Raw genomic sequence first — 57,671 nt, forward strand, 5'->3', positions numbered from 1 at the left:
TTCCTGGACCTCATCCAGGAGGGCAACCTCGGTCTGATCCGCGCGGTCGAGAAGTTCGACTACACCAAGGGCTACAAGTTCTCCACGTACGCCACCTGGTGGATCCGTCAGGCGATCACCCGCGCGATGGCCGACCAGGCCCGCACCATCCGTATCCCGGTGCACATGGTCGAGGTCATCAACAAGCTCGCGCGCGTGCAGCGCCAGATGCTCCAGGACCTGGGCCGTGAGCCCACCCCGGAGGAGCTGGCCAAGGAACTCGACATGACCCCCGAGAAGGTCATCGAGGTCCAGAAGTACGGCCGCGAGCCCATCTCGCTGCACACTCCGCTGGGCGAGGACGGAGACAGCGAGTTCGGTGACCTCATCGAGGACTCCGAGGCCGTCGTCCCGGCCGACGCGGTCAGCTTCACGCTTCTCCAGGAGCAGCTGCACTCGGTCCTCGACACCCTGTCCGAGCGCGAGGCGGGCGTCGTCTCGATGCGCTTCGGTCTCACCGACGGTCAGCCGAAGACCCTCGACGAGATCGGCAAGGTGTACGGCGTCACGCGCGAGCGCATTCGCCAGATCGAGTCGAAGACCATGTCGAAGCTGCGTCATCCGTCGCGTTCGCAGGTGCTGCGCGACTACCTCGACTAGGCCATTTCCTCGGAAGCGCCCCTGACCTCGGATTTTTCCGGTCGGGGGCGTTTTCGTGTGGGCGCACAGCGCTACTAACCCAGATATCTTGCGCTCGGGCATATGCTTGTGGCATGACCGTAAACCCGGACATAGCCTCCCTGCTGGACTCCTGGCTGCTGCACCTCGCCGCCGAGCGGAAGAGCATCCAGACGCGCAAGACCTACGGCGACGGAGTCCGGGCCTTCCTGCGATGGTGCGAAGCGGCGGGCCGTTCCCCGACTCTTGACCGGCCGACCGTGAACGCCTTCGTCTCGGCCTTGCTGGATGGGGGCGCCGAGGCGGCCACGGCCCGGTCACGGCAGCTGGCGGTGCGTCGCTTCTCGGCCTGGCTCGCCGAGGAGGGCGAGATCCCTGCCGACCAGTTGGCGAACCTCAAGCCGCCGCGGCTCGACCACAAGGTGGTCCAGGAACTCGACGATGACCAGTGCCGGCTACTGATCAAGGCCTGCTCCGGGCGGGACTTCCGTGACCGCCGGGACGAGGCGATCATCCGGCTGATGATCGAGACCGGCGCCCGGGCAGGGGAGATCGTGGCCATGGAGACCAGGGATGTGGACCTGAAGACGGGCATGGCCATCATCAGGCGCGGAAAGGGCGGCAAGAGCCGCAAGGTGCCCCTCAGCCCACAGACCTGCCGAGCCATCGACCGCTACCTGCGGGCCCGCCGGACGCACCGGCTGGCTGCGCTCCCGGACCTGTGGCTGGGCGACAGGAGCAAGGGCTTCAGCTACCAGGCGCTGTACAGCGCGTTGAAGGGGCGCGCCGACGCGGCCGGGATCCCCGACTTCCACCCCCATGTGCTGCGCCACACCGCTGCCGGGCGGTGGCTTGCCCGAGGTGGCTCCGAGGGTGGGCTGATGGCCGTGGCCGGATGGTCCCGCCGCGACATGATCGACCGGTACACGCGGGCGACGTCGGAGCGCCGTGCCGCCGACGAGGCCCGGCGGCTCAACTTGGGGGACTTGTGAGCGGCGGAGTAGTACTTCTGACCGTCTGGTGCGGTCAGTGCCAAGACGAGAAGCGCCCCGACAGGGGAAAGCTAGGCGTTATCGAGCGCACCCCCAAAGGGACGATTAGGTGGGATGTGAACGCAAAGCGCCTGGCCCGCCTCAACCGCCCCGGTGATTGGCGGGGGTGGCGGGGTGGCGTGGTGCTGCAGCACTCTGCCTACTCGCACCTCGATGTGCCTGATCGACTGGTCGCCATCTGCCCTCGCCACGGGCGCGGCTACATTCGAACCTCGGATGTGGTAGCACAGCGTGGTAGCCTCACGTTGAAAATGTCTGTCGGCGGCTAAGCCGCGTGACCGGGGTCGGCAACCCGGACAAAGCCCAGGAGGGCTAGTCCGTGGCTGCTTTGACGCCCGACCCCATTACCGAACAGACCGGTCTTAATGCGGCTCAGCGCCGTTTGCGCGCTCAGATTGCCGCCGGTGAGCTGTGGTCCCGAGTAGACGACCCCGCCGCCCACACTGCACCCGCACGTAGGGCCTTCCTTGACCACTTCGAGGAGCAGGTCGACCCTGACCGCATCCTTGCCCCGGAAGAGCGCGCACGCCGCGCTGAGCACGCGCGCAAGGCCCATTTCAAGCGGCTCGCCTTGGCCAGCTCCAAGGCCCGCGCGGCCAAGGCCGCCGCCCGCCGCGACGCCAAGGGCGGCGGTGGTCGCGCATGAGCGAGCGGATCCAGGAGGGTCTCTTTCCCCTGTCCGACGTCGAACTGACTCCCGCCCAGAAGGCCAGGATTACCCGGGCCAAGAACAGGCGGGCCAAGTGGTACGAGGCCGAGAGCGCGCTGCCGTGCTGCTGGTGTGAGCAGCAGACCCTCCGCCGCGACGGCGACGACTATCCGTGGTGCTCTGAGGACTGCCAGCAGGCGTACTACGCCACGCCGGAAGGACGCTGGATGCTGGGCGGTGGTGTCGTTGTCGCATAACAGCGCCGGAGCCGCCGCCCACGGCCAGGGCAACGGCTCCGAACAGATCATCAACCAGGCGACGGCTCGATCTGAGCTCAGTGTACAGCCGTCCACTGGGTCAGATGGAGAACCGTACGCCGTGGCCGAGCTGAGCGATCTGGTCCGGATCGCCCGCGATCTCTGTGCGGAGGATGAAGCTGGCGTAGAGACGCCATCCGAAGGGATGGCCGACAACCCACCGCGGCGGGCGGCGGTGACGTACGCAGCGCGCGGATGGAGGGTCGTACCGGCCGAGCACGGCCTCAAGTTCCCCACCATGAAGAAGTGGCAGGACGAGGCCACCGCCACCGACTGGGGCAAGATCCTCGACTGGTTCCCCGAGGGCCAGCAGGTGAACGTCTGCATCGTCACCGGCGAGGAGTCCAACCTCTTCGTGCTAGACATCGACGACGCCCAGCCATGGCGAGGGAAGCCCGCCAAAGAGGGCTCCAGGACGCTCGCCGAACTGGAACTCGAACTCGGTCCCCTGCCCAGGACGTTCACCGTCCAGACCCGTACGGGCGGGCTCCACAAGTACTTCTCGATGGAAGGCGTGGACTGGGACATCCGGAACGCTGTCGGCGTGTCAGGCCCGTTGGGCAAGGATCTAGACATCCGCGGCAACGGCGGGCAGGTCGTCGCGGCACCCTCGTGGGCGCGTGAGGACGACAACGGCGCTGCCGGGTACTACACCGTCGCTGACGATGCCCCCGTCGCCGCCATGCCCCACGCGTGGCTCGACAGGCTTCGCCCGAAGCCGAAGCTGAAGCACGTCCCCCCACAGGCGCAGAGCCCGGAAGACATTTTCATGCAGCCCGGCCCCTCGCGGTTCAGCCAGCACGCGTACACCCAGCATGACGCCAGCCCCAGCGCCGGCTACGGCTACAACGCCCTCCAGTCCGCGTGCAAGAACATCAGGGAAGCGCCGGACGGTACGCAGAACCACACCATCAACAAGGAAGCTCACGGCATGGGGGGACTCTTCCTCTCTGGACAGCTCGGGAGCGACGCCGAGTGGGTGAAGGACCAACTCCTCCAGGCAGCCCTTGAGGGCAATCACCCGCGTCATCGAGCGGTCAAGACCATCGAGTCTGGCTGGAACTCGGCAACTCCCAGGGCGGTGCCCCAGCGCACTCCGATCCAGTTCAGGAGGAAGTAGGCCGTGAAGTATCCGTGGAACGACTTCGGCAACGCACACAGAGTCCTCGCCAAGTACGGGGACCGCTTCAAGTTCGTACGGGACGACACCAAGGGCAAGTTCGTCGCCTTCGACGACCGCAAGTGGGAGTGGCGGGGCGCGGACACCACGCTTCGGGCCGCCGTCATCGACACCTTCGCCGACATGTCCGACGAAGCGCTGGAGTACGACGGCACCAGGTCCACCCACTCCAAGGGCACCGAGCAGCCGTCCGAGCGGGACAAGTTCCTGATCTGGTCGAGGGCGCAGCAGTCCGCTGGTGCCGTGGACGCCTGCATGCGGGTGCTCAACGGTCACACCGACATGATCATGTGGCCGGGGGACTTTGACGAGCACCGGCACCTGATCAACTTCGACAACGGGACGCTCGACACCAACACCCTCCAGTTCTTCGAGCACGACCCCGAGGACTACATCACACGAGTCATGGCGGTGGCGTACAAGCCCGACGCTAGGTGCCCGCGGTGGTGCTCCTTCCTGGAGGAGAATGTCCCCGACGCCGCCACCCGTGAGTACCTTCAGAAGGTCGTCGGCTACACCCTCACAGGGCGCTCCAACGAGAAGATCCTGATGTGGCTGTACGGCCCGGCCAACACCGGAAAATCCATCATCGTCAACACGCTCTGCAAGATGTTCGGCGACGACTACGGTCTTACCGCGAACGACGGAGCACTCCGCCCCCGAAAGGGCGGCGGCCCCTCACCCGAGCTGAATTCCATGAAGGGAAAGCGGTATGTCGCGGCGTCGGAAACCGGACAGGGACAGGAACTCGACGAAGCCCTCGTAAAGCGCATCACCGGCGGCGACACTCAGAATTCGCGTGGCCTTTATGCCAACGAATCCAACTGGAATCCGGAGTGCGTTATCTGGGTCGCGTCCAACCAGTTCCCGCAGCCCCGTGGCGACGACGACGCCATCTGGGGGCGGTTCCGGCCGGTGGAGTTCTCGGTGCCGTACGGCCCCGACAACCCTGCCCGCGACCCCTGCCTGTCGGAGAAGCTGTCGGCGGAGCTGGAGGGCATCGCCGCCTGGGCCGTCGAGGGCCTGCGGATGTACCTGGAAGAAGGACTGACCGACCTGCCCCACCTGATGGTGATGGCCGCCGACCGATTCCGCGAGGAAGCCGACCCCGTCCGCCGCTTCGTCACCGAGGCCGAGGACGCCGGGAAACTGAAGCTGAAGCCCGAAGGCCGCTGCTCCCGTAGTGACCTGTTCGCCCTGTATCAAGGCTGGTGCAAGGCCAACGGTCAGGGCACGTACTCCGCACGACGGTTCTACGAGCGCCTGGCAATGGTGCCTGGTATCACCGACGTGAAGAAGAGGTCGAACGGCAAGGACTTCGTCGTCGGCCTCGAGCTGCTCACTGTGAGTTGGCAGGCCACCCCTGGTTGGTCAGGGATGCAGTAGGGACGGTTCGACACCGAGTTGTCCCTCACCCCGCAGACGGCAGGGACAAAGTGGCGATCTCAGGGACGGTAGAGGGACGGTTTTGAGGCCCTTCGTCCCTTGATCCTATTAGCTCTGACCTGTGGTTATGCTTCATTAGGGATGAAAGGGAAGGTTCCTTCTACCCCTTTCGCATAGGAATAGTTAAATGGACCCTTCTTGGTGCTGAGGTCAACAATAGGAAATTTCCTCCCCACCGTCCCTATGTGGCGGATGCAGGTGGCAGTGTCGCATCGTCTGTCACCCGTCGCTGTGTTTCTCCTTCAGATTTCTCCTGCGGCGCCAGCGTGCACAGTGTGCTTATTTTTGGTGTGAGTACCTGCACTTGCAGCGACAGTGCGACCCACTGGACCTGGCAGATCCCGAGTGGCTGACGCCCGTGGAGGAGCGCCAGCGCTGGCCCGAGCCGCCCGCCCAGGCTCACCCCGGAGAGAACGAGACCTCGCCGTCCAAGGCGCAAGCGGTTGCTGCTGCGTGGTTTCAATCCTCGGCGTCGGTGGGGGCGCCGGTAGTCCAGCCGTCGATGAGATGAAGCGTGCCGACGATGGGCCTGTGGTCGTCATCCTGGCGCTGCCCCTGGGTGCCGGAGGGGCCCCCGGAAGGCCGCTTAGGTGGGTCAGGGAGGCCCTGCTGTCGCCGGTAAGCAGCGGCCCTCATCCGGTTGCCTCGGGCCGCCCCCGCTGCTCTGTTGCACGACGCATGCGACCACGACCAGCCGTCGCCGCCGTCGTGGTGGTCGAGGTCGAGCTTCTGGTCGGGCAGCATCGGTTTCGAACACCGATAGCACGGCGTTCCGTACGCAAGTTCACGTTTCCCCGGCGACGACGCGCGTAGGAATTGCGGATCGCCGTACTTGCCTCGACAGGGGACACACCTGCGCGCCGGTCGGCCGCGATGCTGGTAAAAGACGAGTCCGCAGTCTTCGCATTCACGCTGAGGCACTTTCCGCCCGCCCTTCCCAGCTTCCTTGATCATTTCGCTCCAGAGGCCCAGAGAGAGAAATAAAACGATAGTGGCGGGGTGGCAAGTCGTTCAATACCTATGTGCACCCCCTCCCCCCTACTGGCCGGGGGGGCCTCGACCGCCCGGCACGCATGCAGACCTGTCGACCCCTTAAAATCGTCACCCATTCCGCTTCACGTATGCATTCTGCTTTGCGTGCGGACAATGATGGCTTCAGGGCCTATAGGGAACATGCCGGGGCAAGGGAGTCTCTTATGTCACATAAGCGTTTCTCGCCTTGCTCGATCACGCTTTACGATTTGATGCCTTCGACGTTCGGATTATAGCTGCACTCAACAGCCACCTGTATATGCCGTACCAGGGTAGGCGTAACGGCAGGGAATGGGCTGGCGCACTGGAGAGGTGGCTGGCGGATGCGGGGAAACGCCAGGTGGACATTGAGACAAGGAGCTCATTGACCCATGGGCTACCACACTCCCAACGGCCTCCATGCACCACTTGGTCGGCGGCAACTGCAACGACGTCACCCAGTTGCTGCCTCTGATCGACGCCACCCGCCGGTCAGAGGCAGGGTCGGTCACCCACGACGCAAGCGCGGATACGACCGCGACATCTACCGCGACACCCTTCCCGGCGCCACGTCCGCCTCCAGCCGCTACTTCGCCGAGGACATCACCGAGTCGTTCGTCCTCCAGGACCCACCTCCCGGTCCCCACGTCCCCCGGCGTCGGCGTCGGCGTCACGCCGCTCCCCGACCCCTGCGCCGCTTCACGACGGCACGGCGGGACCTGCACGGGGGGGCGGTGAGGCGGGCGGGGCGCGGCAATGGGCCGGGCGGGGCGAGACGGAGAACTTCGCGGAACCTGGCGCCCGAGAAGGGCCGTTGAGAGCCAGCCCGGTCAGCGGGCATCATGAGGGCCACTTCCCATCGGCCGATTCCCCGCGAGGGCGCCATGCACAGTACTGACCCGGCGGCAGCGACCTCCTCCGCCACGGGCAACACGCACTCTGCACCGCCCACCGGGGCCGCACCGCCTTCCGGGCCCGTATCAGCCCCGCAGAGTACGGGCATCGCCCCGGCGCCGGCGGCCACTCCACCCACGTCGGCCCGGAGCGCGACGACTTCCGCCTCCGCGGCCGCAGCGCCCGACCCGAGTCCGCCCGGGCCACGTCGGCGCGAGCTGATCGCCGAGGCTCTCGTGCCGGGCATGCTGGAAAGCCCGCCGGGACAGAGACGACGGAGGGTCCTGTGGACTCTGGCGAGCAGTGCCGTCGTTGGCCTTCTCGCCTGGCTCGTCCCGGCCGCTCTCGACTACTTCGCGACCGAGCCGACGACACGCCACTCGAAGCAGGTCGAGGAGAACCTCGACCGTGAGGGTCCGGCTTTCACGTCGTCCACGCGCGTGGACGCGGACCCGCTCTACATGGCTTATGTGCTGGATCGCCCGCTGACCCGTACCGAGGCCGCCACCTTCCTGAAATCCGGCGCCGACGACGGCCCCAACTTCGAGGAGGTGGAAGAACTGGCCGCGACCCACGGTGGCCACGGTCTTGAGGATCCGGGCTGGGACAAGTCCGACGGATACTCGTCCTCGTGGCTCATCGATCTCTTCAGCGACAGATCGGCGAGCCTGGCGATCACCGGCATGAGGGCCAAGAACCTGAGATGCGGCCCCGCCGCCGCGAAGACGGTCATCCTGGTCCGCCCCGAGGGCGGGGGCGCCTATGACGGAATCCATTTCAACCTCTCCGAGCCGAAGACGCCGTACTCTCTCCGCCCCGACGGCTACTTCGGCAAGCCGTACTTCTCGCGCAAGAAGATCGATCTCGGCAACGGCGCCGAGCCCGGAGGGCTCCGTGCGAGCTTTTCGTCCGGAGTGCAAGATTGCGACTTCCTGCTGGAAGCCGAGTACAGGGATTCCTTGGGGGTGCACCAGCAGGAAATCAAGAATGCTTCGGGACGCTTCGCGGTGCGCGGACTTCCCGCGAACCCGTACCAGTTCTTCCTCTGGACGAACGCGGGTGTCTTCGACTGTGGCCCGCACCAGTTGCAGCGGCCCCGGATGTGCCCGGCGATCCCCTTCTCGGTCACCAACTGGTCTTCCGTCCTCTGAAGCGGCACCGCACCGACTGCGGATCAGGTCCCGGGCCGGCCAACAGCGACGAACTCCTGTACAGCTCTCTGGTGAGGTCGGTCAGGCAGGCCCGCAATCGCTCTGCGGCAGCGCGGGAGGAGTCACCGGCAGCGGGAACGAAGTCCCGGTCCTTCACCGAGGCGGCCCAATCCATGATCCTCACGCGTCCGCGGCCTAGAGAGCCTCCGGAGTAGGAACACGGTATCGCCCCGCCACATCACCCCTCCCGCACCGCGTGCAGCTGGCGTGATGCTGCTGCCGCCGAAAGCGTTGCCGTGCGGATTGCGTCCAAGGCTGAGAGGGCAGGCTGCGGAACTTCAGGGTCACCCGGGCCAGCCTGTCGGGGTAAGCTGGACACGGCCGCACGGGAGCGTTCTTGGTCACACTTGAAATCTCGCGTGCGGCCACTTCCATGCCCTGGACTCGGCCTGTTCGCGTAGGCAAGTCAAGGCAAGGGTGGAGTCACCGGGCCCCTAGAATGGCCGTCGTGACCGACAACTCTCAGCGCCCCGACAGCGGGCCTAACAGCGCCCCCGAACTGCCGACCCAGTACACGCCGGCCGAGGTAGAGGAGACGCTGTACGAGCGCTGGGTAGAGCGCGGTTACTTCGAGGCTGACGCGAAGAGTGACAAGCCCGCGTACACCATCGTCATCCCGCCGCCGAACGTCACCGGCTCCCTCCATCTGGGCCACGCCTTCGAGCACACGCTGATCGACGCCCTCACCCGCCGCAAGCGCATGCAGGGCTACGAGACGCTGTGGCAGCCCGGCATGGACCACGCCGGTATCGCGACACAGAACGTCGTCGAGCGGGAGCTTGCCAAGGAAGGCAAGTCCCGCCACGACCTCGGTCGCGAGGCGTTCGTCGAGCGGGTCTGGCGGTGGAAGGCCGAGTCCGGTGGCCAGATCGCCGGGCAGATGCGGCGCCTGGGCAACGGCGTCGCGTGGAGCCGCGATCGGTTCACCATGGACGAGGGCTTGTCCCGTGCCGTCCAGACCGTCTTCAAGAAGATGTTCGACGACGGTCTGATCTACCGCGCCGAGCGCATCATCAACTGGTGTCCGCGCTGCCTGACGGCCATCTCGGACATCGAGGTCGACTACCAGGACGACGACGGCGAGCTGGTCTCCATCAAGTACGGCGAGGGGGACGACTCGGTCGTCGTCGCCACCACGCGTGCGGAGACGATGCTCGGTGACACCGCCGTCGCTGTTCACCCGGACGACGAGCGGTACAAGCACCTCGTCGGCAAGCGCATCAAGCTGCCGCTGACGGGCCGCACGATTCCCGTCGTCGCCGACACGCACGTCGACCCGGAGTTCGGCACCGGTGCTGTCAAGGTCACGCCCGCCCACGACCCGAACGACTTCGCCATCGGCCAGCGGCATGACCTGGAGTCGCTGACCGTCATGGACGAGCGCGGCGTGATCACGGTCCACGGGCCTTTCGAGGGGCTTGACCGCTTCGAGGCACGTTCCGCGATCGTCGCCGCGCTGCGCGCCGACGGCCGGATCGTCGCGGAGAAGCGGCCGTACATCCACTCGGTGGGCCACTGCTCGCGATGCAAGACGACCCTTGAGCCGCGACTGTCTCTGCAGTGGTGGGTCAAGGTCGAGACGCTCGCCAAGGACGCTGGCGACGCGGTCCGCGACGGCCGGGTGGACATCCACCCCGCCGACCTGTCGCAGCGGTACTTCGACTGGGTCGACAACCTCAACGACTGGTGCATCTCACGGCAGTTGTGGTGGGGCCACCGCATCCCCGTCTGGCACGGCCCGAACGGCGAGACCGTGTGCGTCGGCCCCGACGAGCAGCCGCCGAGCGGCGAGGGCTGGGAGCAGGACACCGACGTCCTCGACACCTGGTTCTCCTCCGGCCTGTGGCCCTTCTCCACGCTGGGCTGGCCCGAGAAGACCGCGGACTTGGCCAAGTTCTATCCGAACTCGGCCATGGTCACCGGGTACGACCTGATGTTCTTCTGGGTCGCCCGGATGATGATGTTCGGCCTGTACGCGATGGACGGCGAGATCCCCTTCCGCACCATCGCGTTCCACGGCATGGTCCGTGACGAGCACGGCAAGAAGATGTCGAAGTCGTTCGGCAACACGGTCAATCCGCTGGACTGGATGGACAAGTACGGCTCCGACGCTCTGCGGTTCACGCTCGCGCGGGGCGCCAACCCCGGTACCGACGTGCCGATCGGCGAGGACTGGGTCCAGGCGTCCCGGAACTTCGCCAACAAGATCTGGAACGCGACACGGTTCGCGATGATGAACGGCGCCACGATCGAGGGCGAGCTGCCCCCGGCCGAGCAGCTCTCGGCCACGGACCGCTGGATCCTGTCCCGGTTGAACACCGTCGTGGCCGAGGCGGACGCGTACTACGACGACTACCAGTTCGCGAAGCTCGCCGAAGCTCTGTACCACTTCGCGTGGGACGAGGTCTTCGACTGGTACGTCGAGCTGTCCAAGACGACGTTCATGGCCGGCGGCGAGGCAGCCAAGGTCTCGGCTCGCGTCCTGGGCGAGGTCCTGGACGTGACGCTGCGTCTGCTGCATCCCATCGTTCCGTTCGTGACGGAGACGCTGTGGACCACGCTCACCGCCCGCGAGTCCGTCGTGATCGCCGACTGGCCCACGGACAGCGGCTTCCGCGATGCCGCGGCCGAGGCGGAGATCGAGAGCCTCCAGCAGGTGATCACCGAGGTTCGCCGCTTCCGCTCGGACCAGGGGCTACAGCCCGGTCAGAAGGTGCCGGCGCGTCTGGAGCTGTCGGGTACGCAGCTCGCTGCCCACGAGGCCGCCATCCGTCAGCTGCTCCGGCTCCAGCCGGAGGGTGACGGCTTCAGTGCCACGGCGACCCTCCCGGTCGCTGGCGCCACGGTCGCGCTCGACCTGTCCGGCACGATCGACGTCGCGGCCGAGCGCAAGCGGCTGGCCAAGGACTTGGCTTCGGCGGAGAAGGAGAAAGCCCAGGCGGAGGCCAAGCTCGGCAACGAGGCGTTCCTGGCGAAGGCGCCGGACAACGTGGTCGAGAAGATTCGTACCCGCCTGACGAAGGCCGAGGAGGACATCGTTCGGCTGCAGAACCAGATCAACAACCTGCCGCCTGCCTAGTAGCCAGAACAGCGAGGAAGCCCCGGACGCATCGTCCGGGGCTTCCTTCATAAGGCGGGCACCGCTACGGAATTCCCAAGTCCTCGAAGGGGCTCGACAGGGAGAACTGTCGCTGGCGGGCGACCACGAGGGCCTGTTCGAGGTCGAACTCGGCCATCTGGATCAGGTCGACGAGCCGGGACGGCTTCGAGGCGAGGACGAGGCGCGTGATGTCCTCGGCCGCGTCGTCGCGGTTGAAGTGGTGCCGGAACAGGTCGAGGTTCTTCTGCACCACCAGCAGGGTCATGTCGAACTCGGATATCTCGGCGTTGGAGACCCGTCGTGTTCGCGTATGGACCCGGTATTCGTGCAGCGGACCGCCGATGCACACGATGTGGTTCGCCTCGCCTCTGCGGAACCGGCCAGCGAGGAGGTTCACGGCGAACGCCCAGTCCCCCCACTTCCGTACGTCCGGGTCGTAGAGACCGCCGTGGATGGCGTCGTTGCGGCGATAGACGATCGACGTGGGGACGTGGTGCTTGCGCAGGACCAGCTCCTCGCGGCACGGGTAGGAGGAGATGGTGAGCCCGTCGAAGTCGCCGATCATCCGCGACATGGTGTGGACGAAGGCCACGTGCTGGTGCGTCCTGAGGAGCTTGACGGCTCGGTCCGGGTAGCTGCCGGCCTCCAGCAGCTCAGGATCCGTGGCGAGCCGGTCGTCGGCGTCGAGCTGCATCACGTACTCGAAGGACGCGGCGTTGATGCCTGCGTTCCTGGCGGCGTGGTGTCCGCTGTGCTCCTGGCGGACGATGCGGACCTCGGTGCGCTGAGCGCACTGCGCGATGGCTCGAAGCGTGGGCTGGTCGTCGGAGCCGTCATCCACGATCACGACTTCGTACGGGAACGTGTGGGGCTGCTGGATCAGGGACTCGACGGCTTCCACGAGGTAGCCCCCCGAGTTGAAGCAGGCGATGACGAAGCTGATCCCCTCGGGCGTGCTCGACTTCACGGTGTTCTCCCTGTCTCTGATCAGGCTGCCCGGTTGGCGGCGATGACGGTGGCCCGGGTCGCCTCGAAGCAGTTGCGCCCGGTTCGGCTGTCCTGTTCCGCGTGCTCGGACCAGAGCAGCGTGAGGTCCCAGCCGTCGTAGATCCGCTCGACGACGTGTCGGAAGGAGTCCGGGGAGTAGTCGGCCTCCCCCTCGATACGAAGCCGTTGGCCGTCCGCGGACCTGCGGGTGATCCCCGTGAAGACTTCGAGGTAGTGGTAGTTCGCCCCGCGCGCGTGAGCGACCGCGCTGGTGAGGAGGGACTCGACGTCGCGTCTCGCGAGGTAATGCAGGACGTCCTTGGCGACGATGACCCCGAAGTCCTCATCGATGGCGAAGTTTTCGGCGAGGCATTCCCGTGGGTCGATCAGGCGGGCCCAATCTGCTGCACCGTCGACGCGGTGGAGAAGCGAGTCGCTGGGGATCTGATCGACGGCTACGACGCGAAATCCTGCACGCGCTAAGACGATGGTGTAAGTGCCGGCCCCGTATCCCAGATCCAGTGCGGTACGTGGGGTCTCGTCTCCGATGGATTCCAGGAGGGTGTTGAACCGCTCCGAGGTGGCGGCCTGGAGGTTCTCTGCGGTGTTCCGGCCGCGCGGGATCGCGTCCGCGTAGAAGGCATGCACGGATGCCTTCGAAACTGGCTGATTCATGGATGGCTCCTCTATGCCTGGAAGGTTTGGAGCAGCTGGTGCCTAGAAAGGCACCGTGACCAGGCGCCCGGAAGTGAGTACCGACGAGGCGAGGGCCTCGGTGACCTGCATGGGCCGGAGGTGGCTCGCGAGGGAGCTGCGCTGCTCGGAGCCGCGAAGCCAGTGCTCCATGAGCTGGCGGTTGCTGTCGCTGTGGAACAGCCCGTCGAACGACTCCTCCGACACGTACTGCTCGTCGGGCAGCAGCGCGGCGTTGGCGCGTGTGATCACCCGGGCGAACGCGTCGATCCCGTCCGCGCTGATGCCGCGGGGGATGTCGTAGCAGTGGACGTGGGTGGAGAACAGCGTCGACAGCTGGGCCTCCAGGTCGACGCTCGATGTGCGGCCATTGACGTTGTAGAGGCCATCCGGGAGTTTGGCCCAGTCGCGGATGGAAGGGGTGGTCTGCTCGAAGGACAAGGTCCCGAGCGAAACGGTCCTCCCCGTCGCGGCGTCTACGAGGCGGAACGTGGAGGTCACATCGGTCTCGCCGAAACGGAAGCCCTCATCCGAGTCCGCCGACCACCGCGCGCCGGCGTCCTGGAACCTGCGGGCGATCGGCTGGGAGAGGCGCTGGTGCTGGTCGATGGGAAAGGCGCCGAAGGCGCTTACCTCCAAACGGAGTTGACGCTCGGGGAACAGCTCCGCGTTGAGCGACAGGATCTGGGTCGCGAGATCCACATAGTGGTACGCGCCGTGCATCATCATCCCGTAGCCGTACTTGTACGGGTGATCGTCGCGGCTCTCGAACTCGTGCTGGAGGTTCCACACACCGCCGGCGGCCCGGAGATGGAAGGAAGTCAGGGGCGCTTCCCACCTCTCCATCCGGTCCCTCAGTGAGGCAACGACCTTCTGGTTGTAGATCTGGTGGTACCGGCTCAGCGTCATCACCGAGTGCTCCGCAGGGGAGTCGGCAGCAACACCGATGAGTTCCTCCACAGTCTTCGTGATGTACGACGGCTTGAACCGCCCGTCGACGATGGGAGCCAGTACGGGCTTCTCGACCAGTGAGTCGATGTGGTTCTCCACGCAGAACCGCAGGTATGCCTCGTGAGCTCGCACCTCCGTGGCGATGTACACCTTCGTTGATACGCCGGGTACTCGCAGACGCTGGACGGCGGCCGCGATGGTTTCCTGCGGCGTCTCCTGCACTCGGTCGCCGGAATCGGGCAGGTACACGACTCCTCGCGGCTTCAGGCTCGCGGCCTGTATGCGTCGGTCGATTTCCGTCCGCTGCGACTCCAGATCGATGATGGAATAGGAGTCGATGTAGCCCGACTTGATGGCATCGCGAATGCACGGAAAGTACTTGTTGGCGACGATCTCATCGAAACCGATCACGATGAGGTGGTGAGCTGATATCACGGGACCACCTTTTCCAAGGAGCCTAGAAGGCAGGGCTGTTGGGCCGGTTTTGGGCGCACGCCACCAAAGGCCCGTATGGCAATGGAGGCAATGCGTTAAGACTGTTAAGACTTTCCGCCGTCAACCCATGGATTTCGACTCGGAATCGCCGACCTGCTCGGCGGCGACGAATTCAACTGTCGTCGCGCGAAGGGGACTTCGGGAGCGTGCACTTGGGGGTGCACTCGTGCACTCCTGCGTGCGAACCTCCTGCACCCTGGGGCTGACCTGCGTAGAGTGACCGTGCGTCAAGCTGGCACTACGGCCGTTCTCTGGGGGTCCGATGGCAGACCGGAACGCCAGGTTGGTCGCGCTCATGCAGGAAGCGGACTTCTCGCACAAGTCGCTCGCCCGCGCGGTAGTCACCGCAGCGGCTCGTGCAGGGGAAGACGTCACCTGCGATCACACGTACGTCACCCGGTGGCTCAAGGGCTCGATACCGCGCGGGAACATGCCGCAGTTCGTCGCCGCCGCCATCGGGGCCAAGCTGGGACGCCGCCTCACCATCGATGACATAGGAATGGGCGACGCGGCGGTATCTGCCATACAGCTTGACCTCGGGCTCGATTTCGCGGACCGTCCTGAGACCACGGCCAAGACCGTCACCGACCTGTGGCGCGCTGACCTCGCCGAGGCCGAACCGCTGGTCCGAGCACAGCCGGACTCCGCGGCCTGGAACACTGCCACTCTGCGCTGGCTCGTCGCCCCGCCCGACGCAGCTCTGACGCGGACCGGTGGTCAGGCGATCGGCGCCGTGGACGTGGAAATGGTGCGCTCAACCGCCGACGCGTTCAGCACACTCGACGGGAAGTTCGGCGGCGGCCACGCCCGACGCGCGCTCATTCAGTACCTGCACACAGACGTCCGCCCCATGCTCGGCGGGCAGTACTCCGATGCCGTGGGTAAGCAGCTGCACTCGGCTGTGGCCGAAGCGCTCTTGCTCGCCGGATGGATGTCGTACGACAGCGGTCTGCACGGCATCGCTCAGCGGTACTTCATCCAGGCCCTGCGCATGACGCAGACGGCTGGTGACAGGCTCCTGGGCGGAAGCGTCCTCTCGGCGATGAGCCATCAGGCCACGTTCATGGGGCGGTACCAGGATGCAGTAGCCCTCGCCCGTGCCGCGTACATGGGGCCGGCCGCGAGCCTGGGGCCGACGATGGCCGCTCAGTTCCGTGCAATGGAGGCGCGCGGTCTGGCTCGCCTCGGCGACGAGCGGGGCTGTGACCTGGCCCTGGCGGAGGCGGAACGCAAGCTCAGTCAGAGGACAGCCGACAGCGACCCGTCGTACATCGCGTACTTCGACGAGGTGGAACTGGCGGCGGAGATCGGTCACTGCTTCCGCGACCTGGGCCGTTCCGTCGAAGCTGCGCAGCGGGGTGGGGTCTCGATCTTCGGTGACGGCCTGAACAACCGAAGCGACTTCTTCGCGACGATGGTGCAGGCCGAGGCGTACCTCAATCAAGGTGAGATCGGCCGCGGTTTCGAGATCGCCGTGGGCGCTCTGAGTCTCGGCGAGGGGCTGAAGTCGGCGCGCTGCGTGCAGTACGTGCGGGAGTTCCAAGGGCGCGTCACGAACCAGATGAGACGGGCCGCGGAGTTCCGCGGCTTCGCGGAGCAGGCCCGGGCCTTCCGTCTCTGGCAGCAAGCTGAAGCCGCTTAGAACGGCGCCCAATCCCGCCGTGAGCCGCCCGACCGCAGCGTCTCGACACGCTTCTCGACTTCTTCGGCGGCGCGCGGATTCGTGCCGGCGTTCTGCGTGAGCCAGGTGACCATCAGCAGTTCGCGGACGCTCCGGAGCACGGTGTACCCGGACCACTGCCGGACGTCGAAACCGTAGCCCTCCGCGAAGTCGGCGTACTCGGCCTCCGTGTGCCAGCCGAAGCTGTCGTAGTACATGGCCGTCTGCATGAGGTCCCACTCACGGGGGCCGGTCGCGAAGCCATCCAGGTCGATGACCTTCGGGTGTCCTTCGGCGTCGTGCAGGACATTGCCGACGTTGAAATCACCGTGCAGATGCCCCGGCGGAAGGGCGAACTCCAGCTGTTCGTACTCGGCTGCCAGCTTCTCGGCCAGACCGGCTAGATACGCGCGGGTCTCGGCACGGATCACAGCATGCCGCAGTCGCTGCTCGACCTTGTTGAAGGGATGGAGGGCGGGCAGGGAGAAGTGCGGCGGCTCCAGTCCGTGGAGCCGCCGCAGGAGTTCGCCCATCTCACGGGTGCTGGCGTAATCCTCGCCGTCGGCCAGCCCTTCCCAGAAGGTCACGGGGTGGCCCTCGACGACGACAGGCTGTTCGGCCTCCGTGACGAGTCGCGCCGACGGGTAGCCCTCCGCTGCGAGCCATTGCGCAACAGCGACCTCGCGGCGCACGGACGGTAGACGATCCGCGTGGCGGCCGACGCGAGAGACGACCCGTCCGCCATCGATGCGGAACACCGCATGGTCACCGAGTCGCAGCATTTCTACGCCGTCGGGGTCTAGCCCGACCAAGCCGCACGCTCTGCGCAGGATGCTCTCCGCCGCTGCGGAGTCGAAGGCGGTTCGTTCGCTCGTCGTCATGCGGTCTGGCCCTCCTGTGCAAGGACAGCAGAGTGAGGAAGCGCCGCCTCCGTGTCACTCCAGCCCATCTGTGCGGCAGCCGACCGCGCAGGGGTCTGCGAGGCTTCAAACCGATCGCACAGCCAGTTCTCGGTGGGGAAATGGTCTCCCACCCTGACACTGGCGGCGCGCAGAAGAAACTCCAAGACCCGCTAGTACGTACCTCGCCGGACGACCGGACTGGCCTCTGGCACGTCTCACAGCGCTCAATCGCTCGGTGTCAAGGGTTCCACCGATCACAGCGCCAAGTGGTCGAGGACATTCCGGGGCACCACTCAGAGCGACCATTCCTCACGGACACCGACACGGACACGGACACCGACACGGACACCGACACGGACAGCACCCGCAACCTTTGTGGCTACAAGCAAGCAGGTCACTCCACCTCGGCTTCCGCCGGATCTCGGCGGACGGAACACCGGAGGCATGGTGCTCGTCGGCGTCCCGCTGGCTAACGACGGGGGATCGCCCGGCGGGTCGTAGGCGCAATCGACCGAGCCGACGCCCGCCTTGGCGTCGGGCCCCTGAGTCGGGAGTTGTACGCCTACTGGTTCGCTCGTCGGCGTCCTGCGCGCGCCGTGGTCAGAGATAGCTCGTGCCATCGAGGGGGAGATGCGTCTGCATGACCTCCGCAGTGCGTGAGAAGTTCCCAAGTGGCATCACGAAACGGCGGTGACCGCCGGGTCTGACCCTGCCCTGGGGCTCCGGGGTCGTCGAGGGACAGGTAAACCGGGTGAAAACTCTCAAGAGAGCTATGCATGGCCGGGCCTCGTTCGAACTCCTTCGGGTCCGGATCCTCACCCAGCCATGAGCTTCGCGGAACCGCGGACAGAGCCGAATTCAAGGAGCCCCATCACGCAGGTGCGTGGACTAGGAGCCGCAGGCTGCTCATCTGCGCACCCGTGCATCACACGCCCGTCCTGCGCCGAGCCTCGTCGAGCACGTGGTCGAGGAGCCCGGGCACGTTTTCTCCGCCCAGGACGAGTTGACGGTCCAGCAGGCGGTTGGCCGTCTCGCACGACGTCTCGCTGACGAGCGCACAGCCGTGGCATGCCGACAGGTTGAGCTGCGACGAGCCTTGGCGGTCGCTCTCAATGCACACCGGGTCGTTCGAGCAGACATCGGCGTCGTTCAAGGCGGCCAACAGAAGCGGGAGGATCTTGTCCGGCCTACCTAGGCGAACGAGTCCGCCGAGCGTGCCCTGCGCATCCCCGGCAGCAGTGTAGATCAAGATGCCGGCGGTGTGGTCCGGTCGATCAGAGTGGGCGTAGATGCGCTCTTGAAGCGATGCAGACGAATACCCGCTGGCGAATGCCAGCCTGCGGATGAGCAGGTGGGCGATGGTGTGCAATGCGATGAAGCGCGGCTCGGGGACGTCCAGGCGGTGAGCCCATGGACTTGAGTTCCGCCGCTTCACCAAGATATCCGCCCGGGAACGGACTTCAGGCAGACTTTCCCACTCGGAGATCCGGCCTTCGTCGAACCGGAGGAAGATGCCTTCGCCGAACATCTCGATCGCCGGGTATACCGGCTTACGCCTCCGGTCGGGGCCGAGGTCGACTGGGATGAAATCTGCATCGGCTTTGTGACGCCGGAAGCCCTTGAGCGCCCTGACCTCGCGGACACGACGTACTTGGCCGACGCCGACGAGTCGGCTGGTCAGGGCCGGTGGCCAATCCGACTGTGCAGACAACTTCCATCCGTCGACGATGAAGTCGCCAGCGCTGTGGTCTCTGCCGCCTTCGAGCTTCTTAAGGAAGGCGGCCCACTCGCCGTCCTTAAGGGAGAGGAGTGGGGTCGTCGGGGAGTCGTCACCACCTGCTGCGAGGCTGAGGACGAGTTCCGCCGGTACTCCGAGCTCGTTTGCGATCCATCCGGCCACCATCTCCGATTGCGGACCGCCGTTGTCGTCGACGACCTTGTCGAAGTAGAGGTGGCCCCGGATCCGATCCGCCATCTCCACGGACTGCGGACGCTCCTCAGGGATGTCGAGCGCCGAGAGGTGCTCGGCGAGGTAGTTGCCGGTGGCGCCGCGCTGAACGGCGGTGAGTCGGTGCTCGCAGACGTTGCCCGGCTTCGGCTCCTCCCACGGCTGGGTTCCGTCACATCGAATGCCGTCACGATGCAGCGAGTCCTTGGTGACCAGCTCGGAGAGCGGGCGGGACCGTTTGCACCCGGTGCAGTGGATACGAAGCGAGGCCAGGCCCTCGCCGTGCTGCGACGAGCGTTCGAACTTCAGTTCCTTGTATGCGCGGCAGAATCGCACGGCGTCGGTGACGCCCGCGTCGTTGCCGCGATGTGCCCACTTAAACCAGGGAACGTCCTGAATATGGCTGCCTCTTTCACAGACGGCGACGTAACGCATCGGCACGAGCGCCCCACCGCACTCGCAGTAGTTGCTCCAGCGGCCCTTGTACTTGCCCGTGAGCTGCGAGAGTTTCGTGCACTGCTCGCAGAACCGCCAAGCCGGGAACCGCCAGTAGAGCAGGTGTGCGGTCTCTCTCGCCGCACGCCCGGAGTGAGCGGGTGCTTGTCGAAGGACGCCAGGACCTAGGCGGGCGAGGAGTCGTTCGCAGCTGATCTCGGGAGAGACTTTGCGCTCCCACCACGAGGTATCGGGCGCTATCAGAGATTGCCTGAGCACATCCACGATGGCCCCCACACCGAATGGCGTGATCGTCTCCGAGAGACGCAGGTCATGCAGGATTCGTTCCACGGTCGACCCCTCCTTCCAGCGGCTCCCGCACCTGTACGGCGACGTTCGGCTCGACCGAGCGCATCGAGTCGGCGACGAGCCATCCTTCCCTGCGCTGACCGAACCGCTTCAGCAAGGCCTCGTCGTCCTTCTTCCGGTAGTCGTACAGCAACGGGGTTCCCGCCTCACGTGCGAGCCTTGCGCGGTGGTCCCACTCGTGCAGGAGGTGCCATACCTGTTCCTCGGTCTCCTCGGCCTCGATGTGCTCCGAGCGACCCACCAGGTCGACGAATGTCGTCATGAGCCTCTCGATCGTGCTGCGCATTCGCTCGTCGCCGAGGTCGAGGCCGGATGCGGAGTCGTTCGAGGCCAGATCCGGCACGGAGTGCCTGAGGAGTGCCACGAGGGCGCCTGCCAGCGATCGTGCGCGGGACGCCGCGGACCATGGAGTGACGCTCGTCGGCTCGACGTTGCGGTAGAGCGCCTCGTGGTAGGCGCGGAAGGTCTCGAAGTGCGACCGGTCGCGTGCCCGATTCGACCGGAACAAAGTCGTGACGATGCCGGCGTTTTCACCGCGACCAACCCGGCTGGTGGCCTGGATGTACTCGGCGGTCGTCTTCGGCTGGCCGACCATCAGCATCAGGGCCAGACGGGGGATGTCGATGCCGACCGACAGCATGTTCGACGAGAGGACGACGTCGACGGCCTGCTCTGTGAGGTCGGCGCTTCGACCGAGCTCACGCAGATCGTTGGGGAGCTCCTCCGGCCCTCGTCGGCTGGTGAGTTCCAGGACACGGCCGGCCCGGACGCGCCGCAGCGGCAATCCCAAGCGGTCTGCACGAGGCTCCAGGCGCCCGTTCACGTCGTCGACGACCAACGTTCCCGTGCGGCCGAGTTCGCGCAGACTGTTGTGGTACATCACGGCGGTCCAGTAGGAGTCCCGCGTCGCACCCGGATCGGGATGCTTGGCCAGCACCGCCGGGATCTCGATCAAGGGCGCAGCTGCGGCGATGACCGCGGACACCTGCGAGACCGACTGCGGCATGAGGCCGATGTACAGGCGACCTTCGCCGTTCTCGACTGGGCGGGAGAAGAAGGTCCGATCGTCGTCCAAACCAGCCGGTGGGTACAGCGCGACGCTTCGCCCGTACAACCCCTGGACCTGCTCTCCGGAGGCGCGGATCGTGGCCGTTGATGCGATGATCTTGGGGGTCGAGCCCCCTCTGCTCAGGAGCATCTTGATCACTGCGTCGAAGACGGCGACCGTGGTGCCGAGCGGCCCCGACAGCAGGTGAAGCTCGTCTTGGATGATCATCGACGGCTGCCTGAACGGCGTGTTGAGGCCGAGGAGACTGCCCGCCCTGGTGTTGAACTGAAGGCGGGCGAACTTGTCCACGGTCGCAAGCAGGATCGTCGGCGGTTCCTCGTAGAGGACGTCGTCCACGACGAGCACGGGAAGCTCGTCTTTGAATCGGCAACTCCCATTGGTGCAGTGGATGACGACGTCGTTGCCCTCGGGACGGAAGCCGTAACGACCCCGATCATGGGACCTGGACTCGGGCAGGAGCGGGGCACCGCACCACGGACAGCTCTCGATCTGGAACTGGTTCGCCTCCTCTGGCTGAGCGGCCTTGTGTAGGCGATCGAGGGCGTACTTGGCTTCCCTCCTCGTCCCGGGTGTGACCTCGTTTCCGACCCAGAGCCCGATGGAGAACGGAGACATTCCCTTCGCCCGCCGGTCGTCGTGTCGGAGGAGCTCCATCGCGCAGACGAGTGAGGCCGCCCGCTGGAACTGCTGGGACGTCAGGAGACGGAGTGTGTATCGGGTGATCACCGCGGTGCCGGCGCCCGCCGTGCCGTGAGCGAGCCGGCGACGGAAGATCTCGATGGCCGCCAGGGCGAGGTACGCCTCTGTCTTTCCGCCACCGGTGGGGAACCAGATCAGATCGACCAGTTCTCGGTCGTCGTGCGTCTCGTCGACCGTCGACGCCAGAGAAACCAGCAGGAAGCCGAGCTGGAAGGGTCGCCATTGCGGCTCCTTCACCTTGTCCGGCTCTGCGCCGCGTTTGATCGAGGTTTGCCACATCTGCAGCCGCATCGCGGTCATGCCCAGGGCGAAGGCGCTTCTCAGCTTCTCCTGTTCCGGGTCCCGTAGCAGGTCGACTCCGGCTTCCATGCGGTCCAAGGCCGTGCGTGCTCGGTCGGTGATCGATCGCGCGATCGGTGCGTCGGCTCCGAAGCCGTTGACGCGGTTCTCTTGCTCCGAGACCCAGTCGGAGAAGGCCTTGACGAACTCGTCCAGCATCGGCACGATCTCGCCCGGCCGGGTGTCGATCCGTGACAGATTGTCGAGGTGAAGCGCCTTGGCCGCCTTGGATCCTGCGTCTAGTCCGATGGGCTCAACTGCGGGGACGACGAATGCCGGCACGGGGTCGAGGAAGACACGCGAGCACTCACCGCCCTCCAGATCCCAGTCGGCGGCCATGCCGTGGCCGACGGCGTAGACCGTCCTGTTTCGGTAGCGAAGTCGCAGTTCTGCGGACTCGTCGTCCAGATCGAAGGACCTTGAGGTGTCGTACTCCAGGAACCGTCCGCCGGGTGCGGGAGTCACGCTGAGTGCGACCTGGAAGAGCATGCGACCGATGTCGAGCCGGTCGTTCCCCGTGGACTCCGACCGTACGCGCGCGTGCACCGTCACGAGATGGGCGTCGCCGTAGCGGCGCCACCGCGATCCGATCTCCAGGGAGACGTCGCCCGCTACGAGGTTGTGCGGGGCGAGCTTCTGGGCGAGCTCCAGTTTCCCGAACCGGAACGGGATGCGTCGCCAACGCGGGGGTCCGTCTCCCCGGACCGGTTGGTAGGTTCCTCCCGAGAACTCGCATGAGACGATGGGCCGATCCGTGACGAAGGAGATCGCGACGGACGAAGGGCGCCAGTCCTCGGCGAGCGGTACGCCCGCACCGCTCTCCTCGACGTCGCCCGAGACCACGTCCCCCTTGACTTCGGCTTCCTGTTCGGCCTTCTCGGGGCTGGCCGCCGACGACCCGGGCGGGAACAACATCCCGACGGAGTACTGGCGATCCGGCAGATTGAAGACGACCTCGTCGTCACCGCCGTCCGGACCGACGTAGGCCGCTCGAAGGTGCTTGAGCGCCAGTTCCTGCGCCCTGGTCCGGGTCATCTCGTCACCGACCGCTCGCGGAGTAGTTGCTGGAGGCGTCGTCTGTCGTCCTTGGAGGCGAGGATGTGCAACGAGACACGAGCGCGTGTCACGGCGACGTAGAAGGCCGCCGTCCCGCCTTCGTCGAAGACATCGGGCAGGTTGCAGACGACGACGTGCTCCGCTTCTAGGCCCTTCGCGTACTTCGGACTCGTCACGACGAAGCCGTCGGCCGTCATGGCGGGAGCGGTATTCGACTTCGTATCGATAATCCAGATGTCGCTCCTGCGGACTCCGTCGGCCACCAACCGCCCGGCCACGGCTTCGGCCACGTCGACACCGGGGTCCCCATCGGGCGTGTGCCACTGCACCTTCTCACCGTGGACGATGCCCGGGTCTCCGACATCCGCTCCGAGGTATTCCTGAACCATGTGGACGATCGCCCGCGTGTTGCGGACGTTGAGGTCCAGATCGACCGAGAGCGCCTCGGGGGCGATGAGTTCGAAGACGTCCTCGTCGAAACGTCCGTCGACGTGGGCCTGGTTGTTCATGTCGAGGAACATGCGCCAGCGGCCTGCGGCCCGCCCACCCAGGACGACCGCGTCGAGCGTGTCCATCCCCTCGGCGGTCATCAGGTCCTGCGCCTCGTCGACGAACACGGCGTCGTAGGTCTTCTCCGGCACCAGTCGTTCGAATGGAACGAGGTCGATGTCGCGATCGACCACGTGCGGAGCGAAGAATCCCAGGAGTTCCGGGGAGCGGAACGTGATCAATACGGATCGTCCTTGATCAGCCTCCTGCTTGGCCGCCTCGACCAAGACGAGCGACTTTCCCGTGCCGGCGCCGCCGAACACCATCACTCGGGGATTGCGTGCCAATGAGGCCAGGACCCTCGACTGGCCCGCCGTGGCACGGTTCTGCTCCTCGATGACCGCTCCCCGCTGAGCGTCGATCACCGGCATCCGTGTGAACTCGCCGAACAGGCGCGCCCGCAGATCCTCGATCCGCGCGAGTTTCCGGCCGGCGGGCGGCGTTCGTGCGTCCTTCGCCACCGCGTCGAGAGCGCCGGCCAATCCCGTGACGCTCATGTCGTCTTTCGCCAGCCAGTGGGTCGGCTGCCATTCGATCGCACGCGGAGGAGTGTCGACGTCGGGCGTGATGACGACGGCCTCGTGCGCGAACCAGCCGACACCCTCCTCTTGCAGGATGTCTCTCAGTGCGTACATGGCGGACTGCGCCTGCTCCATCGGCGAGCCGGACAGCTTGTGCCAATCGTTGCGTCGGTCGACGCTGTACCAGACCCCGTCGTGCTTGCCGACCCCTCCGCCCTTGGCTTCGACGACGATCACGACTTTCTTCCACAGAACGACGAAATCCGCCTCGGCCTGCTGCTTGTAGGAGTGAGAGCGCAACTTCACCGAGTGGAAGGCGACCGCGTCGGGGTCGCCGTCGATCTCCCGCAGCAGACGGGCGATCCTTCGCTCGGCGTCGCTGACGGCGTTTCGCTCGATGTCCTTCAGATCGGGAACGAGGATCACGCGCGCTGCTCCTGCCACAGATCCTCGTACTCGCGGTACCCGAGTAGCTCGGTGACGTCCCCGAAGTTGTCCTTCATGTCCACGATCAGGCACTCCTCTTTTCCACCGTTGGCGGGACCGCGGAGGCCTCGGCCGGCCATCTGGATATACGCGTTCGGGCTGAAGGTCGGGCGGGCGATGTAGAGCGCGCGGACGCCAGGGGCGTCGAATCCCTGGATCAGCAGGTCGCAGTTCGCCAGGACGCGAATCTCGTTGTCCTTGAATCTCGCGATGATGTCGCGGCGCTCTTGCCTGCCGGTCTGTCCGCTCACCGAGGCCGCCGCGACGCCGCGATACCGCAACGTCGCGGCGAGCACCTGGGCCGACAGGACGCTGGGCGTGAACACCAGAACCGGCCAGGTGGGATCCTGGCTCATGATGTGCTTGACGAGGATCGACATGCGGTCGTGGTTCTGTCCGATCTTGTCCAGAACCGTCGGGCTGATCCTTCGCTGCCGTGTGGCTTCCGCGATCTCCTCCGGTCCGAGGACGACCTCGATGCCGTCGAGCACCTCATGCTGGACCCGCGCGAGCACTCCGCGCTCTGCGAGTTCCTTATAGGCGTTTCCCTCGAAGGCCTTCAGCTTGCGGTTGCCGAACCGGCTCGCAAGCGCGGCGGTCGCCGTCTCGGAGGTGCCCTTGAATGGGGTCGCGGAGAGGCCGACCAGGGGGCGTTCCCAACCGCGCCCGGCCACCCCGAGCCAATTCAGGATCCGCGTGTACCGTTCGGAAGCGCCCGCGCGGTGCCCCTCGTCGACGATGACCGCCGATGCCTCGCTGAGCCACTGGTATTCGGCGCTGCCGAGGATGACGTCGAGCTTCGCGTCCGTCGCCGCGATCACGCTGAACTCGGTGTCCGGCTCGTGCACGACGTTGTTCTCCCAGAGACGCCCGATCGTCAAAGGGCGCTCGTCCCCCAGCCCGCGCCACACCGTGCTCCAGGTCTGCACGGCCTGTTCACAGAGTTCCAGCGATTGTGCGATCCACAGGACCGGGCCACGAAGGCGCTCCTCCATGAAGAGCCTGAGCACGGTCTCCACCGCAACGCGCGTCTTGCCCGCACCGGTGGGGAGTTCCACCATCGCCTTGCGATGACGACCGTCCTCTTCACGAAGCGTCAGCTCGTCACTGAGCTGCCGACTGATCTTCTCCTGGAAGTCGTGGAGAGGGTCGAGCTTCACGGCACCGGGGACGATGAACTCATCGTCCTGGCGTTCTGTGCGACGTCCGGCATACTCGGCCGAGAATCCCATCTTCCGCAGCCAGGAGATGGTCGCCGCGCCACCCGCCCATGTCGTCGGAACGTCGGGAAAGCCCTCCTGGCGGAACAGATTCTTGAGCCATCTGATCGAGTCCGAGCCGTACACGGTGAGGAAGAGGTCGGCGACGGAGGTACGGTCGTCGACCAACCCCTGGGCCTCGAGGGCCGGCCAAAGACCGGTGGGCAGGGCGTCGCGCAGGTCGTCCGGGCCGAAATAGACGCCGAGTCGCTCTGCGTCGGTGGAGGCCGCCTTGGCCTCCTGACGAAGTGCTTGGAGACGATTGTCCAAGCCCGTCTTGAGGACTCCCTCGAGCTCCGCGTTCGTGAGGCGCAAGTCGAAGGCATCGTTGACGATGCCGAGGAGCCGGCGCTCGTCGGCATCGCTGCGCGCCACCAGATCCAGTCCGTCGAGGTGCCCCTCGAGTGACTGGTCTTCGGTGCCGTTGTCCGTGGTCACACGCTTGACCACCTGGATCGCCCGAGTAACCGTCGCGTTGACCAGTCTGTCGGCGACGTGCGTGCTTCGGAGTCCGGTGAAGACGTCGAGCACACGCTCGCTCTCCTGGGCGCCCTCGACGACCATCGAGAACGCGAAGCTGTCCTCGAACCGACGGCAACCGACGGACTTCACGAGTTCGTCGACCTGATCGTCCGTCGCCCGCAGGTAAGGACGCTGGCGCGTTGAGAGGTACTCCTCCTGCTCGTCCGTCGTGGCGAGGTACACCGACGAAGGGGAGCGCGGCTCGATCGCGCGTCTAACCCTGGCGGGAATGCTGGGGGGCTGTGCCCCCGGATAGGCGATGCGGCACGCGGTTCGGATGAAGTCGACGAGCACGGTGTTCTCGGTGCCCGGCGCGAACAGGTCCGCTTCGAGCGCTTCCTTGAGAATTTGAGCGGGCACCGCGTCGAGCTCGTCCGGGAGTTCCAAGACATCGGCAACCTGTCGTGGTCCTTTGTACAGCGGGAGGAGGTTCGCATACCTGATGAGGGACGGAGCGACGACATCGACAGGCGGGTGGAACGACCCTCGATTCGACCGCAGCAGACCGGCACGGTCCACGGCCCAACGAACCGGCGAGCGAACGGCATAGGTGCTGCCCGTATCGAGGTCCTCACAGGTCCAGTCGGAGCCGCCTGCTTGAAGCAGTTCGATCGTCCAGGCTTCGCGCAACGGCTTCGACGCACCCGAGTCACGCAGGATCAACAGGACGGAGAACGGGCCCGGGCCCTCACCGGGATAGAACTCCACCCTATCGATGGGCCGTTCGCCGGAGCCTTGCTTTGTGTTGAGCGTCGCCAGGATCCATTCCCGGTACTGCTCAAGACACGGTTCGTCCTCCAAGGGGTACTTCTTCAGCGGCTTGCGAACGACGCCGAGCCCGTGGGCGACCGCAGGCAGGCAACGTCGATGATCCAGCGTCCTCTTCGCGTGCTCCTCTCCCAAGGGTTCCTCGAGGTCGAAGACCTGGTGAGGCCATGCCCACCCGCCGTCTCGAGTCGGGACCTTGACCGTGGCCGAGTGGTCGGCCAATACCTTGACCGCAGGGGGAACAGGTACTCCCAAAACGGCGTCCCAAAGCTTGGTGAGTTCGTCGTCGCCCGACGTGGCTGAGAGAACGGCGAGGCGCGCGTTAAGGATCGCGAGCGGGTCCAGGTCCCGGAATCCGGCTCTCCTGAGGCCCTCGTCCACCCCGTGCTGTAGTAGAAAACCGGGCGAGACGAAGACCGCTCCTTCGATCTCGACGCCCTCCTCCTGGTGGAGGAAGACGGTCCTCCAGTCCGCAAGCGCGCGCATTCCATCGGTTGTGGGGATCACCTTCGCCCGGTCGCTATCGGGCAGACTCCTGTTTCCGAGCACGAACTTGAGCGCGTTCGCGGCTGACACATCGTCCGTCCCCTCGGCCCACTCGCGCAGCCAGGTGAGAAGCCCACGCTTCGGCATGTCCCCCAGGGCGCGCTTCATATCCCTGTCGTCCCGATCCAGGAGGCTGTGGGACACCGACGCAGCGAAGACCTGTCGGAGACGTGCGAACCGCCGTGGCGACGTGTAACACCGCCAATGTGGAACGTCGACGGCTGTGTTCGGAGACTCGATCCAGGCCTGATGAACGGTCGGATCCACTTCGATTGCGAAGTCCAGCGGGCGTAGTACGGGGGCATGCCTCAGGGTGCCCGTGGCATCGGGAACGAGATCGACGGACGCCGACATCTGCGGTACGTGTGCGCAGAGGAACTCGTCGCCGAACGAGAGCTGTTCCCTTCCTCGTGCTGGCATGTAGTCGAGGTGGGCCGCCGGATCGTCGGCGGTCGCCACCCGTGACAACATGCCGACGAACATCTCCGACAGCGTCCGGAGAATCTCGCGGTTGTAGTCGTTCTTGAGCAGCGTGGTTCTGTCGTCGTTCACACTCCACGGAGCGTTGAAGAGAGCCGACGCCGAGGTCTGGTCCTGGAGCGGGAAGTAGGACCAGAACCGCCCGATGCGCTGTCGTGCGTGGTGCTTCGGAATCGCGACGGTGACCTTGACCTGTGTGCGAGAGACGGCCTCGCCAACCTGCTTTCGGGCATTCAAAGACGGTTCATGCATGCGGTCTTCGACGATCCACTCTTCGCCGCCACCGCTCGGGTCCTCGATCCTGAACACGCCTCCACCGAGATCGCGAGAGATATGGCTCGTCGCGAACGCGTCGGCGCCGAGCACCCTGAGCTTCACCTCCCGCACGGCACCGGCGAAGAGGAGGAACTCTGAGGAGAACTGCTCGATCTCTCGACGGATCCGTCCGAGGCTCGACGCCTGTGGGAGTTTCACGATGGTGGACGCCCACTCGGCGAGCTCGGCGAGGATGGGATCCGCCTCGAACGCGGCGACCGGGTCGATCAAGGTCGGGGTACGTAGGATCGGATGGCGCTTCGCAGTCGGTGTGATCTTGGCGATCTCGACGTGAGCTACAGGTGAGTTGAACTCGAACGACACCGAACGGCTGAAAACCTGTGGAGCATTCGAAACGGCGAGGACGGACTTGAACCCGAGTCCGAAGCGCCCGATCTCGTCGCCGCGCTTGCCGCTGAGGTGCGCGTGCGTGATCGCGGTGAGCCCGTTCTTCGAGAACGGGCGACCCGCATTCGCGCAATAGAGAGCCTGGCCCTCGGTGTCGAGGACGATCTCGACGTGACCGGCGAAGCCCCCTTGGTCGTCGCCTACTCCCGACATGGCGTCTGCGGCGTTTTGGATGAGTTCGAGGAGCGTCCGATTGGCATAGCCGCCCACTCGGATGGACTCCTCGTGGTTCGCATGCTCGGAGACGAGGTGAGCATTCGCCCGGTAGGAAGCGATGGCCCTGTCGAATTGATCTTTAACCTCTTGCTCGAGACTCTCATCCGGAGTCCAAGGCTGTCGTGCCACTGTCATGGGTGGGCGCTCCTCGCGCACGGAGTACCCGCGTTGTGACCGGTCGTACGTCCGATCAGAGCGGCTTGAACCACCGAGGGACCGAACACCGTCGGTCGTGAGGGGGCCACGCGGGCCAAACCTTGAGGTTCCCCCGTCGGGCGGACGCCCAGGCACCCGGTGGTTCGCCTGGCATCGACGTCGGCATCCTGCGACCCCGATCTATCCCAAACTTGCAACCCCAGCCCCCACCTTGCCTTGTCGCCGTATGCCGGTCGGCCGTGTGTAACGCCGTTTATCCCGACTGCATATGAATCTAGACGACGCGACCGACAAAGGCGACAAGAACCAAGACCTCAGGCAGGGGCGCTTCGCCAGCTCAGGCGCCGCCAAGCGGAGTGGTCACGCAGCGGCGCAAGTGGGCCACTACGCTGTTCCCTTGGGTTGCTTCGACTATGACGAAGGTCCTGCCCTGCGGACGCTGGCAAGTAGCCCCGTCGGAAGGAGTGTCGAAGCCTTGTCAGCTTTCCACAGTTCGTCCGAGCAAGTCGCCCCTCCAGCAGCATCCGTCTGCCGAATGATGCCCCGCCTTTGGCGGCGCCGACTGACCTTGACCGGCGGCTGTCAGCGGTGTCACCCAGGTCAGGCGGGACGTCCCCCGAAGGCCGAGAAGACCCAACTCACCCACTTCTCGTGAGACGCCCTCGAACGCCTTTGCCGGGCCGCCGGCGAGATCGCCGCCGGCCTGGCCATCACCCGCTTCGCCGCGGGTGCAGGCCTGGTGAGCTGCAACCGCCCTGACCAGACTCAAGTCGCTGGCCGCCAAGCACGTCGACTACGAGGGCAGCGCCTCCACCCTGCCCGCTGTGAAGGACCCGGCCGCCACCCCGCCCGCCGCAAGCTGACGGCCGTCGAGTGCTGATCACTCGCCTTCTGGCGCCGTGACGAACACAGAGTGGCGTCTAAGGACTGTTGTCGGTAGGAAGTCCAGAACCGTGGCCGCGCCGGCTTCCGCGGCTCGCCGCGTTGTAGGTGAGGCCGAAGCGCTGCAACGCGTTACGGTCCCGGGTCAGGGCGTGGGCGGCCCGCGCAGGTCGGCGCCGGTGATCGCGACGCTCGCGATGTTGCTGAGCCGGGCGAGTGCGTCATCGACGGTGCAGCTCTGGAAGTTGCCGCTCTCAGCAGTCCCAAGTCGCGCGGCCGGGGCCGTCGAAGACGAGGCTCCAGTGCTCCTTCGCAAGAATCGCGGCGGTCCCGGCGCCCTCGGTCGTCCACATGTCGCCCACGCAGCGTACGGCGCCGGCCTGCGCGAGAGGCGAAACCGGTGCTGGCAACCTGCGCCCCCACAGACGCGAGCGATGCTGTCATTGCCAAGATCTAAGCTGGTGGGATGACTGGTGATCACGTGATCCTCCCCGGGGTAATCCGAACTCGCGCCGAGATTCATGCGGTTTTCGGAGGAAGCCCTCAACGCGGCATAGCTCCTTCCATCAAAAAGCGAAGTGTGGTCCTCTTCTCTGATCCAGAAGAGGCGGCAGTCCACGGTTACCAGGATGGGTGGCTTGCCGACGAAGACAGCCTGGGGCCGATCTACGAATACACGGGCGCGGGATCGAATGGCGACCAGACTTTCGCGGGAGCGAGAGGAAGCGGAAATCGCGCCGTACTTCGCCATTCCCAACAAGGACGCATGCTTCACCTCTTCGTTCGCGCGGGAAAAGTCCCTGGGAGCGGCACGAAGACCCATCGCTATGTCGGGATGTTCGCCTTGGATGACGAACTACCGTTCGTCCCTCGCCAGGGCTTAGACGCAAACGGCAAGACGCGCACCACCATCGTCTTCCGCCTGCGACCTTATGGACAGTTCGAGAGAACACACGCTGACGTACTTATTCCTGCCCCCAACACCACAGCAGAATTCGTTCCGCGCGCCGTGACGATCGACATGCTACAAAGCGCGGCAGTCACAAAGGGTACTTTCGTGGCGCCCGACCTGAGGAGTGCTAATACATCGGCGATGTTGACCGCTGCTGCGAAAGGGAAGCTCGTGCAAGTCGGCAAGGTGCACACGCCCGAGTTCCCGAGGGCGGCATCGGCGGGAACTACCGTTCGCCAGAAGAAGGCGCTACTCATCGAGTCCTACGCAGCCCATCTCGAATCACAAGGACACACGGTCGGATCCTTCCAAATCAAACTTAAGGGAAAGACTGCGACTCTACGAACTGATCTGTTTGATGCAACAGATCACGTTCTGTACGAAGCGCAAGGCGCGAGCGACCGTGATTCTGTAAGGATGGCCCTTGGGCGACTCCTGGACTACCGCAGGTATGTGAGGCAGCGCGACCGCCAACATGGGCCCGACACCGTGGTCCTTCTGCCTGGACGTCCTGACAGGGACATCGAGGAGTTGCTGAAGGACCACGAGACGTCGCTGGTCTATCGCACTAAGAACGGAGGTTTCGAGGGATCTCTATAAGTGATTCTCTGCTTTCACGAGTCCCTGCCCATTACGGGATAGTCCATTCCCTAACCGCTGTGCCCAGTACGGATTTACCAGCGTAGGGCACTAGGTCAAGCGGATGCATCCACGCCTCGGAGAAGTGGATGTTCAGATGGAGTGCCAGAGACAGTAGGATATCTTCACCTTCCGGGGCGTCTACCTGTACTAGGTGGGCGCCAGGTGAAGGTGTCCGATCAAGCAACCCACTCGTTGCATGCCTCCACTGCAGCGCCCCCTTCCCGAGAACCCAGATACTGTCTGGCCATTCCCAAACGGGACGCCCTTTACACCACTCAACAAGGTGATCACCCAGGGTTTTCAGGCTCAACCCGTCAAACGCGACCACGATTCCAGAAGTTGGGAAATGGTCGTAAGTGCGACCATAGGCACTCGTCGTTCTTGCGATAGGGTTCGGCACCCTACGATATGCAGTCTTGCTCAGTCGTCGTGCATTTCCGATCTTTTCGCAGGAGTCCAGAAGATCATTGCGAGTCAAGTTGGTCTTCACTTCGACCAAGCCGTAAACGCACTCGTTGGGAATTACTCGATATCCATCCAACGACGTGAGAGGAGGCGTCTCCCGATTAACAACCACGACATCACACTGTCGCGAGACACCACCGTCGCTTGCAACGATCTCCGCGTTATGGATTGCTTGCACATGCGCTGGCAAGCAGGACGAAAGAAAGTTGCGGACCAAAACCTCTCTCGAAGTTCCTGCTTCACCGTTGTGACTAAACACCTTTGACTGATCGAAATCGGCCCTCATTCGCTTCGCGACCGAACGCAGAATAATTGCCAGCGCAGCTTGTGACATGTGTCGATAGTAGACCACATTCGGTATCTATCGATCTTCAATGACCGAGGTTACGGCGATTGGAGGTCCGAGCTCGGGCTTGGCCATGAGGTGCCCTCGATTAGAAGGGGGCGGCAGTGCATCCGTTGAGCCGGGTCTTCACCAACGCGGTGAGCTGGTCGTGTGCAGACGCTCCTCAACTCGCCAGCGCGGCACGTGCCTCGGCTCTGATTCGCCTCACCAAGTGCCCCAGTTCGGGCTCCGAAGCCGAGTCGAGGTCGAGGAACGCCGTGAGGCGGAGAAGCCGCATGAGGCTCTCCCGAAGCACGTCCCTAGCGGAGACGCTTCTGTCGGACTGGTCATCGCGGTGTGCCCTGACGATCGATCGGACCAGGGCGGGTGACGCGGCGAGAGCCGAGCGTCTGGCCATGATCTGGTCGAGGTCGGATTCACCTAGGACGTCCAACAAGTGGTGGGGATCGTCTGCCGTCGGGTCGTGGAGGACGTGGGCGCGGGTCCATAGACGGGCGAACGCGTGGCGTGTCAGGTCGGTGCCTTTGAATCGGTCTGCCACATATCGGCCGTCCGAGTCGGCCGGCCATCTCCAGGCGCACACGTCGGGAAGCAAGACGAGCGCGAGGAATGCCCAGACCTGTCGTTGCGAGGCCTCTCCGGGCACCATGAGGCACTGTTCGTACAGGATCTGGGCCGTCTCCCGGTCGAAGATGCTCCGTTGCACGGTGGATCGGGAGGTCGGGAAACCTTGGTCACGGGCGACGCGAAGCACACTGTCTCGGAGTTGTTCGAGTTCCTCCCGGGAGATCCGGCGGCCTCCCGTGGCGGCATAGACGGCTCGTGGAGAGTGATTGGCCACCATGGTCTGGTGCCGGTCGGGGGAGATCTCATGGAGCAGGCGGAAGCGCCGCTCAGTCTCGTTGGGGAGGAGGCGCGGGTAGAGCAGGCTCATGTCGTGGCCTCCCGGGGGAACTTGACACCGGCGTGGACATCGGCGCGGAACCGGGACGGATCCCTGCGCCGTTCGTCGCGGAGTCGCTTGATCGCCTGTTCGGCAGACTCGCCCGGGCGTGCCAGGTACGTGCGCACGAGGGCGCGCACCAGACCCGCCATCGTCAAGTCGCCGTCGGGGTCGTCCGAGGGGGTTTCGTCGACGAACGCCTCATCGTCCAGGGCGCGCCCCACCAAGTCGGTGACGATGTCGGCCTCGAGGATGCTCCAGAGCATCCCGGACAGCTCTCCTTGAGCGGACTCCATGGCCTCCTTGACCGCGGGATTGTCCTCGTTGAGGAGCACGAGGAGGCTGCCCATCGCGGCCTGTTGCCAGTCGCCGCCGTCCATGCTCACGTACCAGGCTGAGCCCGTGGGGAGCCCGGCCTCGCTGAACGACACCGGGGCGACAGGCAACAGCCCTGCACCGCCCTCCAGATGGATTCGGACCTGGTCGCTCCACAGGATCGAGCCTGCGCGGGCGGCGACGAAGGGTCTGTCGGAGGGAAGATCGGCGGCCAGCTCTATCAGCGTCTCGACGGTCAGGAATCCGCCGAGTTGAGTGCTGTCCGCCGAGATCTGCACCTCGCAGGCGGTGTGGGCCGTGTGGGCGGGGAGGTTCTGCACGAATGCGGACCTGCGGAGAAGCGATGTGGACGGCCAGTACCGCACACACAGACGTAGGGGCGCGTCCGGCGTGAGTCCGCAGTCTTCGCGGAGCTCGGCGAGGTCGATTTCGATCACCCGACCCAGCGTGATGCCGGTGGTGTAGTCCCAGGCGGTGAGCGCGGCCGGCACCGACTCGCCCGTGGCGTCGCCCGATCGCCACGGTTCGGCGTGGACTCGTCCTACGGGCCTGCGGTAGGGCCAGACTCGAACACTCATGAACGCCCTACCACGTTGATGTCGATGAGCACGTCGGCGACGGCGGTGACGATCATCTCGACATCCACGGCGTCACCGGAGTGGTAGAGGACTTCTCCGGTCACGATGTGTCCGTCCGCAGGTATGCGCCAGCCATAGACCTCGGGCTGGGGCGCGCCGGTGGGCGTCTGTCCCTCCGCTCCACCGTCACCGGTGAGGACCCGTACGAAGCCCTCGACTCGGTCGGGTCCATGAAGCCGAACACGCTGCACGATGACAGGCAATCCATCGATCACTGCGAAGTAGGGCTCCGAGGTCAAGGTCGGCCTGCGGACGCCACGCCTTCTTCCGTCCGGATACCAGGAGCCACCCTGTCTTCCCTCATCGCCCGGTGGCGGATGACCCGACGACACGGCAGGCGTCTGGACTCCGGAAGAACCATCCTGGTTCATGGGAGCTGTGATAGCCCGTGAAGTCCCGGGGAGCGGGCCGGAGGGGAACACGGCGGTTCCCGTACCGCCCGGGCCGGCCAGCAGATGTCCGAGCCGTTGTGCCACCGAGCCGAGGGCATACGCGCCGACCTTGACGGCTCTCCGCGCCTGGGCGCCGCTCAGTCTGTCGCACTGCTCCTTCAGACGCCGTCCGGCGGTGCGTACGAAGGTCGCCTCTCGCCCTTGCAGTTGCTGGTACTCCCACCCGTCGTGGGTCGGCGGTTCCGCTCGTGCGAACGTCTCGTCCAGTTCGTCGGTCACCTTGAAGACAGCGGCATAACCGGCGTCTGGGTTCGATCTCTCCGGTCCGGAGTGGTAGCGGACCACAAGCTCCGGGCCGCGCAGCAGGCAGACGTGGTGAGGTGCTCCCTCGAGGCCGAGTTCACGCGCGGCGAGCGAGGTCACGGAAGCGCCGTATGTGTACTGATGGGCGAACCGGCCCAGATCCTTGCGTGGCTTGCCACAGACCAGCAGTTGGCCGGAGTCTTCCGCGACCGAGCGGTACGCGGAGGCGAAGAAGGCGAGCGCCGCGTCGGACTCGGCGTCCGGCACGGTGATGTCTGTGCCGTTTGCGGTGACCCGGACGGTCATGTGCACGGCCCGGTCCGTAAGCATGATCGGCCAAAGGTTCCAGGCCGCCGCATCGGCGAGAAAGGCGCCCGCCTCCGGTACGGACAGCTCCGGTGTCGTGTCCGAGTCCGGGAGCGAGGGATCCGTCAGGTCGGGATCGATCACGACGAGGGTCGTGCCCGTCTCCTCCGCGTGAAATCCGGGGATGCCCAGCTCGCGGGCGACCGCGTCCGCCTGGGCGTCCAGCAGGGGTTCGCAGTGTTCCTCTTCCGGCAGTCCCCACCAGTGCCGTCCCGTGTACCGCGAGTCGCCGTCCCAGAAGGCCTCACGGATCGCGACGCCGATGAAGCGTGAGCGCAGGCGTCCGTCATCGTCCTCGAAGCGCGTGTATACGAGCACGCAGCCGACTTTCGACAATTGGAACAGGGCGCTCTTGCCGTAGCCGTACGTGCCCCCGCTCGAGGTGGCGGAGGCCCCGTCGCGGTCACCGCTGTTCAACACGAACCGCGCCCATTCCCTCCTCTCCGTCTTCCCGGCGTCAGATCGGGTCGGCCCGGCGAGCCCGGTGGTCCCTCGGTCGGAGACGGCGAGATAGCGAATGGCCGGGGCTTGGGCGAGCCGATGGAACATCCCGTTCCGGTATCCGGCCCTCGACGAGCCGAGCGAGAACATGCGGCGCCAGGCTGCAGTGTGCCCGGGACCGACGGTGCTCAGATCGAGACGGAAGTGCACGACGGGGTGTCCGGGCAGGCGGGCGTCCCAGGAATTCTGGGCCGCTTCGCGGACGAGCAGCGTCAGACGCGACAGGCTGGGTCGGCCGAGCTGGCTGAGGAGGCCGGTGGCGGTGATCCCGCCGTCGGCGCGAAAGGGTTGTGCGTACCAGCCGGGTTCGTTCACAGGTCGGCTCCCAGGCGTTGCAGGACGACCTCCCGCTCGGTGAGATGTGAAACCGCGTCGAGATCGATCTGATACTCCAAGCTGTGGACGCCGGTGGGGACGGCCCCGTCGACGAAGTTCTGGGGGACGACGCGGGGAAAGTCCCCCGCCACGTCGTACCAGCGGTCTTCCGTGGCGAGAAAGCGGGTTCGGCCCACTGGTCCTTCGTCGCCCTCGGGGAGGCCGAGAGCCGCCAATCGGGTCTCCAAGGCGCCGAGGTCGTCGGTCTTTTCACGGCATGCGGCGAGGATCTCGGGAATCGACCGAGCCCCCGGTGCCGTCGACTCCGTGATGCGCAGCCAGGCGAGGGCGAGTGTGCCGTTGTCGGGCGCCTCCAACTGGTCCGCGCCGTGGATGTGGACGATGCGGCCTTCCGCGGCCACGGTGCCCTTGACCTCGAGGGCCTGGTGGGTGCCGCGGAAGTCCTGAGGGCATCCGAGGGGGCCCAGCCAGGCACGGACCGAATGCGGGTTCACGCCCAACAGGTCTTCCAGCACGACGAGTTCGGCGAACAGGCCCGCCAATCGCGGGATGGTCCACCTGTTGGAGGTACCGCCGAGCAGGAGCCTCCAGGCGTGCAGCGTACGGACGATGAGCGAAGGCGCACGATCGGGATTTACGGCGATCAGCCCGGTCAGATCAGAGACCAACCCCGCAAACGTTCCGGCGAGGTCGCGCCGTCGACAGGCGATGTCGGCGTATCGGACGGGAAGTTCGTCGTCGCTCGACAACGTCCGGGTCGTCAGGTGCACACCGGCGCTGCGGAGGTCGTCGTCGACTCGGTCGCCCGGAGCGATGGGCACCAACAGATGGCGCAGCCCGTCGGCATCCCGACCCAGCCGAAGTGGCCCGTGGGCAGTACCGACCTCCAGTGCCGTCGTGATCATCGCACTTTCGGTCTCCACGGAGGCTTGCCGATCGAGCCGGTCCCAGAGCCCTTCGATGAGCTCTCGCAGACGCAGAGAAGCCACAGACCAGCGGTGCTCGTTCATGCGACACCCTCCGAGCCGGCGTCGAGGTCCTGCTCGAGCACCGAGAGATCCTCGTCATCGTCATCGCCCGCGGAGGGGAACACGCGAGAGAGATCGGCCTGGAGGTAGTCGTACTCGACGCCGAGGTCTTGCCCGCTGGTCGGCCTCGGGAAGACGAGCGCGGCGCCCCATACGATTTCGCCGGGCGCGTCCAGCGGGGCGCGCCCCTCCACAGGCCGCTCCTCGCCGTTCTTGCGGATGATCGGCACCGGAGCCTTGGCATCGATCGGATAGAGGAGGACGAGCCCCCGCTCGGGCTGTTGGGCCACCCTCAACCGCTGGAGGACGATGCGGTTCACCTTCTCCTCGTCCTTCGGGACGGTGAGGTCGAGGGCCTCGTCGCGGGAGCCCGTGAGGGTCTTGATGTCCGCGACCGATTCGTCACCGCTCGACGCAAGGCGGGTGCGGACCACGGGATCGACCGCGGCACCGTTCGGCAGATCGATCCGGCCGCCGGCGGTGGTCGGCTTCTTCCCGATGACCCCGATGTTCCAGAAGGCCAACGCGCCGGAATTCTTGTTCCTCTTGATGACGTAGTCCCGCATCAGGCTACGAGCCGCGTCGAGCGCCTTGGGGTGGAACTCGTACTCGTCGATGAAAGTGAGCACATGATCCATCGGTACGCCCCGCCACAGGGCACGGCCGGCGGCGGTGACACCGTCGTCGACGGTCCCGTCGCGATGCGCACCGACCAACAACTTCCGTACGGCTACGGCGTTGTCGGCATGCCACTGCTCATCCTCGTCGTTCTTCTCACGCGGGAAGTAGCGGGTCTCGACGAGTTGACCCCCGTATGAGGCCGCGGCCCTGACGGCACTCTTGGATTTCGAGGGGGCGGTCACCTTCATCTTCGGGTGGCACCTTATCCGAGGCGCCAGGTCGAGCGGCGTGAGGTGCTCGGTGAGGTAGCGGTCGATCTCGATGCGCATTTCGGCCTCGACCGTCGCCAGATGGGCGAACCAGCGCCGGGTCTCGTCCGGCATGAAGATGCGGGGAAGATCCTCGTAACCGGGTCGATACCCGAACCAGCGGCCCATCTGTAGCAGCGTGTCGTAGACGTTGGACGAGCGGACGAAGAAGCTGACCACGAGCCCCTCCAGGGTGAGCCCCCGGGACAGGGTGTTTCCGCCCACCGCAATGACGTTGACCGGCCCGGAGTCGTAGTCGAGACGGTCGGTACTGCGGTAGTGGTCCATGACGATTCTCGTCGTCGAAACGACCGACTCCAGCGCTGGCGACACGGCCTCGAAGCCGAGGTGTCGGTTCGCGTCCGTCGGTTCCACCCGGCAGGACTCCTCGTTCCAGAGAGTCCGTAGCTCCTCGATGACGCCGTTCTGCTCACGGAGCCCCTGAGCTACCTCGTCACGAAGTGCTCGGAGCACGGGGTGGTAGGAGTCGTGGACACGCGTATCGGAGTGTGCGTGGATCAGCATTGAGGAGTGCTGGTCGCTCTGTCCCCGCGCATGCCGTGCGGCCGTGGCCAGCCAGAACCACAAGACGGCGCGACGAAGCGAAGGAACTGCTTCAGGGGTGAAGTCGGGAGCGTCGGCCTTCTTCGCCGGCCGCAGTGCTGCCAGTTCCTCGACTCGGATACTCCGGATCATGTCGAGTCCGCCGGAAACCTCGGACGGATCTTCGTGGTCGAGCGGATTACGGCCGAACAGGGTCTCGGGCCCCTGGTAGCGCTCTCCCCGAGTAAGGCTGAGGATGAAGTCTCGAGGGTAGAAGTCCTCTTCGTCCACAGGGTCGACGAGGAGGTTGGCGAACGGCGTCGCCGTGTAACCCACGTAGCAGACCTTGGGGATGCGGCCGATCACATCGCGGATGAGCGGATTGATCCGGCGCGTGGCGAGGGTCGCCTGATCGGCCTCGTCGTCGATGATCAACGTGGGGCAGTTGCCGAGTTGTTCTCGCGCCTGCTCGAGCCAGTCTCGCAACTTCTTGAGTACCGGCCCGTTCTTCTTGACCACCAGGAGCAGGTGCTGGTCCTTCGAAGCGAGGAAGGATTGGGCGTTGGGCGGAGGCTGGAAGTCGTGCTCCGGCTTGGTTATCTGATGCCAAAGCGGCGGATTGAGATCCACGAGATCTCGGATGAGGCGAGTCTGGGTCTGTCGCCGCAGCGAGTTGTGCACGCCGGACAGGACGATGAACATCCGGTAGCCGCGGTCCGCGGCCTTGCTCACGACGGCAGTGAAGTTGCTCGTCTTGCCGGACTGCACGTGCCCGATGACCAGGCCGCGGGAACGGAAGGTTGCGGTCTTCGGGTGATCGAGCATCGCGACGACCCGGTCGGAGGCCTCGTCGATCTTTCTGACTTCCTCCGGGTCCAGGTAGCGCCGCAGACGCTTCTCGAACGCTGGCCAGTTCTTGTCCCCTGCCCGCGGTCCCCCGTACCAGCGAACGGCGTTCTCCCGACCCACCGCCAGCGGCTCACGAAGGCTGACGATCTCCGTCGTGGCCGCTTCGTGACGCCGCAGCATCTCCTCGATCACCTCTTCGGGAACGAAGAGGTCGTGCAGCTGCTGCGTGGCCTCGTGCGGGAGCATCCCGTCGAGCATGCTCTGAAAACGCGCCCAGGCCGCGTCCATACGCGGATCGCCCACCATGCCTCACAAGTGATCACGGCCGGTCGGCATCCCCCGCCTGACCGACACGACGTCCTTTCGCTTGCCCACGCTACCGATCAGCACTGACAACGACGTCGGCTCGCCCGGATCGGCTCGCATTCCGGAGCCGTCTGACCGGCGTTCATGTCGTTGTGACCGTTAGTTTCGGCCAGGCCTGGGGGGAATTCCAGGTAATCCTGGGTGGCCACGCTCGGAGACCCGAGGCCGAGTGGAGCGATCCGCCGGGGCCGTCCGTTGAGCGCGTGCTCCGGCGGACCGGCACATCCACCCATCCACCAGGACGTGCGCGTTTCACACCGGCTGCTCGACCGGGGACGCCACCTGAACGGGGAATAGCCCCTGCACTTCCACCCCGTTGCTCAGGTGTCCGGCAGGCAGCGGCGCCGACTCCGGTGCCGCCGCACCACAGGCGATGGCCTTCTTCACGGCGGCGTCGCGAGCTTCGTTCCCCAGACTCAGCGCGGCGGCGAGGATATGGACGCCGAGGAGGGGCGGGATGGCGTTGCCGATTTGCTGGGGAATGTCTTTCCCCCGCCACGGATAGTCCCTGGGAAAGCTCTGCAGCTGTCCGGCCTCGGCGTCATCGAAACGGGGGTCGGCGTCGGGGTGACCCGGAGGGCCCACCTTGTTTCTGCGAATCTTTCCGGTGACGGTGAAGGCTGGCTCATCATGTTGCCGCCTGCCGCGCGCCTTGGGGTCTCCTCCGGTGCCATAGTTGGAGACGACCTCGAACGGGGTCAGGCGATCGAGTACGTCGACCATCGTCACGTAGGGACGTCTGCCCTCTTCCACCGGCGTGAGTTTCTTGCGGAACGGGCGGTGAGTCTTCTCCGGCAGCGTTGCCAAACCGTGGTACCGGGCGATCAGCACCGCCCGCTTACGGGTTTGCGGTACCCCGTACTCCTCCGCCCTCAGCACGCCGGTGTCGACCGAATAACCCTCACCCTCAAGGATCTCGGCGTAGGCCTCCCATACCGGCATCACGGTGGTGACCTGTTCCAGCACGATTGCCTTGTACGGCCGCTCCTCCCGGAGGGCGGTCAGCGCCCACCGCAGCGGTTCGAGTACCAGACCTGTCCGACCTTTGTCTCCCGGGGCTTTGGCAAGCTCGGCGAGCTCGGCATCGACCTTGGCCCTCTTCCTCTTGTTGCTCTTGCCCTCGGCCATGAGGTAGGCCAAGTCGAGCACCTGCGTGAGAGCCCGGCGTCCGGCGCCTCCATCGCGTCCACCCGCGACCGTGTACGTCTGACAGGGAGGGCCTCCGGCCAGAATCCTCGCCTCCGGAAAATCAGCCGGCCGGAAGGCCTTCACGTCGTCGGACACGGTGTCCAAGCCCGCCGCCCTGCGCGTCGCGCATGCGTCGGAGTCCAGTTCGATGCCGATGGCGGGGATCCCCAGCCAGCGAGCAGCCATGTCCAGCCCACCGGGACCGGCGAAGAGATCCACAATCTGGTGGTCGGGCACGTAGTCTCCAGGCTGTTTGCGGTCCGCGGAGGCGCTCACGAGGGTGTCCCGAACGTGGCCGCCCCGATCTCCCCTCAGTGGATCGTCGTCATCGATCCGACAGAATAACGCCTGTTTACGGTGGCCGGCCACCGTGGGACGCTATCGGCATGCCGAGTCGTCACAGATATCCAGGGGTCGTCTTCCGCCCGCCTCCTGAGCTTCACGAACGTGCGAAGCGGGCGGTCGCCGAGGTCGGCTCGGACATGAACGCGCACGTGATCGAGTTCCTGTACTGGCTAGTGGGCGACACGGATGATCTCCCTGCGCGCCCGTCGCCACCGGACAAGCCGGACACAGGGTGAGCGTGGGCCCAGGACAGCGCCCAGCGTGTTCAGTCGGTCGACGGACAGGCCTCGACGTGGCGGTGCATGATCATGCCAACGTGCCGTTTTCTATCAGATCGCGCATGGCATCCTCGGCGCGTCGGAGCACGATGCGCCCGTCGCCCTGGCTGAAGGCCACCACCGAGCTCTCAGGTGAGAGCCCTGCTTCAGCGAGAAGCCCCAGGGGAAGTTCGACACGGCCGTGATCGTCGATCTTGATTTCCGTCGGTTCGCGAATCATGTGCCTCAGTTTGGCAGGCATCGTCTTCGAGTGAGTCGAGGTTTCAGGAGCGGGGCTGGGGTCGCCTCCGCCGAGCACGCGCGCGCTCGGCTCGAGCTTCTTCGATCTCCTTCGACAGCCGGTCGTACACCTCGCGTACTCGCAGGGCCGCGGTCGTCGGGTTTTCGTGCTCCCACACGCGGAGCACCTCCCACCCCGCCTCGCGCAACCACTGATCCGTCTGCCGATCTCGCCGCCGATTCGTCTCGAGCTTCTCGGTCCAGTAGGGCGTGTTGGTCGCGGAAAGGCTGTGATGCTCCGGACAGCCGTGCCAGTAGCACCCGTCCATGAAGACGGCGAGATGGACTCGGGTGAAGACCAGATCGGCGGTGCGCCTGACCTTCGGCAACGGTCGCTTCGACACCTCGAATCTGAGGCCCAAGGCGTGGACGGCGCTCCGGAGGGCCTTCTCAGGCTTGGTATCCCTCGGCCGGTTTGACCGCATGCTCGCCTGTGTGGCGGGCGAGGATGCCCACGAAGGCTTGCCATCTTTTCGAAGCGCAATGATTTTAGCCATGGCTTTTCAGGGGGTTGGGGACGGGCGACATCGCCTGAACTCGATCCGGCTGCCCGTGACGTCTTGGCACCTGAGCGTACTCGGCCGAAGGCCTATGTACGGGTGCGATGCGGCCGATGCCCACACCCTCGTCGTACAGGGCATGTACTTCCAGATCAGCGGCGTTGTGGGCTGGCGACCTGGACACGACGGCGGGGATCTCTCAGGTAGAGGCCGTGAGTGATTACGCCTCTCGAGGGCGTCGAGGGATCCGCTACCCGGGGTCTGGCTCCTGCTCGCGGGCTGGAGATCAATACACTCGGAGTCCTACTGTGCCCCGCCAGCAGCCCGGAAGACCTCGAAACCGCCCAAACGTTCATTGATCGCACGCAGGGGAGCACCATGGGAGACACCAAGCAGCATTCGAGGCGACGGGCCCTGGGCCGCGAAATGGCCAGTACCATCGGCCTGCTCACCGACGAGCAGGACTTCACCGCAATGCGGGCCTACCGTACCTTTGTCTTCGACGAGTACGAGCCCTATCTTCGGCAGGTGGAAGACCTGCTCCGAAGCCGCGCGGGTGAAGGAAGCCACACTACCGTCGCCCTCTTCGACCCCGAGGAATACGCCGAGTTTTGTGCCGATACCGGCCTCGCCCCCGATGCCCCCGCCAGCCGAAGCCGCTTCACAGCCGAAGTTGCCGTCACTGGCACCACCCTGCCTTATGAGGGACAACCTCTGGCCGAACTCGCCCGGAACCTCATCGACGCAGCCGTCCGCCAGGTCACCCAGGAGTACGCATCCGAGTTCCTCTCTCACGTTGGCCCCTGCGCAACATGCGGAAAAGATATCGGCCGCGCCGCGCTTGCCCGAGCCTCGGAACTCCTCCTGTGTATCTTTAACGCTGCGGATCCCGGAGGCCACCAGCTCGTGTGCCGCGTCTCCGCCGTACCCCAAACCCTCGTCGTTGGTCTGCGCACCGATGGCGACTTACAACTCGAACGGCCCGAGACGCTGGAGCTCACCACGGTTCTTGCCTTCGGTATCGCGGCGCACAACGCCGGAGACCTCGTCATACGGACCAGCGCCCCCGGCATGAATGACCGCATATACGGCTGGCGACTGCAAGGAGACGGACTCCAGCCTTTCACCGCGGCCGAGGTGTTCGATGCCTACGGCACCCACATCAAGGCGGGGGACGCCTGCGTGACAGAAGCGCATGTCGACTACTGCGAGCCACCCGACCTTGGTGAAGTCGGACGGTCAGGCGGGCACACGCATTGAACGGCCGAGGGGCGCCGCGTCCGTAGACAGAGCCGGCATCTCCATCTGTACTGGAGCCCTAGCTGCGACGGTCCTTCAAAGCCGCAAACGCTCTGCAGACGGAGCACCGGCGTTGGCAGTGACCTCTTGGACGAGGTCGAGCCAGGGCCGCCACCACGCGGTCGTCAGGGTTGAGCCGGTGCCCTTGCTTCCACTCCGCGAACCCCTCGTTCTCGATGGAGATCGCGTACACGTCCCGCGTCTCAAGGTGCGCGGCGGAGCGCTCCACGGACGGCGGATCAGGTCAGCACAGCCATCAAGTGCCCGGAGCACGGTTCCGTGACCAGCGCGTCAAGGTCGCGAGGGCGCGCATGCAACAGCCTGCAACTTCGTGGACTCGCCCGTTGACGGTTCCTGCGGTCGTAACCGATGTCACGAGGAACGGGGAGCTCCATGGCCACGAGGCACAGGAGCACCCAGGAACGGCCCATCGATCTGCCGGTGGGGCTCAATGCGTGGTTGCTGGACTGCGTGCCCGCGCCCGGCTGCAAGGTGTGCGCTGCCAACTGGAAACAGCTCGAAGCCGCCAAGGATGACGGGGACATCACACGGGCCGCGCGCCACGCGACTGAGATCCGGGACCACACCTCCGGGGCCCACCGGTGATGGATATGCAGACCTACCGAGGCGGCCGGGCCAAGGCCACCGGAAGCGGCGGAGGCGATCCAGAAAGCTCTGGCTTCACTCCGCATCCCTGCGAACATCTTGACCGACATCCGGCCCATGGCCACCCACCGGGGCAGCCCGTAAGTTCACCTGGGCATGATGCCTGCTGACGTGGTCGAGAAGATCGTGGAGGCGATGCCGATGCCACGGACTGACGGGCCCTAAGCCCCAGTGCGACGGGGTGGATCCGATGCGGGTGCCGTTGCCCTGCAAGGGCGATGGGCCACGGTGCGGGAGTCTCTGGTGGAACGGCGGGCGGGGGCGGGCGCCGAGGTCGTCGAGGTGGTGCTGGCCCCGGTGCCAGCGACGGCCATGCTGGTGACGGCCGGTGGAACTCCGCTCAGTCGAGGATATTTCCAGTGCCCCGCTTGCCTCCGACCTGCGTCTCTGCACGTCAAGCACAGCGCTCACCCATCCATACTGCGCGACTACCTCGACTAGGTCGCAGTCGTACGACACCGAAGGCCCGGTCCCTCGTCAGGGGCCGGGCTTTCGTGCTGCGCGCGCAGGCTTCCTGCATGACTCTGGGTTTCCGATCACCACCCCGGAGTGAGGAGCATGCATGCGTCACCCCATTGCCCGGGCGTTGGCCCGGCCGCTGGTTCTGGCGGCCGTGGCGGCGGCCATACCGCTGACGTCGGCCGCCCCCGTGGCCGCCGACAGTATCGTCGTCGGGGGATTCCCGGTCGATGTGTCCAAGGCGCCCTGGACGGTCGCCCTGTCCAGCCGTGACCGGTTCGGAGGTACGCGCGCCGGGCAGTTCTGCGGCGGTGTCGCCGTCGGCCCGACCACGGTGCTCACGGCGGCCCACTGTATGGGCGAGGACGTCCTGGGGGCGCCGCCGGAGCAGGTGAGTGACTTCCGTGTCATCGCGGGCCGTACGGATCTGCTCTCGGACCAAGGGGTGGAGATCGCCATACGTGAGGCCCGGGTGAATCCGGGCTACGACCCGCAGAGCAACGCGGGCGACTTCGCTGTTCTCACACTCTCCGAGCCGTTGCCGCAGGACGCGGTCATTCCCATGGCGGCCGTCGGCGATCCGGCGTACGAGCCGGGAACCAGCGCCACGGTCTACGGCTGGGGCGACGTCACGGGCGGGGGTGACTACGCGCGCCGTCTGCGGGCGGCACAGGTGCAGCTGATGTCCGACGCGCGCTGTGGGGAGGCTTATCCGGGTGGTGGCGACGGCACCTACCTCGCCGACAGCATGCTGTGCGCCGGGGAGGAGCGAGGTGGTCGTGACGCCTGCCAGGGGGACAGCGGGGGACCGCTGGTCGCCCGGGGCAAGCTGGTCGGGCTGGTCTCCTGGGGGAGCGGCTGTGGGCGACCGGGCCAGCCCGGTGTCTATACCCGTGTGTCCGAAGTCATGCGGACGCTGGACTGGGGCGGTCGCAACGCGGCCGACGGAGGCCACGCCACCGCGTGACCATGCCTCGGGGGCGCTGAGCGCCTCCGCAGAACCATGAGCAAGGGCGGCTGTCCCTGGGAACAGGGGCAGCCGCCCTCATGCCGGCCTGTGCCGGAGCTGGCTCGTCGTGGACGCGAAGTGTCAGCGCTCTTCTTCTGATACGGATGCCGGAACAGACGTGAGTCGCTCCGTCTCGTCCTGTATCTCAGCGGCGATCTTCTTGAGTTCCGGCTCGAACTTGCGACCGTGGTGGGCGCAGAAGAGCAGTTCTCCGCCGCTGAGCAGCACGACGCGTACGTACGCCTGGGCGCCGCAGCGGTCGCAGCGGTCAGCGGCCGTCAGCGGGCTCGCGGGGGTCAGAACAGTAGTCACGTCGCCTCTTCTCTAGCTCGACGAGCTGTCGTACCAGGGTCAACATCCAACCAGCCCCAAAACGTTCCCGCTCGGGGCTTCACCCAGAGAGAAATTTTCCGGGCGGCCGGCTGCTGCCGGTTTGGCGGCGAATGTGCCGTATTGCGTGTCTGTGTGTCTTACGGTTTCGCACTGTCGGTCAAGGTCGGTCCCCCGGCTGGGTTGCCGGTTGTTCATGAGGACGTGCCCGGAGCCTAAATGGTTCATGCCTGTAAGGGAACGTGATATGTACTTCACCCCATCGAGGGATCGAACAGGTATGCGACCCTGGACTACTCTGTGTTTCCACACGAGGGTGGCGTTACAACGGCTCTACCAGGCCTCGGTACCCTCATGGCGGCTACCGATGCCGCGCCCTTACCCAGAAGGGCCCCAACTGAAATTCAGCGAGGAGCGAACCGCGTGACCGCCGAAACGTCCGTGCCGTCCACAGCTCTGCTGGCAGGAGCAGACCGGGACGGTTCCAACTACACCGCGCGGCACCTGCTCGTCCTCGAGGGGCTCGAGGCCGTACGCAAGCGCCCGGGAATGTACATCGGCTCGACCGACAGTCGTGGCCTGATGCACTGTCTGTGGGAGATCATCGACAACTCCGTCGACGAAGCCCTGGGCGGGTACTGCGACCACATCGAGGTGATCCTCCACGACGACGCCTCCGTGGAGGTCCGGGACAACGGCCGGGGCATCCCGGTCGACGTCGAGCCCAAGACCGGGCTGTCCGGTGTAGAGGTCGTCATGACCAAGCTGCACGCCGGCGGCAAGTTCGGCGGCGGCTCGTACGCCGCCTCCGGCGGTCTGCACGGCGTCGGTGCCTCCGTGGTGAACGCCCTGTCCGCGCGGCTGGACGTGGAGGTGGACCGCAGTGGCCACACCCACGCGATCAGCTTCCGGCGCGGCGTGCCGGGTGCCTTCGCGGCGAACGGCGCCGATGCCAAGTTCGAGGCCGCGAGCGGCCTGCGCAAGACCAAGAGGATCCCCAAGACCCGGACCGGCACGCGCGTGCGGTACTGGGCCGACCGGCAGATCTTCCTCAAGGACGCCAAACTCTCCCTGGACAACCTCCACCAGCGCGCTCGTCAGACCGCGTTCCTGGTGCCGGGTCTCACCATCGTCGTCCGCGACGAGTACGGCCTGGGCGAGGGCGGCAGTAAGGGGGAGGAGTCCTTCCGCTTCGACGGCGGTATCAGCGAGTTCTGCGAGTACCTGGCCACCGACAAGCCGGTCAACGACGTCCTCCGCTTCTCCGGCCAGGGCACGTTCAAGGAGACCGTCCCGGTCCTCGACGACCACGGTCAGATGACGCCCACCGAGGTCACCCGAGAGCTGGGTGTGGATGTCGCGATGCGTTGGGGAACCGGCTACGACACGACCCTGAAGTCGTTCGTCAACATCATCGCCACGCCCAAGGGCGGCACCCATGTCGCCGGCTTCGAACAGGCCGTCGCCAAGACGATGAACGAGGTGCTGCGCGCCAAGAAGCTGCTGCGCGTCGCCGAGGACGACATCGTCAAGGACGACGCACTCGAGGGCCTGACGGCCGTCGTCACCGTCCGCCTCGCCGAGCCGCAGTTCGAGGGCCAGACCAAGGAGGTCCTCGGTACCTCGGCGGCCCGCCGCATCGTGAGCACGGTGATCTCCAAGGAGCTCAAGGCGTTCCTGACGTCCACGAAGCGGGACGCCGCGGCCCAGGCCCGGGTCGTCATGGAGAAGGCGGTCGCCGCCGCGCGCACGCGTATTGCGGCCCGTCAGCACAAGGACGCGCAGCGCCGGAAGACGGCCCTGGAGTCCTCCTCGCTGCCGGCCAAGCTCGCCGACTGCCGAAGCGACGACGTCGACCGCAGCGAACTGTTCATCGTCGAGGGTGACTCCGCGCTCGGCACGGCGAAGCTCGCCCGGAACTCCGAATTCCAGGCGCTGCTGCCCATCCGCGGCAAGATCCTCAACGTTCAGAAGTCGTCCGTCACGGACATGCTCAAGAACGTCGAGTGCGGTGCGATCATCCAGGTCATAGGAGCGGGCTCAGGCCGGACCTTCGACATCGACGCAGCCCGCTACGGCAAGATCATCATGATGACCGACGCCGACGTCGACGGCTCTCACATCCGGTGCCTGCTGCTGACGCTGTTCCAGCGCTACATGCGGCCCATGGTCGAGGCGGGCCGGGTGTTCGCCGCGGTGCCACCGCTGCACCGCATCGAGCTCGTCCAGCCGAAGAAGGGGCAGGACAAGTACGTCTACACGTACTCGGACCGTGAGCTGCGCGAGAAGCTGCTGGAGTTCCAGAGCAAGGGGGTCCGGTACAAGGACTCCATCCAGCGGTACAAGGGTCTGGGCGAGATGGACGCCGACCAGCTGGCCGAGACGACGATGGATCCGCGGCACCGGACTCTGCGCCGGATCAACCTCGCCGACCTGGAGGCCGCGGAGCAGGTCTTCGATCTGCTGATGGGCAATGACGTGGCGCCGCGGAAGGAGTTCATCTCCGGGTCGGCGGCGACCCTTGATCGGTCGCGCATCGACGCGTAGTCGCTGGGCTGGAAGTGGGGGCCGAGGCCGGGTTTGCAACCAGCCTCGGCTGCACCCAGCGGCTTTCGCGGTTGAGTATCGGCGACCCTCATGGAATGGTCCCGCCGTCGGAGGTTGCAGCTTGGCCGCTTCAGGTTGGCGGCTGACGCCGCCGCTGTCGGCATGACCTCCTCGGGTCGGGGGTTTCGCTCAGGGCTGTGGCCGGCCTCTCCACCCGTGGGTGGACGGTTCCGGTGGCTGGGAATCCACCTGTGATCCACCCCTGCTCCGATCTCCCGACCTGGGGATTTCCGTAGCTTCGAAGGTGTCGGCGGCGCCTGCTGCCGGCAGACCCTTCCTCGCTCACGGAGGCTGTGATGTCCGGGCTTGTCGACGCATTGCTGATCGCGGTCGCGGTGGTCGTGGTGATCGCCCGACAGTTCCGGGCGAGCCGGATCGACACCGGGCGGCGCTGGTGGCTGTTGCCCGCCGTCCTCGCCGTCGTGGCACTTCGCGAACCGGGGCTGGTGGATGCCCATCACCGCACGGCATCGGTCGCCCTGCTCACCGCCGAGCTGCTCACCGGCCTCCTCATTGGGGCCGGCTGGGCCTGGACGAGCCGGATATGGACGGAGCCGGACGGCGCGGTGTGGAGCAGGAGCACCAAGGCGAGCGGGGCCGTCTGGGCCGTCGGCATCGGACTGCGCGTCGGTCTCTTCGCGCTCGGCGCGGCGCTCGGTGTCCATCAGGACTCTTCCGCACTGCTGCTCGCGCTGGGGGCCACGCTGCTCGTGCGCTCCGGGATCCTCGTCGGGCGAGCGCACTCCCTGCGCCCTGGCGCCGCACCCGCCCCGACGTACGGTGAGCCCATCTTCCGGTCCACGGGGAAGGAGCGCGTGTGACGGACAACGCCTGGACCCGCTGGCCCTCCCGGGAGGCGCTCGGGCGTGAGGCGACCACGCGTCCTCGGCGCCTGCTCGGCTGGGTCACGCGGTCGCTGGTGCTCGCCATGCTCCTCTGGGGCGCTTTCAACAACAGCCGTGTACAGGGCTGGGGGGTTCTCGGAGCAGTGGCGGGAATCCTCCTGTCCGCAGTCGTCGCCTGGGCACTCTTCCGCACCACGCTGGAGCACCGGCTCTGGCCCTCCCTGGCGCTCTACGGCATTCTCCTGGCGATCGCGGTCGCCGCCCAGGCTGCCGACTTCGGGGTCGTCGCCCTCGTCCTGTGGTGCGGCTGCGCCATCACCGCTCTGGAACGGCTGCCCATCGCCGCCGCCCTGCCCGTGACCGTGATCGCCCTGGCCCTCTACGCCGCTGTCAACGACGACGCGTGGCTGACCACGGTGGCCACGACGGCGGGGCTCGCCCTGGCGGGCTACGTCCTGCGGCTCGACGCCGAGGCCCGCGGCAACGCGCAGCGTCTGCTCAACCAGGAGCGGGCCGCGCGGGCGGCCGAGGCGGAGTCTGCGGCACTCGCGGAGCGGGCCCGTATCGCCCGGGAGATCCACGACGTGCTGGCCCACAGTCTTTCGGCCCAGCTCGTGCACCTGGAAGCGGCCCGGTTGCTGATCGAGGGCGGCGCGGACCGGGACCAGATCCTCGAAAGGGTGGTGGCGGCCCGGGGCATGGCCCGCGACGGTCTCGCGGAGACCCGGCAGGCGTTGTCGGCTCTGCGGGGGGACATGACTCCGCTGGAGGAATTCCTGACCCAGATGGTCGGGACGGCCGACGGAGCCGAGACCACCATTTCGGGTGAGCGCAGACCGTTGCCGGCCGAGGCGTCGCAGGCCGTGCGCAGGGTCGCGCAGGAGGCTCTGACCAATGTCCGCAAGCATGCGCCGGGGGCCAAGATCCGGGTGTGGCTGCAGTACGGCGATGACCGGGTGACGCTGGTCGTGCGGGACTCGGGCGGTTCGCCGGGTGAACTCACCGCCACCGGAGGCGGGTACGGTCTGCTGGGGATGCGGGAGCGCGCCGAACTGCTGGGCGGCTCGCTGGACGCCGGGCCGGACGACGAAGGGTTCGTGGTGACGTTGAAGGTGCCGGTATGACGGAGGGGGCGGAGCCGAAGCCCGCGCGGGTGGTGGTCGCTGACGACCAGACCGTGGTGCGGGAAGGCATCGTGATGCTGCTCGGTCTGCTGCCCGGGATCGAAGTGGTGGGTGCGGCCGGGGACGGTGAGGAGGCGGTGGAGCTCGTCGCGGAACTCGCCCCGGACGTGGTGCTGATGGACCTGCGCATGCCTCGTTGTGACGGGGTGGAGGCGACCCGGAGGATCCGCGCCGAGCACCCCGGGACGCAGGTCGTGGTGCTGACGACCTTCGCGGACGACGAGTCGTTGTTTCCCGCGCTCAAGGCGGGGGCGCGCGGTTATCTCACCAAGGACGCGGGAGGTGACGAGATCGTGCGCGCCGTGCGGAGCGTGCTCTCCGGGGACGCCGGACTGTCGCCGAGTATCCAGCGGCGGCTGCTGGAGCGGCTGTCGGACCCCGAGCCGCCCCAGCCGGTGTCCGCGGAGGCGCCCGACGGGCTCACTGCCCGGGAGGTCGAAGTGCTGGCGCTGATCGCGGAGGGACTGAGCAACCAGGAGATCGCCCGGAAGCTGCATGTCTCCACCGCCACGGTGAAGACCCACATCAACAACCTCTTCGCCAAGACGGGAATCAAGGACCGTGCGCAGGCGGTGCGTTACGCCTACGCCAAGGGGCTCGTACGGCCACCGATGGGAGGAATCACCTGATGGGGTGAAGAGCGCGGGGAAGAAGAGTCGGGGATCTTCCCGTTCTGTCCATCCTTGGGCATGCAGTCAAGCAACGCTCGTCCCCGCGGAAGCGGGGGTGATGCCGAGAGTTCGGCCGAGAACCACGACAGCCACGATGTGGCCCGCGCGGAGGCGTCCGCCGGTGTGCGGTACGACGATCCCTGGTATGACGCGCTCGCCTCCGGCTGGGGCGAGACAGGCGGTGACGGTACGGCCGTGGGCCCGGTTGCGACGGCACGCGCGGAGCGCGAGGACCGGGACGCCGCGGCGGCCGACGTCTACCTCGAAGTGCAGCGCAGCGCGGCCTTTCAGGAAGTGCGCAGCCGGTACAGGAGGTTCGTGGTGCCCGCGGGCATCGGATTCTTCGCGTGGTACGTGGCCTATGTCGTGACAGCGACGAGCGCGCCGGGACTGATGGCGCGGCCGGTCGCCGGCGCGGTGAACGTGGCGATGCTCGCGGGACTCGGGCAGTTCCTCACCACCTTTCTGCTGACCTGGGCCTACGCCCGGCATGCGAGGCTGCGCCGGGACCGGGCCGCACTCGAACTGCGGTGGGACACCCAGGAACTGACGCGCACGGCACGGGGCGGTGCGTCGTCATGACGGGGGACCACCAGACCCTGGCGCTGCTGCTGTTCAGCGCGTTCGTCGCGGTCACGCTGGGGATCACGACGTGGGTGAGCCGCCACCGGCACGGTTCGGCGGAGGAGTTCTACGCGGGTGGGCGGCTGTTCTCGCCGATGGAGAATGGTTTTGCCATCGCGGGCGACTACATGTCGGCCGCGTCCTTCCTCGGTATCTCCGGGCTCATCGCGCTCTTCGGGTACGACGGGATGCTCTACTCGGTGGGCTTCCTCGTGGCCTGGCTGGTGGTGCTGTTCCTCGTCGCCGAACTGGTGCGCAACTGCGGGCGGTTCACGCTCGCCGACGTGGTCGCCGCGCGGATGAGCGAGCGGCCGGTACGGATCGCGGCGGGAACCTCCTCGGTCACGGTGTCCGTTCTGTATCTGGTGGCGCAGATGGTGGGCGCGGGCAGCCTGGTCGCACTGCTGCTCGGGGGCACCAGCGAGGCGGCCCAGTCCTGGACCGTCATTGCCGTCGGGGCGCTCATGGTGATCTACGTGTCCCTGGGAGGGATGCGGGCGACCACCTGGATCCAGATCGTCAAGGCGGTCCTGCTGCTCTGCGGGACCATCGCGCTGACCGTGCTCGTGCTGGTGCGGTTCCACGGCGACTTCGACCAACTCCTGCTCACGGCGGCGGAGCGCAGCGGCCATGGTCAGTCGTTCCTGGCACCCGGTCTGAAGTACGGCGGGGACTGGACCGCCCGCCTCGACTTCATCAGCCTGGGACTCGCCCTCGTGCTCGGTACGGCAGGACTGCCGCACATCCTGTCCCGCTTCTACACCGTGCCCACGGCACGCGCCGCCCGGCGCTCGGTGGTCTGGTCGATCGGGCTCATCGGCGGCTTCTACCTGATGACGATCGTTCTCGGGTTCGGTGCGGCGGCGATCGTGGGGCCCGAGGCGGTACGGGGATCGAACGCCGCGGGGAACACCGCGGTCCCCCTCCTCGCCCTCGACCTGGGCGGCGGCGCCGGTTCTACGGGAGGAACGGTTCTGTTCGCGATCGTCGCCGCCGTCGCGTTCGCCACGATCCTCGCCGTCGTCGCCGGCATCACGCTCGCCTCCTCGGCCTCCGTCGCCCATGACCTGTACGCCTCACTGCGGCGCCGGCGGGCCCAACCGCACAGCGAGGTGGCAGTGGCCAGGACCGCCGCCGTCGGGATCGGCGTGATCGCGATCGCTCTCGGCCTGCTGGCCCGCGACCTCAACGTCGCCTTCCTGGTGGGCCTCGCCTTCGCCGTCGCGGCGTCCGCGAATCTGCCGGTGCTGCTCTACTCGCTGTTCTGGCGCGGGTTCACCACCCGGGGCGCCGTCTGGTCCGTCTACGGCGGACTCCTGCCGGCCATGGCCCTGGTGCTGCTGTCGCCCGTGGTGTCCGGCAGCCCCGAGTCGCTCTTCCCGGGCGTCGACTTCCAGTACTTCCCGCTGCAGAACCCCGGTCTGGTCTCCATCCCGCTGGGCTTCGTCGCGGGCTGGCTCGGCACGGTCACCTCGGCGGAGGTCGCCGACGAGGCCAAGCACGCGGAGACCGAGGTGCGGTCGCTCACGGGAGCGGGGGCCGTGTAGGCATGGCGCCCGTGGTCGGCGGCGCCCTCGTCGTCGTACGGCATCCGTCTTGTCGTACGGCTTCTGCTGTCGAGGCCTTTCGCGGCGTACGGCTACGGCGCCACCCATGCGTAGCGGTGCTCCGGCCGCCCCGTGTCGCCGTATCTGAGGGTCAGGCGGAGGCGGCCGGCCTGTTCGAGATGGCGGAGGTAGCGCTGGGCGGTGGAGCGGCTCAGGCCCGTCTCGGCGGCGACCTCGTGGGCCGACAGTGGGTGGTCGGCGTGGTGCAAGACGCGGCAGATGAGGTCCGTCGTCGGCTCCGAGTGGCCGCTGGGCAGGCCGGGGGACGGCGGAGCCGGGGTGGTGCGCAGGGCGCTGAAGATCCTGTCGACCTGTTCCTGACCGGCGATGCCGCGGCCGCCGACCCGGTCGACGGTGCGGCGCAGGGCCGCGTAGGAGTCCAGCCGGGTGCGCAGGGCCGCGAAGGTGAAGGGTTTGACCAGGTAGTGGAGGGCGCCCAGGCGCATGGCGGCCTGGACGGTCGCCACGTCCCCGGCTGCCGTGATCATGATGACGTCGGTGCCATGGCCCTGTTCCCGCATGCGGTGGACGAGGTCGAGACCCGTCTGGTCGGGCAGGTAGTGGTCGAGCAGGATCAGATCGATGGTCCCGCGCTGCACGCTGGCCAGCGCCTGGGCAGCGCTGTGGGCGCGAGCGGCCACCCGGAAACCGGGCACCTTTCCCACGTACTTGGCGTTGATCTCGGCGACACGGAAGTCGTCGTCCACGACCAGGACGTCAATCATCGGGCCTCTTTCCCTCAAGGCCTGGCGGGCGTAACGCCCGTGTTTCGGCTTCGCTGTTTGTAGCGCGCGCAAAACGAGCACAACAGGCCGTTGCAGGCAAAAGAACGGCATGTGCCCAGAACACTGATGCCGTGGCGCAGGCCACATCTACCGTCCCCGGCCATGAGCGCAGACACCAGCCCCGCCATCGAGCTGCGGGGCGCGAGCAAGACATTCCGGACCCCGTCGGGGGGCCTGCACACGGCCGTCAGGGAACTTGATCTCACCGTGGGGCGTGGGGAGTTCGTGGCGGTCGTCGGGCCGACGGGCTGTGGTAAGTCGACCACGTTGACCCTGGTCAGCGGGTTGGAGGAGCCCTCCGAGGGAGAGGTTCTGGTCGTCGGGGAGCCGGTCCGCGGAGTCGGGGACAAGGTCGGTTTCGTCTTCCAGCAGGACGCCACCTTCCCCTGGCGTACGGTCCTGGCCAATGTCATGGCAGGCCCCCGTTTCCGCGGTGTGCCCAAGGCGGAGGCCAAGCGGAATGCCCGGGAGTGGCTGGCCCGGGTCGGGCTCGCGGCCTTCGAGGACCGCTACCCCCATCAGCTCTCCGGCGGCCAGCGCAAGCGCGTGGCGCTCGCCGCGACCTTTGTCAACGACCCCGAGATCCTGCTCATGGACGAGCCGTTCTCCGCGCTCGACGTGCAGACGCGGGCTCTGATGTCCGACGAACTCCTCGAACTGTGGGAGGGCACGGGCGCCTCCGTCGTCTTCGTCACCCACGACCTGGAGGAGTCCATCGCCCTGGCCGACAAGGTCGTCGTGATGACGGCCGGGCCCGCCACCGTCAAGCAGATCTTCGACATCGACCTGCCGCGGCCGCGCAAGGTCGAGTCGGTGCGCCTGGAGCCGCGGTTCATCGAGATCTACCGCGAGATCTGGGAGTCCCTCGGCGAAGAGGTCCGCATCACCAGGGAGAGGGGCGCAGCCCATGTCGCCTGAGGTTCTCAGCACACCGGTCGTGGACACGGCCACGACCCCGCCGGACCGCGCACACTCACGCGCGCGTGCCGTCCGCAGACGCCGGATCGTTGTCGGCGTGTCCCGCGTGCTGCTCCTGGTGGCCGTTCTGGGTCTGTGGGAGCTGCTCTCCCGGGCCGAGGTCATCGATCCCTTCAACTTCTCCATGCCCTCCAAGATCTGGGACCAGATCTGGACCTGGGTGACGCACGGGACCGCGCTCGGTTCGTTGGGCGAACAGATCTGGTACACGCTGTACGAGGCGCTGCTGGGCTGGGTCGTCGGTGTGGTGGCCGGTGTGGTATTCGGTATTGCGTTGGGGCGAATCACCTTGCTCGCCGACGTGCTTGGTCCATACATCAAGGTGCTCAACTCGATACCGAGGATTGTCCTTGCACCCATCTTCGTGATCTGGTTCGGACTCGGACCGGCCTCCAAGGTGGCCTCGGCCGTCGTCCTGGTCTTCTTCCCGGTCTTCTTCAACGCCTTCCAGGGCGCCCGCGAGGTCGACCGCAACCTGGTCGCCAACGCCCGCATCCTCGGCGCGAGCGACCGCAGAGTGACGCTTCAGGTCGTCATCCCGTCCGCGACCTCGTGGATCTTCACCAGCCTGCACGTCAGCTTCGGCTTCGCCCTCATCGGCGCGATCGTCGGCGAATACATCGGCGCGACCAAGGGCATCGGCCTGCTCGTCGCGCAGTCCCAGGGCACCTTCAACGCGGCCGGTGTGTACGCCGCGATGGTCATCCTCGCCGTCGTCGCACTTCTCGCCGAAGGGCTGCTCACCTTCGCCGAGCGCCGCATCTTCCGCTGGAAGCCGGCGAATTCCGACAGCTGAGGCCCTCCACGGCAGCCTCCCCATCCCTCCGGCTCAACCCATTCCCCGCTCAGCCCTTCCCCGCACCGCCCCTCACAAGGACGTGAACCCCATGCGCAAGACCGCCAGATACACCTCCCTGGCCGCCGCCGGCCTGCTCGCCCTCTCCTCGCTCACCGCCTGTGCCAACGACGCTGCCAGTACGGCGTCGGCAGACGCCGGCAGCAAGGGCGACGGCAAGGGGACCAAGGTAAAGATCATGGTCGGTGGCCTCGACAAGGTCATCTACCTGCCGGCGATGCTCACCCAGCGGCTCGGCTACTTCGACTCCGAGGGACTCGACGTGGAGCTGCTGAGCGAGCCCGCCGGCGTCCAGGCCGAGACCGCGCTCGTCTCCGGCCAGGTCCAGGGGGCCGTCGGCTTCTACGACCACACGCTCGACCTGCAGGTCAAGGGCAAGGACGTGGAGTCGGTCGTGCAGTTCTCGCGCGCGCCCGGTGAGGTGGAGATCGTCTCCAACAAGGCAGCGGGTGACATCACCTCGGCCAAGGACTTCAAGGGCAAGAAGCTCGGCGTCACGGGCCTCGGCTCCTCGACCGACTTCCTCACCAAGTACCTCGCCGTCAAGAACGGCGTGAAGGTCAGCGAGTTCACGCCGGTCGCCGTCGGTGCGGGGCCGACCTTCATCTCGGCGCTCCAACAGGGCTCGATCGACGGAGGTATGACGACCGACCCGACCGTCGCGACGATCCTGGACAAGAAGGCCGGAAAGATCCTTCTGGACATGCGCACGCCCCAGGGCTCGGACGAGGCACTCGGCGGACCGTATCCGTCGTCAAGCCTGTACATGCAGACGGACTGGGTCAACGGTCACAAGGAGACCGTCCAGAAGTTGGCCAATGCATTCGTCAAGACGCTCAAGTGGATGTCCACGCACAGCGCGACCCAGATCGCCGACAAGATGCCCGCCGACTACTCGCAGGGCAACAAGCTGTTGTACGCGGTGGCCATCAAGAACACGCTGCCGATGTTCACCAATGACGGCGTGATGCCCGAGAACGGTCCTGAGACCGTCGAGA

General features: G+C 66.2%; 42 protein-coding genes and 1 pseudogene (2 of these 43 running past the window's edge). 23 read left to right on the top strand and 20 right to left on the bottom strand.

Annotated elements, in window-relative coordinates:
- The 9 genes and pseudogenes from ACIBJB_RS35340 to ACIBJB_RS35380 all read left to right on the top strand — a co-directional run.
- Window positions 1-639, top strand: partial view of an RNA polymerase sigma factor gene (locus tag ACIBJB_RS35340; RefSeq protein ID WP_398936848.1) — the 3' end only. The gene continues 897 nt to the left of window position 1, outside the view; only the last 639 of its 1,536 coding nucleotides appear in the window; its start codon lies off the left edge, out of view; it ends in the stop codon at window positions 637-639.
- A 113-nt stretch (window positions 640-752) separates the two neighbouring features.
- Complete coding sequence (locus ACIBJB_RS35345; RefSeq protein ID WP_398936850.1) at window positions 753-1,649, top strand: tyrosine-type recombinase/integrase; 897 nt, start codon at window positions 753-755, stop codon at window positions 1,647-1,649.
- Window positions 1,650-2,028: 379 nt separating this feature from the next.
- Window positions 2,029-2,355, top strand: a complete 327-nt coding sequence (locus ACIBJB_RS35350; RefSeq protein ID WP_398936852.1) for a hypothetical protein — start codon at window positions 2,029-2,031, stop codon at window positions 2,353-2,355.
- Complete coding sequence (locus ACIBJB_RS35355) at window positions 2,352-2,615, top strand: hypothetical protein (RefSeq protein WP_398936854.1); 264 nt, start codon at window positions 2,352-2,354, stop codon at window positions 2,613-2,615. Before ACIBJB_RS35350 ends, ACIBJB_RS35355 begins: the two co-directional genes overlap by 4 nt.
- 121 nt (window positions 2,616-2,736) lie before the next feature.
- The gene (locus ACIBJB_RS35360) at window positions 2,737-3,795 is read left to right on the top strand and encodes a bifunctional DNA primase/polymerase (protein ID WP_398936856.1); all 1,059 of its coding nucleotides are present in this window, start codon (window positions 2,737-2,739) and stop codon (window positions 3,793-3,795) included.
- A 3-nt stretch (window positions 3,796-3,798) separates the two neighbouring features.
- Window positions 3,799-5,241 (top strand): phage/plasmid primase, P4 family, encoded by a 1,443-nt coding sequence (locus tag ACIBJB_RS35365; RefSeq protein ID WP_398936858.1) that lies wholly within the window; start codon window positions 3,799-3,801, stop codon window positions 5,239-5,241.
- Between the two features lie 1,500 nt (window positions 5,242-6,741).
- Window positions 6,742-6,866: pseudogene (locus tag ACIBJB_RS35370) on the top strand (IS5/IS1182 family transposase); the annotation flags it as partial.
- Between the two features lie 801 nt (window positions 6,867-7,667).
- Window positions 7,668-8,357: a hypothetical protein gene (locus ACIBJB_RS35375; protein ID WP_398936860.1), complete on the top strand. Its 690-nt coding sequence runs from the start codon at window positions 7,668-7,670 to the stop codon at window positions 8,355-8,357.
- A 499-nt stretch (window positions 8,358-8,856) separates the two neighbouring features.
- Window positions 8,857-11,496: a valine--tRNA ligase gene (locus ACIBJB_RS35380; RefSeq protein ID WP_398936862.1), complete on the top strand. Its 2,640-nt coding sequence runs from the start codon at window positions 8,857-8,859 to the stop codon at window positions 11,494-11,496.
- 64 nt (window positions 11,497-11,560) lie between these two features.
- Here the strand turns inward: ACIBJB_RS35380 and ACIBJB_RS35385 are convergent, their stop codons facing one another.
- The 3 genes from ACIBJB_RS35385 to ACIBJB_RS35395 are packed head-to-tail and all read right to left on the bottom strand — an operon-like array spanning window position 11,561 to window position 14,583.
- Window positions 11,561-12,484: a glycosyltransferase family 2 protein gene (locus ACIBJB_RS35385; protein WP_398936864.1), complete on the bottom strand. Its 924-nt coding sequence runs from the start codon at window positions 12,482-12,484 to the stop codon at window positions 11,561-11,563.
- A gap of 20 nt (window positions 12,485-12,504) precedes the next feature.
- Window positions 12,505-13,179, bottom strand: a complete 675-nt coding sequence (locus ACIBJB_RS35390; RefSeq protein WP_398936866.1) for a class I SAM-dependent methyltransferase — start codon at window positions 13,177-13,179, stop codon at window positions 12,505-12,507.
- 42 nt (window positions 13,180-13,221) lie between these two features.
- The gene (locus ACIBJB_RS35395; RefSeq protein ID WP_398936868.1) at window positions 13,222-14,583 is read right to left on the bottom strand and encodes a hypothetical protein; all 1,362 of its coding nucleotides are present in this window, start codon (window positions 14,581-14,583) and stop codon (window positions 13,222-13,224) included.
- 343 nt (window positions 14,584-14,926) lie between these two features.
- Here ACIBJB_RS35395 and ACIBJB_RS35400 point away from each other — a divergent pair, with 343 nt between their 5' ends.
- Window positions 14,927-16,285 carry a hypothetical protein gene (locus tag ACIBJB_RS35400; protein ID WP_398936870.1) on the top strand — a complete coding sequence of 453 codons (1,359 nt, stop codon included), beginning with the start codon at window positions 14,927-14,929 and terminating at the stop codon, window positions 16,283-16,285.
- Here the strand turns inward: ACIBJB_RS35400 and ACIBJB_RS35405 are convergent.
- The 5 genes from ACIBJB_RS35405 to ACIBJB_RS35425 form a co-directional block, all read right to left on the bottom strand.
- Entirely contained in the window at window positions 16,282-17,184 is a 903-nt protein-coding gene (locus ACIBJB_RS35405) for a phosphotransferase enzyme family protein (RefSeq protein ID WP_398936872.1), read from the bottom strand. The two genes, ACIBJB_RS35400 and ACIBJB_RS35405, sit on opposite strands and share 4 nt — an antisense overlap.
- Window positions 17,185-18,130: 946 nt before the next feature.
- Window positions 18,131-19,939 (bottom strand): DrmB family protein, encoded by a 1,809-nt coding sequence (gene drmB / locus ACIBJB_RS35410; RefSeq protein ID WP_398936874.1) that lies wholly within the window; start codon window positions 19,937-19,939, stop codon window positions 18,131-18,133.
- The gene (locus ACIBJB_RS35415; RefSeq protein WP_398936876.1) at window positions 19,920-23,099 is read right to left on the bottom strand and encodes a helicase-related protein; all 3,180 of its coding nucleotides are present in this window, start codon (window positions 23,097-23,099) and stop codon (window positions 19,920-19,922) included. Before ACIBJB_RS35415 ends, drmB begins: the two co-directional genes overlap by 20 nt.
- Entirely contained in the window at window positions 23,096-24,616 is a 1,521-nt protein-coding gene (locus tag ACIBJB_RS35420; protein ID WP_398936878.1) for an NERD domain-containing protein, read from the bottom strand. Before ACIBJB_RS35420 ends, ACIBJB_RS35415 begins: the two co-directional genes overlap by 4 nt.
- The gene (locus ACIBJB_RS35425; RefSeq protein ID WP_398936880.1) at window positions 24,613-29,325 is read right to left on the bottom strand and encodes a sacsin N-terminal ATP-binding-like domain-containing protein; all 4,713 of its coding nucleotides are present in this window, start codon (window positions 29,323-29,325) and stop codon (window positions 24,613-24,615) included. Before ACIBJB_RS35425 ends, ACIBJB_RS35420 begins: the two co-directional genes overlap by 4 nt.
- A gap of 1,369 nt (window positions 29,326-30,694) precedes the next feature.
- On the opposite strand from ACIBJB_RS35425, the gene ACIBJB_RS35430 reads away from it, so the two are divergent.
- Window positions 30,695-31,780 (top strand): hypothetical protein, encoded by a 1,086-nt coding sequence (locus ACIBJB_RS35430; RefSeq protein ID WP_398936882.1) that lies wholly within the window; start codon window positions 30,695-30,697, stop codon window positions 31,778-31,780.
- Window positions 31,781-31,811: 31 nt separating this feature from the next.
- Here ACIBJB_RS35430 and ACIBJB_RS35435 read toward each other — a convergent pair whose 3' ends face one another.
- The 9 genes from ACIBJB_RS35435 to ACIBJB_RS35475 all read right to left on the bottom strand — a co-directional run bounded on the left by ACIBJB_RS35435 (window position 31,812) and on the right by ACIBJB_RS35475 (window position 42,750).
- Window positions 31,812-32,621 (bottom strand): DUF6602 domain-containing protein, encoded by an 810-nt coding sequence (locus ACIBJB_RS35435; protein WP_398936884.1) that lies wholly within the window; start codon window positions 32,619-32,621, stop codon window positions 31,812-31,814.
- A gap of 175 nt (window positions 32,622-32,796) precedes the next feature.
- Window positions 32,797-33,567, bottom strand: coding sequence for a DUF6339 family protein (locus tag ACIBJB_RS35440; protein ID WP_398936886.1), 771 nt, complete (start codon window positions 33,565-33,567; stop codon window positions 32,797-32,799).
- Window positions 33,564-34,490: a hypothetical protein gene (locus ACIBJB_RS35445; RefSeq protein WP_398936888.1), complete on the bottom strand. Its 927-nt coding sequence runs from the start codon at window positions 34,488-34,490 to the stop codon at window positions 33,564-33,566. The genes ACIBJB_RS35440 and ACIBJB_RS35445 overlap by 4 nt, the downstream gene beginning before the upstream one ends.
- Window positions 34,487-36,427 carry a hypothetical protein gene (locus tag ACIBJB_RS35450; protein ID WP_398936890.1) on the bottom strand — a complete coding sequence of 647 codons (1,941 nt, stop codon included), beginning with the start codon at window positions 36,425-36,427 and terminating at the stop codon, window positions 34,487-34,489. Before ACIBJB_RS35450 ends, ACIBJB_RS35445 begins: the two co-directional genes overlap by 4 nt.
- Entirely contained in the window at window positions 36,424-37,458 is a 1,035-nt protein-coding gene (locus ACIBJB_RS35455) for a PD-(D/E)XK motif protein (RefSeq protein ID WP_398936892.1), read from the bottom strand. The genes ACIBJB_RS35450 and ACIBJB_RS35455 overlap by 4 nt, the downstream gene beginning before the upstream one ends.
- Window positions 37,455-40,103, bottom strand: a complete 2,649-nt coding sequence (locus ACIBJB_RS35460) for a Z1 domain-containing protein (RefSeq protein WP_398936894.1) — start codon at window positions 40,101-40,103, stop codon at window positions 37,455-37,457. The genes ACIBJB_RS35455 and ACIBJB_RS35460 overlap by 4 nt, the downstream gene beginning before the upstream one ends.
- A 312-nt stretch (window positions 40,104-40,415) precedes the next feature.
- Entirely contained in the window at window positions 40,416-41,588 is a 1,173-nt protein-coding gene (locus ACIBJB_RS35465) for a DNA cytosine methyltransferase (protein ID WP_398936896.1), read from the bottom strand.
- A 414-nt stretch (window positions 41,589-42,002) separates the two neighbouring features.
- Window positions 42,003-42,194: a hypothetical protein gene (locus tag ACIBJB_RS35470; protein WP_398936898.1), complete on the bottom strand. Its 192-nt coding sequence runs from the start codon at window positions 42,192-42,194 to the stop codon at window positions 42,003-42,005.
- A gap of 43 nt (window positions 42,195-42,237) precedes the next feature.
- Window positions 42,238-42,750 (bottom strand): very short patch repair endonuclease, encoded by a 513-nt coding sequence (locus ACIBJB_RS35475; RefSeq protein ID WP_398936900.1) that lies wholly within the window; start codon window positions 42,748-42,750, stop codon window positions 42,238-42,240.
- A 381-nt stretch (window positions 42,751-43,131) separates the two neighbouring features.
- On the opposite strand from ACIBJB_RS35475, the gene ACIBJB_RS35480 reads away from it, so the two are divergent.
- A complete protein-coding gene (locus tag ACIBJB_RS35480) occupies window positions 43,132-44,013 on the top strand; it encodes a hypothetical protein (RefSeq protein WP_398936902.1) in 882 nt (293 codons plus the stop codon).
- Window positions 44,014-44,071: 58 nt separating this feature from the next.
- Here the strand turns inward: ACIBJB_RS35480 and ACIBJB_RS35485 are convergent, their stop codons facing one another.
- The gene (locus tag ACIBJB_RS35485; RefSeq protein ID WP_398936904.1) at window positions 44,072-44,281 is read right to left on the bottom strand and encodes a DUF6879 family protein; all 210 of its coding nucleotides are present in this window, start codon (window positions 44,279-44,281) and stop codon (window positions 44,072-44,074) included.
- Window positions 44,282-44,445: 164 nt separating this feature from the next.
- On the opposite strand from ACIBJB_RS35485, the gene ACIBJB_RS35490 reads away from it, so the two are divergent.
- The gene (locus ACIBJB_RS35490; RefSeq protein ID WP_398936906.1) at window positions 44,446-44,658 is read left to right on the top strand and encodes a hypothetical protein; all 213 of its coding nucleotides are present in this window, start codon (window positions 44,446-44,448) and stop codon (window positions 44,656-44,658) included.
- 622 nt (window positions 44,659-45,280) lie between these two features.
- Window positions 45,281-46,144, top strand: a complete 864-nt coding sequence (locus ACIBJB_RS35495; protein ID WP_398936908.1) for a serine protease — start codon at window positions 45,281-45,283, stop codon at window positions 46,142-46,144.
- A 123-nt stretch (window positions 46,145-46,267) separates the two neighbouring features.
- Here ACIBJB_RS35495 and ACIBJB_RS35500 read toward each other — a convergent pair whose 3' ends face one another.
- Window positions 46,268-46,498 (bottom strand): hypothetical protein, encoded by a 231-nt coding sequence (locus tag ACIBJB_RS35500; protein WP_057611313.1) that lies wholly within the window; start codon window positions 46,496-46,498, stop codon window positions 46,268-46,270.
- A gap of 441 nt (window positions 46,499-46,939) precedes the next feature.
- On the opposite strand from ACIBJB_RS35500, the gene ACIBJB_RS35505 reads away from it, so the two are divergent.
- The 6 genes from ACIBJB_RS35505 to ACIBJB_RS35530 all read left to right on the top strand — a co-directional run bounded on the left by ACIBJB_RS35505 (window position 46,940) and on the right by ACIBJB_RS35530 (window position 53,994).
- Window positions 46,940-49,063, top strand: a complete 2,124-nt coding sequence (locus tag ACIBJB_RS35505; RefSeq protein ID WP_398936910.1) for a type IIA DNA topoisomerase subunit B — start codon at window positions 46,940-46,942, stop codon at window positions 49,061-49,063.
- A 356-nt stretch (window positions 49,064-49,419) separates the two neighbouring features.
- Entirely contained in the window at window positions 49,420-49,944 is a 525-nt protein-coding gene (locus tag ACIBJB_RS35510) for a DUF1453 domain-containing protein (protein ID WP_398936912.1), read from the top strand.
- Window positions 49,941-51,092 (top strand): sensor histidine kinase, encoded by a 1,152-nt coding sequence (locus ACIBJB_RS35515; RefSeq protein WP_398936914.1) that lies wholly within the window; start codon window positions 49,941-49,943, stop codon window positions 51,090-51,092. Before ACIBJB_RS35510 ends, ACIBJB_RS35515 begins: the two co-directional genes overlap by 4 nt.
- The gene (locus ACIBJB_RS35520) at window positions 51,089-51,781 is read left to right on the top strand and encodes a response regulator (RefSeq protein ID WP_398936916.1); all 693 of its coding nucleotides are present in this window, start codon (window positions 51,089-51,091) and stop codon (window positions 51,779-51,781) included. Before ACIBJB_RS35515 ends, ACIBJB_RS35520 begins: the two co-directional genes overlap by 4 nt.
- A gap of 60 nt (window positions 51,782-51,841) precedes the next feature.
- The gene (locus ACIBJB_RS35525) at window positions 51,842-52,405 is read left to right on the top strand and encodes a DUF485 domain-containing protein (RefSeq protein ID WP_057611306.1); all 564 of its coding nucleotides are present in this window, start codon (window positions 51,842-51,844) and stop codon (window positions 52,403-52,405) included.
- Entirely contained in the window at window positions 52,402-53,994 is a 1,593-nt protein-coding gene (locus ACIBJB_RS35530) for a cation acetate symporter (RefSeq protein ID WP_398936919.1), read from the top strand. Before ACIBJB_RS35525 ends, ACIBJB_RS35530 begins: the two co-directional genes overlap by 4 nt.
- 92 nt (window positions 53,995-54,086) lie before the next feature.
- On the opposite strand, the gene ACIBJB_RS35535 is transcribed toward ACIBJB_RS35530, so the two are convergent.
- A complete protein-coding gene (locus tag ACIBJB_RS35535) occupies window positions 54,087-54,779 on the bottom strand; it encodes a response regulator (RefSeq protein ID WP_398936921.1) in 693 nt (230 codons plus the stop codon).
- 162 nt (window positions 54,780-54,941) lie between these two features.
- Between ACIBJB_RS35535 and ACIBJB_RS35540 the strand changes: the two genes are divergently transcribed.
- From ACIBJB_RS35540 to ACIBJB_RS35550, 3 genes are all read left to right on the top strand, one after another.
- Window positions 54,942-55,757 carry an ABC transporter ATP-binding protein gene (locus ACIBJB_RS35540; RefSeq protein ID WP_398936923.1) on the top strand — a complete coding sequence of 272 codons (816 nt, stop codon included), beginning with the start codon at window positions 54,942-54,944 and terminating at the stop codon, window positions 55,755-55,757.
- Window positions 55,747-56,613: an ABC transporter permease gene (locus ACIBJB_RS35545; RefSeq protein WP_398936925.1), complete on the top strand. Its 867-nt coding sequence runs from the start codon at window positions 55,747-55,749 to the stop codon at window positions 56,611-56,613. Before ACIBJB_RS35540 ends, ACIBJB_RS35545 begins: the two co-directional genes overlap by 11 nt.
- A 91-nt stretch (window positions 56,614-56,704) precedes the next feature.
- A protein-coding gene (locus ACIBJB_RS35550; protein ID WP_398936927.1) for an ABC transporter substrate-binding protein crosses the window boundary here: on the top strand, window positions 56,705-57,671 show its 5' portion. The gene runs 104 nt beyond the window's last position; only the first 967 of its 1,071 coding nucleotides appear in the window; the start codon lies at window positions 56,705-56,707; its stop codon lies off the right edge, out of view.

Origin of the sequence: Streptomyces sp. NPDC050759, assembly GCF_044456945.1 — a bacterium.
Lineage (GTDB): Bacteria > Actinomycetota > Actinomycetes > Streptomycetales > Streptomycetaceae > Streptomyces.

Bases quoted from the DNA above. Each gene is read 5' to 3' on its own strand.
- ACIBJB_RS35345 (WP_398936850.1), top strand. From the start codon at position 753: ATGACCGTAAACCCGGACATAGCCTCCCTGCTGGACTCCTGGCTGCTG.
- ACIBJB_RS35355 (WP_398936854.1), top strand. From the start codon at position 2,352: ATGAGCGAGCGGATCCAGGAGGGTCTCTTTCCCCTGTCCGACGTCGAA.
- ACIBJB_RS35375 (WP_398936860.1), top strand. From the start codon at position 7,668: ATGGCTTATGTGCTGGATCGCCCGCTGACCCGTACCGAGGCCGCCACC.
- ACIBJB_RS35380 (WP_398936862.1), top strand. From the start codon at position 8,857: ATGGCCGTCGTGACCGACAACTCTCAGCGCCCCGACAGCGGGCCTAAC.
- ACIBJB_RS35390 (WP_398936866.1), bottom strand. From the start codon at position 13,179: ATGAATCAGCCAGTTTCGAAGGCATCCGTGCATGCCTTCTACGCGGAC.
- ACIBJB_RS35405 (WP_398936872.1), bottom strand. From the start codon at position 17,184: ATGACGACGAGCGAACGAACCGCCTTCGACTCCGCAGCGGCGGAGAGC.
- ACIBJB_RS35415 (WP_398936876.1), bottom strand. From the start codon at position 23,099: ATGACCCGGACCAGGGCGCAGGAACTGGCGCTCAAGCACCTTCGAGCG.
- ACIBJB_RS35425 (WP_398936880.1), bottom strand. From the start codon at position 29,325: ATGACAGTGGCACGACAGCCTTGGACTCCGGATGAGAGTCTCGAGCAA.
- ACIBJB_RS35430 (WP_398936882.1), top strand. From the start codon at position 30,695: ATGACTGGTGATCACGTGATCCTCCCCGGGGTAATCCGAACTCGCGCC.
- ACIBJB_RS35435 (WP_398936884.1), bottom strand. From the start codon at position 32,621: ATGTCACAAGCTGCGCTGGCAATTATTCTGCGTTCGGTCGCGAAGCGA.
- ACIBJB_RS35440 (WP_398936886.1), bottom strand. From the start codon at position 33,567: ATGAGCCTGCTCTACCCGCGCCTCCTCCCCAACGAGACTGAGCGGCGC.
- ACIBJB_RS35445 (WP_398936888.1), bottom strand. From the start codon at position 34,490: ATGAGTGTTCGAGTCTGGCCCTACCGCAGGCCCGTAGGACGAGTCCAC.
- ACIBJB_RS35455 (WP_398936892.1), bottom strand. From the start codon at position 37,458: ATGAACGAGCACCGCTGGTCTGTGGCTTCTCTGCGTCTGCGAGAGCTC.
- ACIBJB_RS35460 (WP_398936894.1), bottom strand. From the start codon at position 40,103: ATGGTGGGCGATCCGCGTATGGACGCGGCCTGGGCGCGTTTTCAGAGC.
- ACIBJB_RS35470 (WP_398936898.1), bottom strand. From the start codon at position 42,194: ATGATTCGCGAACCGACGGAAATCAAGATCGACGATCACGGCCGTGTC.
- ACIBJB_RS35475 (WP_398936900.1), bottom strand. From the start codon at position 42,750: ATGGCTAAAATCATTGCGCTTCGAAAAGATGGCAAGCCTTCGTGGGCA.
- ACIBJB_RS35480 (WP_398936902.1), top strand. From the start codon at position 43,132: ATGGGAGACACCAAGCAGCATTCGAGGCGACGGGCCCTGGGCCGCGAA.
- ACIBJB_RS35490 (WP_398936906.1), top strand. From the start codon at position 44,446: ATGGCCACGAGGCACAGGAGCACCCAGGAACGGCCCATCGATCTGCCG.
- ACIBJB_RS35495 (WP_398936908.1), top strand. From the start codon at position 45,281: ATGCGTCACCCCATTGCCCGGGCGTTGGCCCGGCCGCTGGTTCTGGCG.
- ACIBJB_RS35510 (WP_398936912.1), top strand. From the start codon at position 49,420: ATGTCCGGGCTTGTCGACGCATTGCTGATCGCGGTCGCGGTGGTCGTG.
- ACIBJB_RS35520 (WP_398936916.1), top strand. From the start codon at position 51,089: ATGACGGAGGGGGCGGAGCCGAAGCCCGCGCGGGTGGTGGTCGCTGAC.
- ACIBJB_RS35525 (WP_057611306.1), top strand. From the start codon at position 51,842: ATGCAGTCAAGCAACGCTCGTCCCCGCGGAAGCGGGGGTGATGCCGAG.
- ACIBJB_RS35530 (WP_398936919.1), top strand. From the start codon at position 52,402: ATGACGGGGGACCACCAGACCCTGGCGCTGCTGCTGTTCAGCGCGTTC.
- ACIBJB_RS35535 (WP_398936921.1), bottom strand. From the start codon at position 54,779: ATGATTGACGTCCTGGTCGTGGACGACGACTTCCGTGTCGCCGAGATC.
- ACIBJB_RS35540 (WP_398936923.1), top strand. From the start codon at position 54,942: ATGAGCGCAGACACCAGCCCCGCCATCGAGCTGCGGGGCGCGAGCAAG.
- ACIBJB_RS35545 (WP_398936925.1), top strand. From the start codon at position 55,747: ATGTCGCCTGAGGTTCTCAGCACACCGGTCGTGGACACGGCCACGACC.